Source organism: Verrucosispora sp. WMMC514 (assembly GCF_027497295.1).
Taxonomy (GTDB): domain Bacteria; phylum Actinomycetota; class Actinomycetes; order Mycobacteriales; family Micromonosporaceae; genus Micromonospora; species Micromonospora palythoicola.
This window is the reverse complement of sequence record NZ_CP114906.1, coordinates 287,993-345,074: the sequence shown is the minus strand read 5'-3', so window position 1 is coordinate 345,074 and position 57,082 is coordinate 287,993. Positions and strand designations below refer to the sequence as shown.

The following is a 57,082-nucleotide window of genomic DNA, read 5'->3' as shown; positions in this document are numbered from 1 at the left end:
CTCGCCGCCGAGCAGGGATTCCACGTGGTCATCCAGTCCTGTCGGGGCACCGGCGGCTCGGGCGGTGAGTTCCAGCCGTTCGTGCACGAACGCGACGACGGTCTGGACACGCTCGACTGGCTGCGCCGGCAGCGGTGGTGGACCGGCGCGTTCGGCATGTTCGGCGCCAGCTACCAGGGATTCGTGCAGTGGGCGCTGGCGGCGGACGCGGGTCCGCAGCTGCGGGCCATGGTCGCGGTGGCCACCGCCTCGACCACCCGCGACTCCACCTACGCGGGGGAGTCGTTCGCCCTGGACACGGTGTTGACCTGGGCGGAACTGCTGCAGGCGCAGACCGTGCCGTGGCTGGCCCGCCAGTGGGAACTCAAGCGCGGCCAGCCCAGACTGACCGCCGCCCTGGCCCACCTTCCGTTGATCGAGGCCGACCAGGTCGCCACCGGCGTCACCGTGCCGTTCTTCCAGGAGTGGCTGCGGCACCACACCCCGCAGGCCGACTACTGGCGCAGCCGGGTCTTCGACGACCGACTGCACCTGGTCGGCGCGCCGGTGGCGATGGTCAGCGGCTGGCACGACATCTTCCTGCCGGCCCAACTGCGCGACTACACGGCGCTGCGGGCCACCGGTGCCCGACCGCGCCTGGTGGTCGGTCCGTGGACCCACGGCAGCCCGGGACTGTTCGTCGCCGCTCTGCGCGAGGGTCTGCGCTGGCTCGACACCCACCTGTCCGACGAGGGAGCCGGCGAGGCCGCCGACGCGACCGTGCGGCTGCACGTCGGTGGCGCGGGCGGCGGCTGGCGCGATCTGCCCGACTGGCCACCACCCGCCGACGCCGTCCGCTGGTACCTGCATCCGCAGGCGGCCCTGAGCCCCGCGGACCCGGTGCCGTCGCCGCCGGACGGATTCTGGTACGACCCGGCCGACCCGACGCCGTCGCTCGGCGGCCCACTGCTGGTGGCCCAGCGGGCCGGACCGTTCGACAACCGTCCGGTCGAGGCCCGGCCCGACGTGTTGACCTGGACCAGCGAGCCGTTGGCCGCCGGAATCGAGGTGATCGGGCCGGTCCGCGCCGAGATCCACCTGCGCAGTGAGCTGACGCACCTGGACGTCTTCGTGCGGCTGTGCGACGTGGACACCCGGGGGCGGTCGTGGAACATCTGCGACGGGCTGGTCCGGCTCGATCCGCACCGGTTTCCCGCCGACGACGCCGGCGCGGTCGTGGTGCCGGTCGAGATGTGGCCGGCCGCCCACCGCTTCGCCCCCGGGCACCGGCTGCGGCTACAGGTCTCCGGCGGGGCTCACCCCCGCTACGCGCGTAACCCCGGCACTGGCGAATCCCTCGGCGCGGCTGTCACACTCCGTCGTGGATTCCGGGAGATCTTGCACGACCCGGATCATCCGTCCGCAGTGGTCCTACCGGTCGTCCACTCTGCCTCCCAAACTTCTCCGAGCTGAATCAAAGCACCCCTGAGCTGGGCATTCACCTAAAGAGCGAGCTATCGTGGTGCTACGCCCGGCGCCGTGCACCCGATTGGCCCGGCCTGGCGGTGAGCCTCTCCACCGCGTACGCGGTGTCACTGTCCTGCCTGGTCCCCGACGAGTAAACGAAGGGGGATCCATGACGCGGGCACCGGCAAATCTTCTCGCCGTTCGTCGTCTGCTGCTTGATCATCTCGACCGTGACCCCAACCGCAGCCGCGACGCCGACCTCGAACCCAACGAGGTCGGCATCGTCGGTGACGCCAACCACCGAGGGGGCTACCACTGCGGGTCGGACCGGGTCGTCACCAACGACTACTCGGTGGTGGAGTCGCCCCGCGACCGCAACGGACTGACCCTCGACGCCGCCGCGCTGGACGTGGGGACGTTCCGGCTCAACTCCGGCGGCCGTACCCACGACCTGTTCACGTTCTCCACCTGGTGCGTGGCGCAATGCGTCGCCAACGCCCCGGACACCCGGGACATCCGCGAGATCATCTATTCGCCGGACGGCAACGTGGTCCGGCGCTGGGACCGGCTCGGTCGACGCAGCACCGGCGACCGGTCCCACCTGTGGCACACCCACTTCAGCTTCTTCCGGGACTCGATCAAGGCGAACCGCGACCAGCGGCCCCTGTTCCGCCGCTACCTGACCACCATCGGACTGCTGAACCCCGAGGAGGGGGAGAACGAGATGACACCCGAGGAGCACAACTGGCTCAGGACCGTCCACCGCAACCTCACCGTGCTGGACGGACGCAACCCGATCGGACAGACCTACACCCGGACAACCATGGGCGAGGACCACACGGACCCCGACTTCCAGGTCTCCCACCCGACGCTGCGCAGCATCGGTGCCCAGCTCACCGCCCTGCAGAGCACAGTGAACTCACTGATGAACCGGGACTTCACCGACGAGCAGGCGATCGTCACCGGGGTGCTGGCCGGTCTCTCCCCGCAGGAGATCGCGGCCGCGATTCCGCCCACCGTGGCGGAACAGGTCGTCAGTGAGTTGAGTCGGCGGCTGGCGGCCTGAGGCGACGCCCCGACGAGTGGCGGCCGGTACCGGCCGCCACTCACCGCCGTGCGATCAGCCCCGCGGGACCAGTACGAGTCAGAGCGGACGGACGTTGTCCGCCTGCGGGCCCTTCTGCCCCTGGGTCACGTCGAACTCGACCTTCTGACCCTCACCCAGCTCGCGGTAGCCGCTGGACTGGATGGCCGAGTAGTGCACGAAGACGTCGGGCCCTCCGCCGTCCTGCTCGATGAAGCCGAAGCCCTTTTCGGAGTTGAACCACTTCACGGTGCCGGTTGCCATGCGTACTCTCTCCCTGTTCCATGCGGGCGACCGCTGGCTTGTCCGCCGGTGATCGCCCAATACCTTCCCGACAGTAACCGGTGAATAGCGGATTTGCCGGGCGAAGCGCCTCAGGTGATGCCGCGGATGGCGCCGACCGGCGGGCGGGATCGGGGTTCACCCTCAGGGGCGCCGTCGCGAGATAGGGGAGGAAACCCGATGTCCGCGGTGGCGGACAGGCCCTAGCGTACGAGACATGATGGACCAGTTGGCCCAGGTCGGAGAGCTTCCCGTGGTGGCGCTGATGGCGGTGCTCGGGGTGGTCATGCTCTTCGACGCGGTGCCGCTGTTCGGGGTCCTGGTGCCCGGTGACGTGGCGGTGCTCGCCGCCGTGGCGGTCGGCACCCCCACCACCGGGCTGGCGACCTTCGTCGCCGTGGTCACCGGATGCCTCACCGGCTGGTCACTGAGCTTCCTCGTCGGCCGACTGTGGGGCGACCGGCTGCGGCACAGCCGCTTCGGCGGGTGGGTCGGCGAGACGCGATGGGCGGCGGCGGAGGGCATCCTGCGCCGCGACGGCGGCCGACTGGTGCTGATCGCGCCCTTCCTGCCGGTGTTCAACGCGCTGCTGCCGCTGGCCGCGGGCGGGCTGCGCATGTCGTACCGGCGGTTTCTCGGGTTCGCGGCGCTCGGTGCCACCGGCTGGACCGGCCTCTACCTGGTGGTGGGTACCGCGTCGCGGACAGTGGCCGGGCTGCTGCCTGCCGGCGCGAGTCCACTGCTGGTGACCATGGCCGGCGGACTGCTGCTGGCGGCCCTGGTGTTGCTCGGCACCCGGCGACGGTTGCGCGCCGTCACCCGCTGACCCGGCCGGTCGGGGCCGGCGAACGCGCCAGGCGGTTTGGGAACCGATCGAACCGAGGGTGGCCGTCGCACCCGTGCGGCAGGATCGTGCAGGTCCGCAGAGCTGCACGACGCACTTCCGTGAGGAGTTCCGCCATGAGCGCCGCACCGCCACTCATCCGTCGCTACTTCGCGCTCGCCGGCGAGGCGGACAGCGACGCCTACTTCGCGCTCTTCGCCCCCGACGCCGTGGTCGAGGACGAGGACAGGACCTACACGGGCATCGCCGAGATCCGGGCCTGGCGGCAGCAGGTGCCGCTGGTGTCGTACGAGATCACCGACGTGGCGCAGACGCCGGAGGGGACGGTGGTAACCGCCACCATCACCGGCGACTTTCCCGGCAGTCCCTTCGCCGGCCTGCGGTACCGCTTCGAGGACTACGACGACAACCAGATCCGACGCCTGCGCATCGCGCCCTGACCGGCGCGGCGGTCACCAGCCGCGGGCGCGCCACTCGGCCAGGTGGGGGCGTTCCACGCCGAGCGTCGAGTCCCGGCCGTGCCCGGGGTAGAACCAGGTCTCGTCGGGCAGCCGGTCGAACAGCTTGTGCTCGACATCGTCGATCAGCGCGGCGAACCGCTGCGGATCCTGGTCGGTGTTGCCGACCCCACCGGGGAAAAGACTGTCGCCGGTGAAAAGGTGCGGCACGCCGGCGGGGTCGCGGTAGAGCAACGCCACCGAGCCCGGGGTGTGGCCCCGGAGGTGGATGACCTCCAGGGCACAGTCGCCGACCGGCACCACGTCGCCGTCGGTGAGGGTCTGCGCCTCGATCGGCAGCCCCTCCGCGTCGTCGGCGTGCACCAGCGCACGGGCGCCGGTCTTGGCCACCACCTCCTCCAGACCGACCCAGTGGTCCATGTGCTGGTGGGTGGTCACCACCGCGGCGAGGCCCGCGTCGCCGACCAGCTCCAGCAGGCGGGGCGCCTCGTTGGCGGCGTCGATCAGCACCTGCTCACCGCTGCTGCCGCAGCGCAGCAGGTACGCGTTGTTGTCCATCGGCCCGACCGACACCTTGGTGATGGTCAGCCGGTCGAGTTCGCGTACCGCCGGCGGACCGCCGGGGGTGACTTCTCCGCTGTAGGTCATGGCTTTCTAGATCCATTCGGGTGGGCGGGGCAGCTGTCCGTCGGGGGTGACGGTCAGGGTCGTGCCGGGGTCGCGACCGGTCAGCCACGCGGCGAGGTCGGCGGCCGAACCCGCGACGACCGGTGCCTGCACCCGATCGCCGAGCACCAGTTCGTGGCCGCCGCCGTCGAAGCGCAGGACCATCGCCGGTACGTCGCCGCGGTCGGCGAAGCCGCTGGTCACTTCGTGCAGCAGTCGGTGACCGAAGTCCGGCGACCAGTCCGTGTGCCGGTAGTCGGCGGCCAGGTCGACGTGGTGGACCTCCAGTTCCCGCAGCCGGCCCCAGACGAGCAGGGCCGCCGGCCGCGAGCCGTGCCGGGTCTCCACGCTGGCACCCCACGCCGGCGCCGGCATCGCGGCGACGGCCTCGGCGAACCGGTCCGCGCTGCGCCGCAGGTCGTCCAGGTGCTCCTCGGGCGCACGCGCGGCACCCGCCTCGATGTCGGCGGTCCGGGCCGTGGCGCTGGCGTACATCGGGATCCGCTCGCCGGTTCGCGCCGAGGTGAGCAGGTTGACGAAGCCGTCGGCATTGCGGCAGACGTGGCTGAGCACATGTCCTCGGCTCCACCCCGCGAGCAGGGACGGCGCCGCGAGATCGGCGGCGTCGAAGGTGGCCGCCGTCCGCAGCAGACGCGCCGTGGCGGCGTCCACGTCGCCGGTCAGCAGCAGCGGATCCAGTGTCACGGTGCTGACCCTAGTGGTCCGCGCCCACCGCGTCGCCGCGGAATTCACTTCCGGCGTGGCGCGGCCCGACCTACCGTCTGTGCCAGCGACCCCCTCGGCCCGGACGCTCCACCGCTGTCTCGTGGTCCGGTCACCGGCCGGGGTCGACCAGGTTCGTGCGCGGCGCCGGAGCGGAGGAGGTGGTGGTCATGCCGGTCACCGCACCCGTGTATCACCCGCACCGACACTGAACGAGGAGCCATGACCATCTCGTTGACCGCCCTGGGCTGGGACACCGACCGGGCGGCACAGCTACGACGCATCCGTACCGACAACCGTCCCGGCCGGGTGGCCCGCGTCGACCGGGGCGTCTGCACGGTGCTCACCGAGGACGGGCCGGTGCGCGCCTCGACCGGCGGGGCCCTGCTGGCCGCCGCCGTCGGCGACGCCACCCGACTGCCCGGCGTGGGCGACTGGGTGCTGTTGTGCGCCTGGCCCGACGGGCGGACGACGGTGCAGACGGTGCTGCCCCGCCGTACCGCGTTGATCCGGCGCACCGCCGGCAAGGACGCCGGTGGTCAACTGCTGGCCGCCAACCTGGACGTGGTGGCCGTGGTGGAGCCGGTGCACCCGGCACCGGACGCCGCCCGTATCGAGCGACTGCTCTCGCTGGTCCACGAGTCCGGTGCCCGGCCGCTCATGGTGCTGACCAAGACCGACCTGGCGGCCGATCCGGCGGCGGTGGCGCGGCAACTCGCGGCCCTCGCGCCCGGTGTGCCGGTGCTGCCGGTAAGTGCCGAGCGCGGCACCGGGCTGGCGGCGCTGCGCGCCGAGGTCGGTGCGGGCCGCACCCTCGGGCTGCTCGGTCCCTCCGGTGCCGGCAAGTCGAGCCTGGTCAACGCGCTCGCCTCGGCGGTGGTGATGCCCACCCAGGCGATCCGTCGGGTGGACGGCAAGGGCCGGCACACCACCACCTGGCGGGCGTTGGTGCCGCTGCCGGGCGGGGGCGCCGTGGTGGACACGCCCGGGGTGCGGGCCGTCGGCCTGCTCGACGGCGCGGCCGGGCTCGACCGGGCCTTCGCCGACATCGCCGACCTGGCCGCCGACTGCCGGTACGGCGACTGCGGGCACGAGGCCGAACCCGGTTGCGCGGTGCGCGCGGCACTCGACGACGGTGCGCTGACCGCCCGCCGCTACGAGAACTGGCGCCGGCTGCAACGGGAGATCAACCACGAGACCCGTCGCCGTGCCACCCGCCCCACCCGCGTGTCGCGCACCACCCGCCGTACCCCCCACCCCCACTGACCACCCCCACCCCATCCGGGCGCGATCATGAAGTTGTGGTTGTCGGTACCGGGCGGTTTGCCCGTCTTGTCAGGTGCCAGAACTGCATGATCGGCGCAGGTGGGGTGGGGGCGGGGTGGCGAGGTCGGTGGGGAGGGGACGCGCGCGGTGGGGGAAGTTGTCGGAGGGCGGGTCTACAGTTGCCGGGGCGCACTCTCCGCGCCGACACAACCGCTGGTTTCACCGCAAAAGCGGACAGATCTTCCTCTTCGTTCTCACCCGGGAGTACACGGACCGTGGCCGACCGTTTGATCATCCGTGGCGCACGCGAGCACAACCTGCGTGACGTCAGCCTCGACCTGCCCCGGGACGCCCTCATCGTGTTCACCGGGCTGTCCGGGTCGGGCAAGTCGAGCCTGGCCTTCGACACGATCTTCGCCGAGGGGCAGCGCCGGTACGTCGAGTCGCTGTCGTCGTACGCCCGGCAGTTCCTCGGCCAGATGGACAAGCCGGACGTCGACTTCATCGAGGGCCTGAGCCCGGCGGTCTCGATCGACCAGAAGTCCACCTCGCGCAACCCCCGCTCCACCGTCGGCACGATCACCGAGGTCTACGACTACCTGCGGCTGCTCTTCGCCCGGGTCGGCGAACCGCACTGCCCGGTCTGCGGTGAGCGGATCTCCCGGCAGAGCCCGCAGCAGATCGTCGACCGGGTCCTCGCGATGGCCGAGGGCACCCGCTTCATGGTGCTCGCGCCGGTGGTGCGGGGCCGCAAGGGCGAGTACGTCGACCTGTTCGCCGAACTCCAGGCCAAGGGGTACGCCCGGGCCCGGGTCGACGGGGTGGTGCACCAGCTCACCGACCCGCCGAAGCTGAAGAAGCAGGAGAAGCACACCATCGAGGTGGTGATCGACCGGCTCAGTGTCAAGCCCAGCGCCAAACAGCGGCTGACCGACTCGGTCGAGGCGGCGCTGGGCCTCTCCGGCGGTCTGGTCCTGCTCGACTTCGTCGACCTGGCCGAGGACGACCCCGACCGGGAGCGGCGCTACTCCGAGCACCTGGCCTGCCCCAACGACCACCCCCTGGCGATCGAGGACCTGGAGCCCCGGGTCTTCTCCTTCAACGCGCCCTACGGCGCCTGCCCGGAGTGCACCGGCCTCGGCACGAAGAAGGAGGTCGACCCGGAGCTGGTCGTTCCCGACCCGGAGCGCAGCCTGCGTGAGGGTGCGATCCAGCCCTGGGCGACCGGGCACAACCTGGAATACTTCCTCCGCCTGCTGGAGGCGCTCGGCGAGGCCGAGCACTTCGACGTCGACACCCCGTGGCGGGCGTTGCCGTCGCGGGCGCAGAAGACGATCCTGCACGGCTCCGACGACCAGGTCCACGTGCGCTACCGCAACAAGTACGGCCGGGAGCGCTCGTACTACACCGGCTTCGAGGGCGTGGTGCAGTGGATCGAGCGCCGGCACTCCGACACCGAGAGCGAGTGGTCGCGGGAGAAGTACGAGGGCTACATGCGTGACGTGCCCTGCGCGGCCTGCGGTGGCGCCCGGCTCAAGCCCGAGGTGCTCGCGGTCACCCTGGCCGGGCGCAGCATCGCCGAGGTGTGCAACTTGTCGGTCGGCGAGTGCGCCGACCTGCTGGCCGGCATCGAGCTGACCGACCGGCAGAAGCTGATCGCCGAGCGGGTGCTCAAGGAGATCAACGCCCGGCTGCGCTTCCTGCTCGACGTCGGGCTGGACTACCTGTCCCTGGACCGCCCGGCCGGCACCCTCTCCGGCGGTGAGGCGCAGCGCATCCGGTTGGCCACCCAGATCGGCTCCGGGCTGGTCGGGGTGCTGTACGTGCTCGACGAGCCGTCGATCGGCCTGCACCAGCGGGACAATCACCGGCTGATCGAGACGCTGGTGCGGCTGCGCGGCCTGGGCAACACGCTGATCGTGGTCGAGCACGACGAGGACACCATCCGCACCGCCGACTGGATCGTGGACATCGGTCCCGGCGCGGGCGAGCACGGCGGCCGGATCGTGCACAGCGGCTCGGTGCCGGCGCTGCTGGAGAATTCCGACTCACTGACCGGGGCGTACCTGTCCGGCCGGCGGGAGATCCCGACGCCCAAGGGCCGCCGCCCGCAGACCCCCGGGCGGGAGCTGGTGGTGCACGGGGCCCGCGAGCACAACCTGCGCAACCTGACGGTGAGCTTCCCGCTCGGCCAGTTGATCGCCGTGACCGGGGTCAGCGGCTCGGGCAAGTCGACCCTGGTCAACGACATCCTGTACGCGGTGCTGGCCAACCAGATCAACGGCGCCCGGCTGGTGCCGGGCCGGCACACCCGGGTCTCCGGCCTGGAGCACGTCGACAAGGTCGTCGGTGTCGACCAGTCGCCGATCGGCCGCACCCCGCGATCCAACCCGGCCACCTACACCGGCGTCTGGGACCACGTGCGCAAGTTGTTCGCCGAGACCACCGAGGCCAAGGTCCGTGGGTACGGCCCCGGACGGTTCTCCTTCAACGTCAAGGGCGGTCGCTGCGAGGCGTGCTCCGGCGACGGCACCATCAAGATCGAGATGAACTTCCTGCCCGACGTGTACGTGCCGTGCGAGGTCTGCAAGGGCGCCCGGTACAACCGGGAGACCCTGGAGGTGCACTACAAGGGCAAGACCGTCTCCGACGTGCTGGAGATGCCGATCGAGGAGGCGGCCGAGTTCTTCTCCGCCATCCCGGCCATCCACCGGCACCTCAAGACGCTCGTCGACGTGGGGTTGGGCTACGTACGGCTGGGGCAGCCCGCGCCGACCCTCTCCGGCGGCGAGGCGCAGCGGGTCAAGCTCGCCTCGGAGTTGCAGAAGCGTTCGACCGGGCGGACGGTCTACGTGCTCGACGAGCCGACCACCGGCCTGCACTTCGAGGACATCCGCAAGCTGCTGCTGGTGCTGGAGGGGCTGGTCGACAAGGGCAACACGGTCATCACGATCGAGCACAACCTGGACGTGATCAAGAGCGCGGACTGGCTCATCGACATGGGTCCCGAGGGCGGCCACCGGGGCGGCACCGTGCTCGCCACCGGCAGCCCGGAGGAGGTCGCCGAGGTCGCCGAGAGCCACACCGGGCAGTTCCTGCGTACCGTCCTCAAGCTCGGCGGCGCGGCGAAGGGTGCCGTGGCGGCCACCGCCCGGGCGGCGAAGGCCAACGGTGGCCGGGCTCGCGGTGGCCGCAAGGCCGCCACCGCCGCGCGCTGACCGACCGTCGAGGGTCGACGGGTGGCCGGTGGCGTGCCTGACGACCCCCGCTGGTCCACCCGGGTGGCCGATCGGGTGAACCGACCGGCAGAGTGGTGCGTGTAGGGGAAAGTAGCCACAGATCATGCACCGGAGTCACCGACGGAGGGGCGAGGCATGAGCGAGCGCAACGGAGCACTGGCATGAGCGAGGAGCAGGTGCCGGCCGGGCCTGACGTGCGTACCCGCCGAGCTCTGCTCGCTGGGGCGGGGGCGGTCGGCGCGGCGGCGGTGCTGGCCGCCTGCGGTGGTGAGGACGACGGCGGCGCGGCACCCAGCCCGGGGCCGCAGATCACCAACACCGGTGACGCCGGTGGCGGGGACCGCGAGGGTGCCCAGTCACTGGCCCGCACGACCGACATCCCGGTCGGTGGCGGTGCGGTCTACGCCGCCCAGGGCGTGGTGATCACCCAACCCACCGCCGGGGAGTTCAAGGGGTTCGACCCGGTCTGCACCCATCAGGGCTGCCCGGTGTCGAACGTCGACGGCGGCACCATCAACTGCACCTGCCACGGCAGCAAGTTCTCCATCGAGGACGGCTCCGTCAAGGCCGGTCCGGCCACCACCCCGCTGGCGGCCAAGGACATCAGGGTCGACGGCGACCAGATCGCGCTGGCCTGAGCCGGCCGTGCGGGCGGTCGCGGCCGGGACGGTGCCGTCCCGGCCACGACCGTCGACCTCACTGGGCGTATGCCGACATCTCCCACAGTGAGAAGCCGTAGGACGTGCCCCGGGTCAGCCCGTACATCCGCACGTACCGGGCCTGCTGCGGGGCGAAGCTGACCACGTCGGTCCCGCCGTCGCCGGTGGTGGTCGACCAGGCCGGCCGCCAGGTGGCACCGTCGGTGGAGACCTCCACCCGGTACGACCGGGCGTAGGCGGCCTCCCAGGCCAGGGCTACCCGACCGACCTGCCGGACCGATCCGAGGTCGACCCGCAGCCACTGGTTGTCCGACCACGAACTGGCCCACCGGGTGCCCAGGTCGCCGTCCACGGCACGGCCGGCACCGTGGAACAGTTGGCTGCTGGAGGCGGTGACCGGGCGGCCGGCGGCCAGATTGGTCAGGTCGTCGCCGCGTCGGGCGGGGAACGACACCACCTGCTGGTAGGTGGGACGGTTCTGCCAGGCGATGGTGGCGTGCTTGATGCCGCCCAGCGGCGACTGGACGATGGCGTCGGCGCACCACTGGTCGCCGGCGGCGCAGGTGTCGTCTCCCGGATAGGTCTGCGTGGCCGGTGTGGTCGCCGCCGTGCGCAGGGTGTCGAGCAGGACCTGCCGGCAGGCGGCGAGGTCGCCGTCGCCGCAGAAGGTACGCCCCGGCCCGCCGGCCACCGGGTCGCCCAGGACGGCCCGCAGGTCCCTGTCGACCCAACCCCACCATCCGTACTGGAAGGCCGAGCCCTTGTGCGTCTGGGCGCTGTTCGCCGACGACGGCAGGTTCGACACGTCGCCCTGTTGGTGGCCGGAGGGTGACTCGTTGACCTGAAGGGTGTTGACCAGGGACTGGTACAGCTCCGCGCCGAGCGGAGCCCGGAACATGCCCCGGACCAGCAGCGGCCACCAGGCGTCGAGCGTCCGGATCGCCTCGGCGTGCTGGTAGACCCTGCTGCCACTGGCCGTCTCCACGCGTAGCGCGCCGGCCTGCCGCCACGCCTTCAGCCGGGCGATCTCGGTGGCCAGGGCGGCGTCGGTGACGGGTTGGCTCTCCAGCACCCGGAGCAGCTCGCCGAGCACCTCGGCGCCGCGCAGGTCGGTGAGCCCGGCCCGCTGCACCAGCTCGGTGAGCGAGGCCCGGTCGAAGGTGCGGCCCGCCGCCAGCGCCGCCTTCACCGGCTTGTCCAGCAGGTCACCGCGGTGCACGGCGCCGAAGCTGAAGTTGCCGTCGGCGGCACCGAAGTCCTTGGCCTGCTTGTTGTTCCAGCTGACGTAGTAGTCCTGATTCGTCGACTGCGGGTGGGCCGACGCGGGCGCGTACCGGGCGGTGCCGGTCTCCGGGTCGAAGTCCTGCCACTCGTACGCCCGCTCGGCCTTCATCGGCAGGCTCGGGTTGCTGCCGGCGGCCCGCAGCGGGTTGAGCCCGGAGTTGAAGTACGCCGACTCGGTGGAGTTGACGTAGAACCAGTTGAACGCGTATTCGACGTTGTTCGCCGAGGTGCGGAACGCCGCCGCCGAGCCCATCTGGGTCGGGTCGTTGTACATCTGGAAGCCGATCGCGGAGTCGGCCTCCCGCCCGTAGGTGGAGCGCAGCTTCGTGAAGGCGTGCGGCACTCCGCCGACGGTGCCCCGCCACGCCACCAGCCCGAGCTTCGTACGCCAGGCGACGAGCTTGTACGACCCGGCCGCGGTGCCGTCGGCGACGGTCGGGCGCCACCGGTTGACGTGCGACAGCTCGTCCATCGCCAGGCACTGGCCGCGGTACAGGTAGTGGTCGCTGCCCAGCGTCGGGGTGCCACCGCCGGGTACGCAGAGCGGCACCGCGTAGGTGTCGGTGATGTCGTGCACGGAGGAGGTGGCGCTCCAGGCGTAGTCCTGGCCCCGGCCGAGCAGGACGTACAGGTTCAACCCGGCGAAGGCGGCGCCCCGGGCGCTGATGCCCGGACCCTGCAACTCCTGGACCATCAGCAGTTGGGGGGAGAAGTAGCCGGTCTGCGGCCCGAAGACCGCCACCGGGTGCCCGCTGGTGGAGTGCTCGGCGGAGATCACCGCCGCGTTGGACATGCCCCGGTGCGCCGGGTCGATGGTCAGCCCGGACAGCGCGGCGGCCAGCGCCGAGGCGCTGTCCGAGCCGGCGGTGGTGGCGGAGCCGGTCGGGTCGGTGACGACCGGCTCGACCCGGGCCGAATCGGCGTCCGGCAGCACCACGCTCGGCGCGTCGGGGGAGGCGTCGCCGTACGGGAAGCTCTGCCCGTCGTGCAGGGTCAGCACGGTCTCCGGGTCGTTCTGTCCCCGGAAGCCCTGCCACACCCGGTCGCCCTCGACCGGGCCGTACTTGGCCCGCGCGGCGATGCGGACCAGCGCGGACTGCATCTCCGTGCCGCCCCCGCCACCGAACAGGCCACCGACCACACCGGCGATGGCGACCAGGTCGGTCAGCACGAACGGTTCGGGCCCACCGGCGTTGGTGATCGCGTCGAGATGCCCGGTGAGCACGTACTCGCCGGGGCAGTTGCGGTTGGCCATGCAGGTACGGATGTAGGCGTTGATCCCGGCGATGTACTCCTGCACGTCGGCGTAGAGCTGCTCACCGCGCTCACCCTTACCGCGCAGCGCGGCGACCTGCGCGGTCAGGTCGGCCTCGGTGTACGGGGAGGTGCGCCAGACGCTCTGCTCCAGCGCCCGGTTGCCGGGTGCCCCGCCCGCGAACGGGGTCAGGGTGCCCCGGCCGACGTGCCGCAGCAGGTCCATGGTGAACAGCCGGTCCTCGGCCCCGGCGTAGCCGGCGCCGAACATGGTCCCGGCGCGGGTGGTGCCGGTGATGTGCGGGACACCGGTGGCCCGGTCCCGCAGGATGCGCACGTCCGCGCGGGGTGAGTAGTCGCGTTCGACCTGGCTGGGCGCGACGCCGAAGGAGGCGTCGTGGAAGAAGGTGTCGATCTGGTCCTCGCGCAGCCCGGCGTAGCCGTACACGAGGTCGGCGTACCGGCCGAGCTGGTCGGCGGAGTGCCGGGGCAGGGTGCCGAAGGCCTGGTTGCCGAGGATCTCGACGAGGGTGGCGTTGCCGTTCTGGCCGGGCGGCAGGATCTCCGAGCATTCGCCGAGGCAGTAGTCGTCGGTGGCGAAGGCACTCACGGCGGTCGACGTGCGGGTGTTCGTCGCGTGCTCGGTCGGGACGGTGGTCGCGGTGGCGGTGGTCGGGGCCGCGACGAGGAGGGCGGCGACGGCGGTGGCGGTCGTGGCACCGGCGAGCAGCCGGCGGGCGGGGGTGTGACCGGTCATGGCGATCCTCTGTGGACGGGGGCCATCGGACGGGATCATTACATGAAGAACATTCGGTTACTGGATGGTAGGCCGCCGCGCCCGAGATTGGAAGGTATCGATCGAGGCCGCATCGGTCGGCACGGTAACGGTCATCCGGGGATGATTCGGGCTGTCGGGGGTGGCGACTAGTCTCGGAGTGTGGCTGATCCGTCGACCTACCGTCCCGCGCCGGGCACGATTCCCGAGGCACCGGGGGTCTACCGCTTCTACGACGGCACCGGCCGGGTCATCTACGTGGGCAAGGCGAGGAACCTGCGCAGCCGGCTCAACTCCTACTTCGCCGACCTGTGGGGGCTGCACCAGCGCACCCGGCAGATGGTCACCACCGCCGAGGCGGTGGACTGGGTCACGGTCGGCACCGAGGTCGAGGCGCTCCAGCTCGAATACCTCTGGATCAAGCAGCACGACCCGAGGTTCAACGTCCGCTACCGCGACGACAAGTCCTACCCCTACCTGGCGGTGACCCTCGACGAGGAGTACCCACGGCTCCAGGTGATGCGCGGGGCCAAGCGCAAGGGGGTGCGCTACTTCGGGCCGTACTCACACGCCTGGGCCATCCGCGAGACGCTCGACCTGCTGCTGCGCGTCTTCCCGGCCCGCACCTGCTCCGCCGGGGTGTTCAAGCGGGCCGGTCAGGTCGGCCGGCCCTGCCTGCTGGGCTACATCGGCAAGTGCTCGGCCCCCTGCGTCGGCAGCGTCTCCGCCGAGCGGCACCGCGAGATCGTCGACGACTTCTGCGACTTCATGGCCGGGCGCACCGACACCATGGTCCGCAAGCTGGAACGCGAGATGACCGAGGCCAGCGAGCAGTTGGAGTTCGAGCGGGCAGCCCGGCTGCGCGACGACGTCGCCGCGCTGCGCCGGGCGATGGAGAAGCAGACCGTGGTGCTCGGTGACGGCACCGACGCCGACGTGGTGGCCTTCGCCGACGACCCGCTCGAAGCCGCGGTCCAGGTCTTCCACGTCCGGGGCGGCCGGGTACGCGGCCAGCGCGGTTGGGTGGTGGAGAAGACCGAGGAGCTGACCACCGGCGACCTGGTCCACCACTTCTGCACGCAGGTCTACGGCGGCGAGCACGGAGAGGCCGACGTGCCACGGGAACTGCTGGTCCCCGAGCTGCCCGCCGACGCCGACGCCCTGGCCGACTGGCTCTCCGCCCACCGGGGCGGCCGGGTGACCCTGCGGGTGCCGCAGCGCGGTGACAAGCGGGCCCTGATGGAGACGGTGGAACGCAACGCCAAGGACGCCCTGGCCCGGCACAAGCTCAAGCGGGCCGGTGACCTGACCACCCGCAGCAAGGCCCTCGACGAGATCACCGAGGCGCTCGGCCTGCGGACGGCGCCGCTGCGCATCGAGTGTTTCGACATCTCGCAGATCCAGGGCACCGACGTGGTGGCGAGCATGGTCGTCTTCGAGGACGGGCTGCCCCGCAAGAGCGAGTACCGCCGGTTCATCATCCGTGGCGCCACCGACGACCTCTCGGCGATGTCCGAGGTGCTGCGCCGCCGCTTCGCCCGCTACCTCGACGCGCGCGCCGAGACCGGTGAGGCGGGTGTCGAAGCTGACGCCCTCCCCGCTGAGCTGGACGCGGCCGACGGCGGCGACGAGCCGCGCATCGGCGTGCTTGTCGACCCGACCACCGGCCGGCCGCGGCGTTTCGCGTACCCGCCGCAGCTGGTGGTGGTCGACGGCGGCGCGCCGCAGGTCGCCGCCGCCGCGCAGGCCCTCGCCGAGCTGGGCATCGACGACGTGGCGCTGTGCGGGCTGGCCAAGCGGTTGGAGGAGGTCTGGCTGCCAGACGACGACTTCCCGGTCATCCTGCCGCGCGCCTCGGAAGGGCTCTACCTGCTGCAACGGGTACGCGACGAGGCGCACCGCTTCGCCATCACCTTCCACCGGCAGCGCCGCTCCAAGCGGATGACCACCTCGGCGTTGGACAACGTCCCCGGCCTGGGCGAGGTACGCCGCAAGGCGCTGCTGCGTCACTTCGGCTCGCTGAAACGTCTCTCGGCCGCCACCGTCGAGGAGATCACCGAGGTCCCCGGCGTCGGCCGGCGTACCGCCGAAGCGATCCTCACCGCCCTCCGCACCCCCGAACCTCCCGCCAGCTGACAACTTCGGGGATGTTGCGGTCTCCACGGCGCCTGAGCCAGCAACATCCCCGAGCTTGTCTCATCCTGTTTGTGCTGGTGGTGGGGGCTTGACGTGGTGGTGTGAGGTGTTTGGTCGCAGGCCATGGGTTAGTTGATCTTTGTGGTGATCGTTTGTCTGGGTCAGCGGTTGATTTCGGTGTTGGTGAGGACGAGTAGGGCGCGGAGCAGGGTGGTGGCGTGGTGGTGCCAGCCGTGGCGTAGTCGGGTGAGGATGCGCCAGTTCTTGAGGTGGGCGTGGGCGTGTTCGTTGGCGACGCGTTCGCGGGCGAGCAGGGTGTTGGCGGTTTTCTCGGCGGGGGTGAGTTTGTGGTTGCGGCAGGCGCGGCGGCCGACGAGGACGGTGGGGTTGGTGGTGGGTTGGTCGTCGAGGCGGGTGTGGATGCGGTCGCAGATGATCGCGAGGTGATGGTGGCGCAGGCGGGCGGGCAGGTGCAGGCGTTTGGCGTGGGTGGCTTCGTGGAGTCGTGCGGGGGTGGCCGCGGAGAGCCAGAGGAGTCGGCCGTGTTGGTCGGTCAGGGTCATCACGCGTAGGTGGTGGACTTTGTGTTTCAGGCACCAGTGGCGTCGTTCTTTGGCCTTGTCGGCGGGTGCGTGCACGGGCACGCAGGTGCCGTCGAGCAGGAGTGGCTGTTCGTGGTAGGTGCGGGCGGCGGCCGCCAGGACACGGTCCAGACGTGGCGCCATCCGCGCCACGGTGGTGATGACTTGTCTGACCCAGCGGCGGACGCTGTGGTGGGACACCCCGTGGGCGGCGGCGAGGTCGGCGGGATGCTGGTCGTGGCGCAGTACCGCCAGGACGATCGTGGTGGTCTGCAGGTCGGATAGTTTGCGCCAGCGGGACTTCACCTGCCGCCGGTAGGTGCGTATCGCCTCGGTCACCAGCGCGACAGTGTCACTGGACACGGGCAGGCGGACTTGGTAGACCAATTCGTGGCCCTCGGTGGGCGGATTGATGTGTGTCACGACCAGCAACCCTCGCCGAGGGTTCCTTCATGTCCCGGGTCGCCACGCCGCAGACTTCCCGCGGAATCCGAGTCAGACGATCACCACAAAGATCATCCGGCCCCTGACCTGCAACCAAACACCTGCCATGCCCATGTCAAGACTCGCCCACCAGCACAAACAGGATGAGACAAGCTCCCCGAAGTTGCGCGGATCTTGAGAGGTTGCGGGGATCTTGACGAGGGTGGGCGGTGCCTCAGGCGGCGTCGGCGAGCACTCCGAGGAGCTGCTCGCCGTACTTGGCGAGCTTGTTCTCGCCGACGCCGCTGATCCGGGACAGCTCGGCCAGCGACGACGGCGCGTCGGCGGCGATCTGGCGCAGCGTGGCGTCGTGGAAGATGACGTACGCGGGTACGCCCTGCTCCTTGGCGGTGGCCGCCCGCCAGGCCCGCAGCCGCTCGAACGTGCCGGCCGCCTCCGCCGGCAGCTCGGCGACCACGGTGGCCGCACCACGCGGCTTGGCCGCCTTCGCCGGGCGCGCCGCCTCGCGACGCAGCATCACGGTGCGCCGCCGGCCGAGCACCTCGGCACTGGCGTTGGTGAGCGCCAGTGTGCCGTAGTCCCCCTCGACGGCGAGCAGCCCCTCGGCGAGCAGTTGCCGGACCACGCCGCGCCACTCCGCCTCGCTCAGCTCACCACCGATGCCGAACACGGTGAGCGAGTCGTGCCGATGCTGGGTGATCTTGTCGGTGGTGCGGCCCAGCAGGATGTCGACGCAGTGCCCGGCACCGAACCGCTGGTTGCGCTCCCGGTCCAGCCGGAAGACGGTGGAGAGCAGCTTTTGCGCGGCCACCGTGCCGTCCCAGGACTCCGGTGGCTCCAGACAGGTGTCGCAGTTGCCGCAGCCGCCGGTGGCCGGCTCGCCGAAGTACTCCAGCAGCTGCGCCCGGCGGCAGCGGACCGTCTCACAGAGCGCCAGCATCGCGTCGAGGTGGGCGGCGAGGTTGCGCCGGTGGGCCAGGTCGCCCTCGGAGGTGTCGATCATCTTCCGCTGCTGCACCACGTCCTGCAGCCCGTACGCCAGCCAGGCGGTCGACGGCAACCCGTCGCGGCCGGCGCGGCCGGTCTCCTGGTAGTAGCCCTCGACCGACTTCGGCAGGTCGAGGTGGGCGACGAACCGCACATCGGGCTTGTCGATGCCCATCCCGAAGGCGATCGTCGCCACCATCACCACGCCGTCGGCGCGCAGGAAGCGCTGCTGGTTGGCGGCGCGGGTGCCGGCGTCCAGGCCGGCGTGGTACGGCAGCGCGTCGATGCCGTTGGCGACCAGGAACTCGGCGGTCTTCTCCACCGAGGCCCGGGACAGGCAGTAGACGATGCCCGCCTCACCGGGATGTTCGTCGCGCAGCAGGGCGAGCAGTTGCTTGCGCGGCTCCCGCTTCGGCACGATCCGGTACTGGATGTTGGGCCGGTCGAAGCTGGCCACGAAGTGCCGTGCCTCGGTGAGGCTCAGCCGGGTGGCGATCTCGGACCGGGTGGCGCTGGTCGCGGTGGCGGTCAGCGCGATGCGGGGTACGCCCGGCCAGCGTTCGTGCAGCATCGACAGGTTCAGGTAGTCCGGCCGGAAGTCGTGGCCCCACTGCGACACGCAGTGCGCCTCGTCGATGGCGAACAGGCCGATCCGCCCCCGGTCCAGCAGGTTCAGCGTGCCCCGGCTGGCCAGCGCCTCCGGCGCGAGGTAGAGCAGGTCGATCTCGCCGGCCACGAACTCCGCCTCGACCAGCCGGCGGGTGTCCGGGTCGAGGGTGGAGTTGAGGAAGCCGGCCCGCACCCCGACGGCGGTCAGCGCGTCGACCTGGTCCTGCATGAGCGCGATCAGCGGCGAGATCACCACGGCGACGCCGTCGCGCACCAGGGCCGGGATCTGGTAGCACAGCGACTTGCCGCCGCCGGTCGGCATCAGCACCAGCGCGTCCCCGCCGGCCACCACGTGGTCGATGACCTCGCGCTGGAAACCCCGGAACGAGTCGTACCCGAAGACCCGCCGCAGCACATCCAGCGCCGCGGTCACCTTCTCCCCGGTCGGGGCGTCGGAGCTGGCCAGGTCGGTGATGCTCACGTCGGCGGGGGAGACCATCCGAGGATTCTACGAGCGGCTGTCTTCGGCGCTCGGGTCTGTGGCAGTTCCGGCGCGGTCGGCTCGGCGTGTCGACGACCTACGGTGCCACGGTGCGAAGCTGGGCGGGGTTCACGGGGCGGGCGGGACGGGGACCCGCTTGGCCCAGCGCACGTCGCCGTCGGGATCGACGTAGCAGAACGCCACCGCCAGGCGCGACGGGTCGGTCAGCGGCAGGGCGCCAGGCACCAGCCGGAAGACGGCGATCAGGCTGCCGTCGGCCGTCGCGCGGGTGCCCACCGCGCCGACGTTGGGCGCAGTGGTGAACGTGCCCTCGGGCTCCTCGCGGGTGGCGGTGTCGGCGAGCCAGGGGTAGCGGTCGGCCAGCACGTCGTACGCTCCGGCCCAGTTGGAACCGGTGCCGCCGTCGGCGTCCCAGCCGGCGTAGGGCTGCACCACCCGGGCGGGTTCCACCCGGGAGTCGAGCAGGATGACCTGGTAGTGGCCCTTTCGGGGCGGCCCCGACCAGCGCAGCCGCAACACCACCGACTGTCTGCCGCGGTCGCCGATGACGTTGTCCGCCGGCTCGGGCCAACCGAACGCGACGACCGCGTCCGCCACACCGTCCGGCTCTGGCAGGCTGGCCTGGACGGTCACCGCCAGGGTGTCGCCGCCGTCGGCCCACTCCCGTTCGCGGTCGATGTAACGGTGCACTGTGGCCAGCACGGCGACCGTGACGGACACGAGCGCCACCACCCAGCGCAGCCGCGCCCCGTGCCTGCCCATGGCCGGAGGATAGCCGCGCCACGCGTCGCGCGCCGTCGGTCAGCCGACACGACCAGCCTCCTCTCCCGTGCTCTGCTGCACCGGGCGCAACGGTTCAGCCCGCGGACTGTTGCGCTGGTTGAAGCAGAGCAAAGGGCGCGGAGCGAGACATGGGCGGCGGCGGGAACCGGAGCGCTGGCGTGCACCGGGCGGCCCGACGACAGCGGCCGGTGGTGGGATCAGCGCGGCGGCGGTGCCTCCCACGGAGCCCGACACGGGCGAGCTAGAGTCGCTGCTTGACCGTGCCCGGTCGGGATCGACCGGGGCAGCACCGATGGAGGGGTTGACGGGTGGGCGAGGCGCACACGACTGGTCACCGTGCGGGCGTACCCGGTGAGCAGACCGGGGCGACCGCCGAGACGGACACCACCCTGGTCGTGGTCACCGGGCTGTCCGGTGGGGGGCGCAGCACCGTGGCCCGGGCCCTGGAGAACGTGGGCTTCTACGTCGTCGACAACCTGCCGCAGGCGCTGCTGCTGGACATGGCCGAGCTGGCGGTGAAGGCGGGCGGAGCGGCCCGGCGTACCGCGATGGTGCTGGACGTGCGCTCCCGGGCCTTCTCCACGGATCTGGCCGAGGCGATCCGGGAGCTGAAGGAGCGTGGCTACGCCCCCCGGGTGGTCTTCGTCGACGCGGACGACGAGGTGCTGATCCGCCGGTTCGAGAGCGTGCGCCGCTCGCATCCGTTGCAGGGCGACGGCCGGCTCGCCGACGGCATCGCCGTCGAGCGGGGCCTGCTGGAGGAGGCCCGCGACCAGGCCGACGTGATCATCGACACCAGTCACCTCAACGTGAACCAGTTGCGTCGCCGGGTCGAGGAGCTGTTCGGCGGGGAGGACGCCCGCCGGCTGCGGCTCACGGTGATCTCCTTCGGCTTCAAGTACGGCCTGCCGCCGGACGCCGACTTCGTGATGGACGCCCGGTTCCTGCCCAACCCCTACTGGGTGCCCGAACTGCGCGAGCACACCGGGCGCGAGGAGGCGGTCAGCGCGTACGTGTTGGGACAGGAGGGCGCGGACGCCTTCGTCGACGCGTACGCGGACCTGGTGAACGCCACCACGGCCGGCTTCGAGCGCGAGGGCAAGCGGTACCTGACCGTGGCGGTCGGCTGCACCGGCGGCAAGCACCGCAGCGTGGCGATCGCCGAGGAGTTGGCCGCTCGACTGCGTCGCGCCGGGCTGGCCGCCAACGCCCAGCACCGCGACCTGGGGCGGGAATGACGATCCGGGTGGTGGCCTTCGGCGGCGGGCACGGCCTGTCCGCCTCGCTGCGGGCACTGCGTCGGTGCGCCCCGGAGCTGGATCTGGACATCACGGCGGTGGTGACCGTCGGCGACGACGGCGGCTCAAGTGGCCGGCTGCGGGCCGAACGGGGTGGGCTGCCCCCCGGTGACCTGCGCCAGGCGCTGGTGGCGCTGGCCGGCGACCATCCCGCGACCCGGCGCAGCGCGGGGCTGTTCCAGCACCGCTTCGCCGAGCTGGCGGCGGACGGCCGGACCGACGGGCTGGCCGGGCACGCGGTGGGCAACCTGGTGCTCTGCGGGCTGATGGAGCTGCTCGGCGACCCGGTGGCGGCGCTGGAACACGCCGGGGCGATGCTCGGCTCGGTCGGCCGGGTGCTGCCGATGTCCCGCCAGCCGGTCGACATCGAGGCCCGGGTACGCGGAGTCGACCCCGTACGCCCCGACGAGGTGTGCACCGTACGCGGACAGCACCAGGTCGCGGTCACCACCGGACGGGTCGAGTCGCTGCGGCTCACCCCGCAGGCGCCGGCGGCGTGCGCGGAGGCGGTCGCCGCGATCGGTGCCGCCGACTGGCTGATCTTCGGGCCGGGCAGCTGGTACACGAGCGTGCTGCCGCACCTGCTGGTGCCGCAGCTGGCCGCCGCGATCCTGGCCAGCCCGGCTCGGCGACTGGTCACCCTCAACCTCGCCGCCGAGAAGGAGACGCTCGGTCTCTCGGTCGCCGACCACCTGGCGGCGCTGCGCTGGTACCTGCCGGAGCTGACGGTCGACTTCGTGCTCGCCGACGCCAAGGCGGTCGGTGACCCCGAACCGGTCCACGGTGCGGCAGAATCCCTGGGAGCCCGGCTGGTCCTCGCTCCCGTCGCGGTCGACGACGGCACTCCCCGTCATGATCCGGCTGCTCTGGGCGCCGCCCTGGTGCCTGTACTGGGCGCCGATCGTTAGACACGTACGTAATCTCCGGCGACACGCCGGAACCGGTCCGTGAGGGGACGCACAATGGCGATGACGGCGGCGGTCAAGGACGAGCTGAGTCGGGTCGACGTGCCCAAGCCCTGCTGCCGGCGGGCGGAGATGGCGGCGCTGCTGCGGTTCGCCGGTGGGCTGCACATCGTGTCCGGGCGGGTGGTGGTGGAGGCCGAGCTCGACACCGGCGCGGTGGCCCGGCGGTTGCGGCGCGAGATCGCCGAGGTCTACGGCTATCCGAGTGAGATCCATGTGCTCGCCTCCGGCGGGCTGCGCAAGGGCAGCCACTTCATCGTCCGGGTGGTCAAGGACGGCGAGGCCCTGGCCCGGCAGACCGGGCTGCTCGACGTGCGTGGCCGGCCGGTACGCGGGCTGCCGCCGCACGTCGTCGCCGCCAGCGTCTGCTGCGCGGTGTCCGCCTGGCGGGGCGCGTTCATGGCGCACGGCTCGTTGACCGAGCCGGGTCGCTCCAGCGCCCTGGAGATCACCTGCCCGGGACCGGAGTCGGCGCTGGCCCTGGTCGGCGCGGCCCGGCGGCTGGGCATCACCGCCAAGAACCGGGAGGTGCGCGGCGTCGACCGGGTGGTGGTCAAGGACGGCGACGCGATCGCCGCGCTGCTCACCCGCATCGGTGCGCACTCCAGCGTGCTGGCGTGGGAGGAGCGCCGGGTCCGGCGCGAGGTGCGGGCGACGGCCAACCGGTTGGCGAACTTCGACGACGCCAACCTGCGCCGGTCGGCCCGGGCGGCGGTCGCCGCCGCGGCCCGGGTGACCCGGGCGTTGGAGATCCTCGCCGACGACGCGCCGGAGCACCTGACCTCGGCCGGCCGGCTGCGGCTGGAGCACCGGCAGGCGTCCCTGGAGGAGCTGGGCGCGCTGGCCGACCCGCCGCTGACCAAGGACGCCATCGCCGGACGGATCCGCAGGTTGCTGGCGTTGGCCGACAAGCGGGCCCGCGACCTCGGCATCCCGGATACCGAAGCGGCCGTCACGCCCGACATGCTCGTGGTCTGATAGGACGGTGGGGCGACCACCCGGCGCAGCGTGGCTCAGCGCGCTCGGATATGGTCGCTGCGTACGGCAAGGGGGCCGGCACCGGTGCTCCCCGCCGTACCCACCGCCTCGACGGCGGTCAGGTCCCTCGGACCGCGGCGAGGTGGCCGGGATGAACCGTCAACGGCCGGCTCCAACGGTCGGCGCACACCACTTCGCCGGCCGAGGGTCTCCACGCCGGCGGACCAGAACGCGAGGAGATGGGACCTGTGACCATCCGGGTTGGCATCAACGGCTTCGGCCGCATCGGCCGTAACTTCTTCCGGGCAGTGCTGGCGTCCGGCGCTGACGTCGAGGTCGTGGCCGTCAACGACCTGACCGACAACGCGACGCTCGCCCACCTGCTCAAGTACGACAGCATCCTGGGTCGCCTCCCGCAGGAGGTCAAGGCCACCGCCGACGAGATCACCGTCGGCGGCAAGTCCATCAAGGCGTACGCCGAGAAGGACCCGGCGGCGCTGCCGTGGGGCGACGTCGGCGCGGACGTGGTCATCGAGTCGACCGGCTTCTTCACCGACGCCACCAAGGCCAAGGCGCACATCGACGGCGGGGCCAAGAAGGTCATCATCTCCGCGCCGGCGAAGAACGAGGACGTCACGGTCGTGATGGGCGTCAACGACGGCCAGTACGACCCGGCGAAGCACAACATCATCTCGAACGCCTCCTGCACCACCAACTGCCTGGCGCCGATGGCGAAGGTGCTGCACGACACGTTCGGCATCCAGCAGGGTCTGATGACCACCATCCACGCGTACACCCAGGACCAGAACCTCCAGGACGCGCCGCACAAGGACCTGCGCCGGGCCCGGGCCGCCGCGCTGAACATCGTGCCGACCTCGACCGGCGCCGCGAAGGCCATCGGCCTGGTGCTGCCGGACCTCAAGGGCAAGCTCGACGGGTACGCGCTGCGGGTGCCGATCCCGACCGGCTCCGCCACCGACCTCACCGTCACCGTCGGTCGGGAGACCTCGGTGGACGAGGTCAACGCCGCGCTGAAGGCCGCCGCCGAGGGCCCGCTGCGGGGCATCCTGACCTACAACGAGGACCCGATCGTCTCCGCCGACATCGTCACCGACCCGGCGTCGTGCATCTTCGACGCGCCGCTGACCAAGGTCATCGGCAACCAGGTGAAGGTCGTCGGCTGGTACGACAACGAGTGGGGCTACTCCAACCGCCTGGTCGACCTGGTGAAGCTGGTTGGTTCGTCGCTGTGAGCATCCGTAACCTCGACGACCTGCTCGCCGAGGGGGTCTCGGGTCGGCGCGTGCTGGTGCGCGCCGACCTGAACGTCCCACTCGACAAGCAGACCGGCGCGATCACCGACGACGGCCGGATCCGGGCGGTGCTGCCGACCCTCGGCGCGTTGACCGAGGCCGGTGCCAAGGTCGTCGTCTGCTCCCACCTGGGCCGGCCGAAGGGTGCGCCGGACCCGCAGTTCAGCCTCGCCCCGGTCGCCGGGCGGCTCGGTGAGCTGCTCGGCACGGCGGTGCACTTCGCCACCGACACGGTCGGCGAGTCGGCCCGGGCGACGGTGGCGGCGCTCGCCGACGGTGAGGTGGCGCTGCTGGAGAACCTCCGCTTCAACAAGGGGGAGACCAGCAAGGACGACGCCGAGCGGGGCGCCTTCGCCGACCAGCTCGCCGCCCTCGGCGACAGCTACGTCGACGACGCGTTCGGCGCGGTGCACCGCAAGCACGCCAGCGTCCACGACGTGCCCGCCCGGCTGCCGCACTACGCCGGTCGGCTGGTGCTGCGCGAGGTGGAGGTGCTCTCGCAGCTCACCGGCGACCCGGAGCGGCCGTACGTGGTGGTGCTCGGCGGGTCGAAGGTCTCCGACAAGCTCGCGGTGATCGAGGCGCTGCTGCCGACGGTCGACCGGCTGCTCATCGGTGGTGGCATGTGCTTCACCTTCCTCAAGGCCCAGGGCCACGAGGTCGGCTCCTCCCTGCTGGAGGCGGAGATGGTGGAGACCTGCCGCAACCTGCTGGAGCGCTCCGAGGGCAAGATCATGCTCCCGGTCGACGTGGTGGCCGCCGACGCGTTCGCCCCGGACGCCGCGCACGACACCGTGCCGGCGGACGGCATCCCCAGCAAGCGGGTGGGGCTGGACGTGGGCCCGAAGACGGTGGCGGGCTTCGCCGCCGCGCTCAAGGGCGCCCGGACGATCTTCTGGAACGGCCCGATGGGCGTGTTCGAGATGCCCGCCTTCGCCCACGGCACCCGTGGGGTGGCCGAGGCGATCGCCGGCGCCGACGCGTTCACCGTGGTCGGTGGTGGTGACTCGGCCGCCGCGGTGCGGGCCCTGGGGCTGGACGAGAAGTCCTTCGGGCACATCTCCACCGGCGGTGGCGCGTCCCTGGAGTACCTGGAGGGCAAGACCCTCCCCGGCATCGCGGCCCTGGAGAACTGATGGCGAGCGCCCCCCGCCGGCCGCTGATGGCCGGCAACTGGAAGATGAACCTCAACCACCTCGAGGCGAACCTGCTGGTGCAGAAGCTGGCGGCCAGCCTCACCGAGAAGCAGCTGACCGAGGTGGAGACGGTGGTGCTGCCACCGTTCACCGACCTGCGCACGGTGCAGACCGTCGTGGAGGGTGACAAGCTGCTCATCGGCTACGGCGCGCAGGACCTGTCGCCGCACGCCTCCGGTGCGTACACCGGGGAGGTCTCCGGCGCGATGCTGGCCAAGCTCGGCTGCACGTACGTGGCGGTCGGCCACTCCGAGCGGCGGCAGTACCACCGCGAGGACGACGCGTTGGTGGGCGCCAAGGTGCAGGCGGCGCTGACCCACGGGCTCACCCCGATCCTCTGCGTGGGGGAGGGGCTGGACGTCCGGGAGCAGGGCACCCACGTGGCGCACTGCACCGACCAGCTCGACGCCGCCCTGAAGGGGCTCAGCCCGGAGCAGGTCCTCCGGGTGGTGGTCGCGTACGAGCCGGTCTGGGCGATCGGCACCGGCAAGACGGCCACCCCGGAGGACGCCCAGGAGGTGTGCGGCGCGCTGCGGGCCCGGCTGGCCGAGACCGTGGACCAGGCCACCGCCGACGGGGTACGCATCCTCTACGGCGGCTCGGTCAAGTCGTCGAACGTCGCCTCGATCATGGCGCAGCCGGACGTGGACGGCGCCCTGGTGGGCGGTGCCAGCCTGGACGCCGAGGAGTTCGCGAAGATCTGCCGGTTCCCGGAGCACATCACCGGCTGATCGCTCGCTATCCTTGACTCCGCCCGTCCGCCGGTCGGTGCCGCCGTGCCCGAACTGCCCGGGCGAGGATCGTAACGAGAGGACTGACCCCCGCCATGCCGATCTGGTTCGCCTACACGTTGATCGTGTTGCTGGTCATCACGAGCGTCCTGCTCACCCTGCTCATCCTGCTGCACCGCGGCAAGGGCGGTGGGATGTCCAGCATGTTCGGCGGTGGGGTCAGCTCCAGCCTGGCCGGCTCGTCGGTGGCCGAGAAGAACCTGGACCGCTACACCGTGCTGGTGGGCATCGTCTGGTTCGCCTGCATCATCGGGCTCGGTCTCTGGCTCCGGCTCGAGGTGGGCACGGGCGTCTGACCCGACCCCCGAGGCGTACAATCTGCGCGCGGTCCGTCACTCGACGGGCCGCGCGCAGTCCGTTTCACCCGCTGCACCGCGTCGCCCGCCGTCCACCCCCCGACGGCGGTCCCCTCCGACGACAGGAGTCAGCGCCGTGCCGAACGGCCACGTCATCCGGGGCGCCCGCGTCGGGTCCGCGCCCCCACGTCCCCCCGAACGCCACCAGCCGGTCCCGTGCCGGTCGGTCAGCTACTGGTGCCGCAACGGGCACCGCACCGACATCCGGATCGTCGCCGACGTGGCGGCCCCGACGGTCTGGGACTGCCCCCGCTGCGGGCTACCCGCCGGCCAGGACGCCCAGGATCCGCCCGGCCGGACCCGAGCCGAGCCGTACAAGACCCATCTGGCGTACGTGAAGGAACGGCGCACCGACGCCGAGGGCGAGGCGATCCTCGCCGAGGCGCTCGCCGCGCTGCGTCAGCGCCGCGGCCGGTCGTAGCGTCCGGCCCGCCGCCGGCCGCGTCAGCGCAGGCTGCGGAAGCGGGCCGGCAGGTCGGCCGCCGCAGCCCGGTCGAGCAGCCAGAGGGTACGCCCCACACCCTGCACACCGGCCGCCGGCACCTGCACCGGTCCGGCACCGGCCAGCGCCATGCCGACCGCGTGGGCCTTGTCGCCGCCACCGGCCACCAGCCACACCTCCTCGGCGGTGTTGATCGCCGGGAGGGTGAGGGTGATGCGCACCGGTGGGGGCTTCGGGCTGCCCCGCACCGCGCTCACCGGTCGGCTCTCGTAGTGCACCGGGTGTTCCGGGAAGACCGAGGCGACGTGTCCGTCCTCGCCGACGCCGAGCATCAGCACGTCGAAGTGGGGCAGCACGGCGGTGCCGGGTCGGGCCGCCCGGGCGAGTTCGGCGGCGTACCGGGCGGCGGCCTCCTCCGGGTCGGCGCCGCCGTCCGAGGCCGGCATGGCGTGCACCCGGGCCGGGTCCACCGGCAGCGTGTCGAGCAGCGCCGCGCGGGCCTGGGTCTCGTTGCGCTCCGGGTCACCGGCGGGCAGGAACCGTTCGTCGCCCCACCAGAAGTCGACCCGGGACCAGTCGACCGCGTCCCGGGCGGGCAGCGCGCCCACCGCCCGGTAGACCGCCGCGGCGATCCGACCGCCGGTGAGCACCACCGACGCCTGGCCGCGAGCGGCCTGGGCGTCGAGCAGCCGCACCACCAGTCGGGCCGCGACCGCCTGCGCCAGCAGGTCGGCGTCGGCGTGGACGGCGACACTCGCCTCACTCATGGTGTCCTTCCGCGACCGCGGGGCGGTCTATGTCGTCCGGGCCGGAGGGGGTGGGAAGTCAGGAGCCGGTGTGCGTGGTGGCGTGCGCGGTGACGCCGGCCTCGGCCCGCTGGGCGGTGGCCGGGTCCTTCCAGACGTGCACCCGCTGGCTGGGCCGCCGGTCCAGGTTGGCCAGCCCGGCGAAGGCGCCCAACGCCTCCGCGTACACCTGGTCGGAGCCGAGCCGGCGCAGCTCCTCGGCCAGCTCGTCGCCGAGCGGCCGACGCACCAGCGGCAGGATCCGATCCTCCTGGCCGGTACGCCGGAACGTGGCCACGCTGTCCTCCCGGGTCAGCGTCAACTCGTCGCCGTTGGCACAGCGCAACTGGACCTCCCGCATCCGGGGAAACTCGCGGGCCCGGTCCCAGCGTGGCTTGATGCCGAGCCGGCTGCGCAGCCAGCCCCGCATCAGCGCGGCGGTCGGGTCGGTCGGCGGCGCGACCACCACCGCCTCGGTGAGCTGCGCGTCCGTGGTGTCGAAAGCGCCGGCCACCAGGGTGCGCCACGGCGTGATCCTGGTCCAGGCGAGGTCGGTGTCACCGGAGACGTAGTCGCGGGCCCGCTGCCGCAGCGCCGCGATCGGGTCGGCGGCCTGCGCGGAGTCGGTGATCCGCCGGTCGGCGACCACGCCGAGGAAGTCGGTGGCGATCTCCTCCGGCGGCTCACCGTGCCACCAGGTCACCACCGGTACGTCCGGCACCAGCAACGGCATGACCACGGACTCGGCGTGCAGCGCCAGCCGGCCGTACATCCGCATCACCACGGCCTCGCAGGGGCCCAGCCGCCCGCCGACCACGATCTCGGCGTCGAGCCGGTTGCGGTCGCGGTCCACGTCGGAGCGGACCACCACCAGCAGCCGGCACGGGTGCGCGGCCGCGGCGATGGTGGCCGCCGCCTCCGCCTCGCGGACCCGCTTCTCGTCCACCACCACGATCAGGGTCAGCGCCATGCCGCTGGCCACCCCGCCCGCGCTGCGTCGTTCCGCGGCGAGCGCCTTGACCACCTCGTTGCCGGTGGTGTCCCACAGTCCGATCACCGCAGCCTCCTGCCTCGTTCGCTCCGCGCGCCGCGCGTCGCCGCCCCGCTCCGCTCACCGGCGGCGCGCGGCGCGGCGCTGCCGAGCCCGATGGTCCGTCCGCTCACGCCCGCCGCCAGGCCCGGCCCTCGCGGGCCAGCATCTCGTCGGCGGCCCGGGGACCCCACTCGCCGGACCGGTAGGGCTCGGGCCTGGTGCCCTCCCAGGCCTGCTCCAGCGGGTCCACCACGGCCCAGCTCTGCTCGACCTCGGCGGCGTCCGGGAACAGCGTCCGGTCGCCGATCAGCACGTCCAGCACCAGCCGCTCGTACGCCTCCGGGCTGGACTCGGTGAACGCCTCGCCGTACTGGAAGTCCATCGCGATGTCGCGGACCTCCATCGTGGTGCCGGGCACCTTCGAGCCGAACTTGAGCACCACGCCCTCGTCCGGCTGCACCCGGATCACCAACTGGTTGTTGCCGAGCATCTCCATGTCGGCCGGGCTGAACGGCAGGTGCGGCGCCTGCTTGAACATCACCGCGACCTCGGTGACCCGCCGGGGCAGCCGCTTGCCGGCCCGGATGTAGAACGGCACCTCCGCCCACCGGCGGTTCTGGATGCCCAGCCGCACCGCCACGTACGTCTCGGTGGTCGACGTCGACGGCACGCCGTCCTCCTCCAGGTACCCCTTGGCCCGCTGCCCGCCCACCCAGCCGGGCAGGTACTGACCGCGTACCGTGCCCTGGTCGACGTCCTTCGGCAGCGTGATGGCCTTGAGCACCTTGAGCTTCTCGGCCCGGATCTCGTCGGCGTCGAAGCTGGTCGGCTCCTCCATCGCCACCAGGGCGAGCAGTTGCAGCAGGTGGTTCTGCAGCACGTCGCGGGCGGTGCCGACCGAGTCGTAGAAACCCGCCCGGCTGCCGATGCCGACGTCCTCGGCCATGGTGATCTGCACCGAGTCGACGTACTGCGAGTTCCACAGCGGCTCGAAGAGGCTGTTGGCGAAGCGCAGGGCGAGGATGTTCTGGACCGTCTCCTTGCCCAGGTAGTGGTCGATGCGGAAGACGTCCTGCCGGGTGAAGACGTCGTCGACCAGGTCGTTGAGCGCCTTGGCCGAGGGCAGGTCGTTGCCGAACGGCTTCTCCACCACCACCCGGCGCCAGCCGCCGCACTTCTCGTTGTCGGCCATGCCGGTGCGGGCCAGCTGCTTGAGCACCACCGGGAACGCCGCCGGTGGGATGGAGAAGTAGAAGGCCGCGTTGCCGTGGATGCCGTGGCTGTCGCGCAGGCCTTCCAGGCAGCGCGCGAGGTTGTCGAAGGCGGTGTCGTCGTCGAACGACCCACCGACGAACTTGATGTTGTGTTCGAGTCGTGACCACACCTCTTCCCGCCATGGTGTCCGGGAGTGGGCCTTGGCCGCCTCGCGGGCCAGCGAGGCGAAGTCGCCGTCGCCCCAGTCCCGGCGGGCGAACCCGACGACCACGAAGCCGGGCGGCAGCAGCCCCCGGTTGGCCAGGTCGTAGACCGCGGGTAGCAGTTTCTTCTCAGCCAGGTCACCGGTCACCCCGAAGATCACCAGAGCGCACGGCTCCGGGATCCGGGGCAGCCGCCGATCCTGCGGGTCGCGCAGCGGGTTCACGCCGCCTCCTCGCTCCGCTCGTCCACGTCGTCCATCGTCATGCCCGTAGCGACCCACCGCGCCGGCCGGCCGGACCGGTTGCGCCGACCGCTCGGCCGGCTGTCGGTGCGGCGGACGTCGCCGACCGGCCAGGGATGCCGACCACCGGCGACTCCACACCTGAGTACGGGTTTCCGGGCACCGGTAGATCAACGCCGACCGTACCGGTTGTCTGAAGAAAGCTACCCACCTGCGAACCGCTCCCGTGGTACCACCGACCCACGCCGCCACCCGGTCCAGGTGGCGGCGTGGGTACTGCGGATGACGGCACCGTCACGCATTTCCGCCGGCACGCACGGCGGCGTCGGCGTTGCCCCGGGCGGCGTCGCCGGGACTGCTGCTGCCCTGACCGGCGGCGGCCAGCGACTTGCGGACGCCGTCGAGCAGTTCCTGCCAGCTCGTCTCGAACTTCTCCACGCCCTCGCGCTCCAACGTGGCGATCACGTCGGCCAGGTCCACGCCCACCGACTCCAGCGCGGCGAAGACCTCCCGGGCGTCGTCGTACGCGCCGGTGACGGTGTCCGGGTGGGTCTCGCCGTGCTCGGCGTACGCGTGGATGACCGACTCCGGCATGGTGTTGACCGTGCCGGGCGCGATCAGCTCCTCGACGTAGATGACGTCCCGGTAGTCCGGGTTCTTGGTCGAGGTGGAGGCCCACAGCGGACGCTGCGGGTGCGCTCCGGCGTCGGCCAGGGCCCGCCAGCGGTCGCTGCCGAAGACCTCGCTGTAGCGCTCGTACGCCAGCCGGGCGTTGGCCACGGCGGCCTTGCCGCGCAGCGCCTTGGCGTCGTCCGAGCCGATCTTCTCCAGCCGCTTGTCCACCTCGCTGTCGACCCGGGAGACGAAGAACGACGCCACCGAGGCGATCTTGGACAGGTCGTGGCCGTTGGCCTTGGCCTGCTCCATGCCGGCGAGGAAGGCCTCCATCACCTCGGAGTAGCGGTCCAGCCCGAAGATCAGCGTCACGTTGACGCTGATCCCCTCGGCCAGCGTGGCGGTGATCGCCGGCAGGCCGTCCTGGGTCGCCGGGATCTTGATGAACAGGTTCGGCCGGTCGACCAGCCACCACAGCGCCTTGGCCTCGGCCACGGTGCGCTCCGCCTCGTGGGCCAGCCGCGGGTCCACCTCGATGGAGACCCGGCCGTCGACCCCGCCGCTGGCGTCGTACGCCGGGCGCATCACGTCGCAGGCCCACCGCACGTCGTACGTGGTGAGCATGCGGACGGCCTCTTCCACGTCGACACCCCGGGCGGCCAGGTCCCGCAGTTGCCAGTCGTAGGTGTCGGCGTCGCTCAACGCCTTCGCGAAGATCGTCGGGTTGGTGGTGACCCCGACCACGTGCTTTTCCTGGCGCAGCTGGTCCAGCCCGCCGGAGTTCAGACGTACCCGGGAAAGATCGTCGAGCCAGACCGCCACTCCCGCGGCGGTCAGCTCGCCCAGCCTGTCGGTCGTCATGTGCGCCAACGCCTCCCTCAGTTGCCGGTGGTGAAACCGGTGATGTCGCCGACCCGGGTCTGCGCCGCGTGCGCGGCGGCCACGATCCGGTCCGGGGTGAAGCCGAACTGCTCGAAGAGCACGGAGTGCGGCGCGCTCGCGCCGTAGTGCTCGATGCTGACGCTCTCGCCGCAGTCACCGACGATGCCGCGCCAGGACATCGCGATGCCCGCCTCCACGCTCACCCGGGCCTTTACCCCGCGCGGCAGCACCGACTCCCGGTACGCCTCGTCCTGGGCGAAGAACCACTCCTGGCAGGGCATCGACACGACCCGGGTGGGGGTGCCGTCGGCCTCCAGCCGCTCCCGGGCGGTGAGGCAGAGCTGCACCTCGGAGCCGGTACCGATGATGATCACCTCGGGCTTGCCGTTGGACGCCTCGGCCAGCACGTAGCCGCCCTTGGTGACCCCTTCGGCACCGGCCAGCTGGGTGCGGTCCAGCGTCGGCAGCGCCTGCCGGCTCAGCGCCAGCGCGGTCGGACGGTCGGTGTGCTCCAGCGCCTGCCGCCAGGCCCACGCGGTCTCGTTGGCGTCGGCCGGACGGACCACGTCCAGGCCGGGGATGGCCCGCAGCGCGGTCAGGTGCTCCACCGGCTGGTGGGTCGGGCCGTCCTCGCCGAGACCGATGGAGTCGTGCGTCCAGACGTAGACCACCGGCAGCTTCATCAGCGCGGCCAACCGGACCGAGGGCCGCATGTAGTCGCTGAACACCAGGAAGGTGCCGCCGTACGGGCGGGTGCCGCCGTGCAGGGCGATGCCGTTGAGGATCGCGCCCATGGCGTGCTCGCGGATGCCGAAGTGCAGCGTCCGGCCGTACTCGTGGCCGGGGAACTCCTTGGTGGCGTACTGGCTGGGTACGAAGGAGGGCTCGCCCTTCATCGTGGTGTTGTTGCTCTCGGCCAGGTCGGCGGAGCCGCCCCACAGCTCGGGCAGCACCGGCGCGAGCGCGGCCAGCACCTTGCCGGAGGCGGCCCGGGTGGCGACACCCTTGGCGTCGGCGGGGAACTCCGGCAGGGCGTCGGTCCAGCCCTCGGGCAGCTTCCGGCCGGCCAGCCGGTCGTAGAGGGCGCGGCGCTCCGGGTTGGCCTTCGACCAGGCGTCGAAGGTGGTCGTCCACTCCTGCTGGGCGGTCTCACCGCGCCGCAGCGCCGACCGGGTGTGGCCGAGCACCTCCTCGGTGACCTCGAACGAGCCGGCCGGGTCGAAGCCGAGGATCTCCTTGGTGGCGGCCACCTCGTCGGCGCCGAGCGCCGAGCCGTGGATCTTGCCGGTGTTCTGCTTGTTCGGTGCCGGCCAGCCGATGATGGTGCGCAGCGCGATGAACGAGGGGCGGGCGGTCTCCGCCTTGGCGGCCAGCAGCGCCTGGTACAACTCCTCGACGTTCTCGTGGTAGTCGCCCTTGTCGGCGTCGCCGCGCCGCCAGTCGACGGTCTGCACGTGCCAGCCGTACGCGGCGTAGCGGGCCGCGACGTCCTCGCTCAGCGCGATCCGGGTGTCGTCCTCGATCGAGATCTCGTTGTCGTCGTAGATCACGCAGAGGTTGCCCAGCTGCTGGTGTCCGGCCAGGGCGCTGGCCTCGTGGCTGATGCCCTCCTCGATGTCGCCGTCGGAGGCGATGCACCAGATGTGGTGGTCGAAGGCGGAGTCACCGGCCTCGGCCTCCGGGTCGAACAGGCCGCGCTCGCGCCGTGCCGCCATCGCCATGCCGACGGCGTTGCCCAGGCCCTGCCCGAGCGGGCCGGTGGTGGTCTCCACGCCGGGGGTGTGCCCGTGCTCGGGGTGCCCCGGGGTGAGCGAACCCCACTGCCGCAGCGACTTGAGGTCGTCCAGGCTCAGCGGGTAGCCGGCGAGGAAGAGCTGGATGTACAGCGTCAGGCTGGAGTGCCCGGCGGAGAGCACGAAGCGGTCCCGACCGGGCCAGTTCGGATCGGCCGGGTTGTGCCGCATCACCCGGTTGAACAGCAGGTACGCCGCAGGGGCGAGGCTCATCGCGGTGCCCGGGTGGCCGTTGCCGGATTTCTCCACGGCGTCCATGGCCAGGACGCGGACGGTGTCCACGGCACGGCGGTCGAGATCGGACCAGTCAAGTGCGGGGTGCGCGGGTCGGTTGGCAGCCACGGTGGTTTGTGCTCCTCGGCGAGATGGGCGGAACCCTCAGTGGTGACCCTATCGAGCGCGGCTAAACGTGCGCCCGAGGATCTCAGCATGCTGGTCTGTACGTTTCGGGCGTGTCTCGCGGTTCACCCCCGCCGCCGGCCCCGCCGCCAGCCCCAGGTGTGACGACTGGCACCGTTGCCGGGTCGCCCGGGCAGCCAAAACGACGACGCGTAGTGTGTGGGTCGGTGTGTGGACCCGAGTCGGTCCCGCCGCCGTGACCTCCCCTCCCGACGCCGGAAGGTGGCAATCCGTGAGCATGATCACCGAGCGCCCCGTCAGCAACCCTGCCGGGCAGCCGCCGGTGCGTACGGCCGGGGATACCCCAGCCCGCCCCCGCGACCTGCGGGCGGTGGTGGCGGCGTACGTGACGCTGACCAAGCCGCGGATCGTGGAGCTGCTGCTGGTCACCACGGTGCCGGCGATGATGCTCGCGCACGGCGGGCTGCCGTCGCTGTGGTTGGTCGCGGTGGTGCTGGTCGGCGGCTCGCTCGCGGCGGGCGCGGCCAGCGTGCTCAACTGCTACATCGACCGGGACATCGACCAGTTGATGCGGCGGACGAAGCGGCGGCCGCTGCCGGCGCACACGGTGACGCCCCGCAACGCGCTGATCTTCGGCCTGGCGCTGGCGGTGGTCTCGGTCGCGTTGATGGCGGCCTTCACCAATCTGCTCGCCGCCGGGCTCACGCTGGCCGCGATCGTCTACTACGACGTGGTCTACACCCTGTGGCTCAAGCGCACGACGACGGCGAACACCTTCTGGGGTGGGGCCTGCGGTGCCGCGCCCGTGCTGATCGGCTGGGCGGCGGTGACCGGCTCGCTGTCGCCGGTGGCGTGGGCGCTGTTCGGGGTGGTCTTCTTCTGGCAGATGCCGCACTTCTATCCGCTGGCGATGAAGTACAAGGACGACTACGCGCGGGCCGGCATCCCGATGCTCCCGGTGGTCGCCTCGGTGCGGCGGGTGAACGCCGAGATCGTGCTGTTCGCCTGGCTGACCGTGCTGACCTCGCTGGCCGTGTGGGCGCTGGGGCTGAGTGCGGTCTACGGCGTCCCGACGCTGGTGGTCGGCGCGATCTTCCTGGCCGAGGCGCACCGGCTCGCCGGGCGGGCCCGGCGGGGTGAGCCGGTCAAGCCGATGCGGCTGTTCCACTGGTCGACGTCGTACCTGACCATCGTCTTCGCCGCCGCGGCGCTCGACGCTCTGCTCTGACGGTCGCCCGCGGCGAGTGTCCCGCTCATCGGCTCCGTCCGTTTGCGGACGTTCTGTCGCTCCGATTCACCCGATTTGCTGCTGATAAATACGGGCGAAACGCCTTTGGTCTTCCTTAAACCTGCGGGTAATGGGTATCACAAAAGGTTGATGGTTCTCGCCCGTCCGGGTGCATCTCTGCTTAGTCTTCACGTTATGGCAGATGGTTCCGATACGACGCTGACGGCCGGTCAGACCGCCTCCGGGCAGGCCCCCAACGGCCTGATCGCGGGCATCCGGTCGTTCGCCGCCGAGCATGGCGGGGCGAAGGCGGTCATCGAGTACGTCGGCAAGCGCGGTGCCCGCATCGTCCTGGTGGGCTCCGACGGCGCCTGGGGCGACCAGTTCGCCGAGGACACGGTGACCGCCCGCGAGGCCTGTGCGCAGGCCGGGGTCGCCGTGGAGAACGCCTGGGAACGGGAACTGATGGACCAGATGCGCCCGAGCAACGACCTCTGGCGTTCGATGGCCCGACGCACCATGGCCCGTTGAGATAAATTGACCGATCACCACCAGTCGACCCGGGGGAAACCCCGGGTCGCTCTCGTCACCTGCACCGAACTGGCCGACCTCGACGACGACGACCGTCTCGTGGTGGCTCCGCTGGCCGCGCGCGGGATCGTCGCCGAGCCCGTCGTCTGGGACCGTCCGGACGTCGACTGGGCCGACTACGACCTGGCCGTGCTGCGCTCGCCCTGGGACTACATGTCCCGCCGAGACGAGTTCGTCGCCTGGGCGACCGGCGTACCGCGGCTGGTCAATCCGGCGGACGTGGTGCGGTGGAACACCGACAAGCGCTACCTCGACGAGTTGTCGGCGGCCGGGGTACCCACCGTGCCCACCGGCTGGGTGCTGCCCGGCCAGCCGTGGCAGCCGCCCGCCGATCGCGGTGAGTACGTCATCAAGCCGGCCGTCAGCGCCGGCAGTCAGGACACCGGCCGGTACGACCTGGCCGACCCGGGGCACCGGGATCTCGCGGTGGCCCACGTGCGACGGCTCGGTGCGGCCGGTCGGGTGGCCATGGTCCAGCCCTACCTGACCGCGGTCGACACCGTCGGCGAGACCGCGCTGCTCTTCCTGACCGGCCCGACCGGGCTGACCTTCAGCCACGCCATCCGCAAGGGTCCGATGCTGACCGGGCCGGACGAGGGTGTCGACGGGCTGTACAAGGTCGAGGAGATCACCGCCCGCACGGCGCAGCCGGTCCAGCTCGCCGTCGCGGCGCAGACCCTCGCCGCGGTGCCCGGTGGGTCCGACCGCCTGCTCTACGCCCGGGTCGACCTGATCCCCGGCCCCGACGGCACCCCGGTCCTCGTGGAACTGGAACTGACCGAACCCTCACTCTTCCTCGCCCACTCCGACGGCGCCCCCGACCGCCTCGCCGACGCCATCGCCCACCACCTGACCCACCCCACCCCCTGACACCCCCATCACCACCAGGCAGCTCCCAGAGCCCGCCGCCCCGACGGGTTGATCATGAAGTTGTTGTCGCGCCACGCCGGAGAGGCTGACAACAACTTCCTGATCGGCGCGGGGTCAGGCGGGGGTGGGGGCCGGGTGGGAGGGGGTCGGGTGGGAGGGGGTGGGTGCGGTCGCTGGGGTGGTCGGGGTCGGATGGTCGGCGGGGCGGCGTTCGCGGGTGGACCAGAGCGCGGCGAGGGTGGCGAGCCAGACCAGGCAGGAACCGAGCATGTGCAGGCCGACCAGCAGCGCCGGCAGGTTGGTGAAGTACTGCACGAAGCCGATCACCCCCTGACCCAGCTCGACCAGGAGCAGGGTCAGCGCGGCCCGCACGGTGGCTGCCGGCGCGCCGACCGCGCGCAACGCCAGCCACAGGCCCACGGTCAGGCCGACGAGCAGGAAGACCAGGTCGGCGTGGACCTGGGAGATGGTCTGCGGGTCCAGGCCGTTGCGGACGGCGTCGGCGTCGCCGGCGTGCGGGCCGCTGCCGGTCACCGCCACCCCGACGACGATCACCGCCGCGCTGGCCACCACGGTGATCCAGGTCAGGGACCGCAGCGCCGGCGGCACCACGGGCACCGTGGGCCCGTCCGGCTCGCTCACCCGGCGCCACAGGGCGTACGCGACGAGCAGCAGCAGCATCGACACCACGAAGTGGATGCCCACGATCGAGGGATGCAGCTGGGTGCGCACGGTGATCCCGCCGATCACCGCCTGCGCCACGATGCCGAGCACGACGGCCAGCGCCAGCGGCACCGCACCGCGCCGCCGGGGACGGTGCGCCAGGGCGGCCAGCAGGGTGGCGCCGGCGATCAGCACCAGCACGAAGGTGAGCAGCCGGTTGCCGAACTCGATCACCCCGTGCACGCCCATCTCGGCCGTGGTGGTGTACGACTCGTCCGTGCACCGGGGCCAGGTGGGACAGCCCAGGCCGGACGCGGTCAACCGCACCGCCCCGCCGGTGACGACGATCGCGGCGTTCGCGACGATGTTGGCGAACGCCAGACGGCGCAGCAGGGTGCTGGAGACCAGGGAGCGGTCGGGTCGCTTCACGAGGCGAATCCTACGCAACGTAGTTGTCACCGATTGGGTGACTCCGCCCGTGCGGTGGTTCGGATCACCGGGGTCACGTTTGCGGGCTCTGATCGAATTACGTAACGTGGGCGTTGTGAAAAAGGCGGCGGGGCTCACCGGGCACCAGTCGACGGCCGGTACGGCCGCCGGCCGGTCGCTGCCGGACACCCACGTCGCGCCTGCCACGACCAGCACCCAGGCCGCGCCGACCGGTGAGCAGTCGACCCGGGACCGGGTCACCCTGCTGCTGCTGGAGCGCCGCGCCGCCACCGCCGCCCAGTTGGGCGACGCGCTCGGGCTCAGCCCGGCGGCGATCCGCCGGCACCTGGACGCGATGCTCGCCGACGGTGACGTCGTGGCCCGCGAGCAGACCGTACGCGGTCACCGTGGGCGGGGCCGCCCGGCCAAGGTGTTCCTGCTCACCGACGCCGCCCGCAGCCGGTGTGGCACCCACCACTACGACAACATGGCCACCGCCGCGCTGCGCTGGATCGCCCGCACCGGTGGCTCGCAGGCCGTGGAGCGCTTCGCCGCCGAGCAGGTGGCCGCCCTGGAGACGCGTTGTCAGGCCGCCCTGGCCGACGCGGGCGACGATCCGATGGCCCGTGCCGAGGCACTCGCCGCGGCGCTGACCGCCGAGGGATACGCTGCCAGTGCCTCCACGATCGCCTCCGGCGGCCAGCTCTGCCAGCACCACTGCCCGGTGGCGCACGTGGCCGCCGAGTTTCCCCAACTGTGCGAGGCCGAGACCACGGTGATCTCCCGCCTGGTCGGTACCCACGTGCAGCGCCTGGCCACCATCGCGCACGGCGACGGGGTGTGCACCACGCACATCCCGGGTTCGCCGCACGCCCAGTCCGGTAAGACCGTCACCACTGTGAGGACAGATAGATGACCGAGCAGATCGTCCAGCCCCTGACCCAGGAGGAGCAGCTCGCCGCCCTGGGCAACTACGAGTACGGCTGGGCCGACCCGGACGTCGCCGGGGCCTCGGCTCAGCGCGGCCTCAACGAGGCGGTGGTGCGGGACATCTCGGCCAAGAAGAACGAGCCGGCCTGGATGCTCGACCTGCGCCTGAAGGGCCTGCGGCTGTTCGAGCGCAAGCCGATGCCGGCCTGGGGCGCCGACCTCACCGGGATCGACTTCGACAACATCAAGTACTTCGTGCGCTCCACCGAGAAGCAGGCCGCCAGCTGGGAGGACCTGCCCGAGGACATCAAGAACACCTACGACAAGCTGGGCATTCCGGAGGCGGAGAAGCAGCGCCTCGTCGCTGGTGTCGCCGCTCAGTACGAGTCCGAGGTGGTCTACCACAAGATCCGTGAGGACCTGGAGGAGCAGGGTGTCGTCTTCCTCGACACCGACACCGCCCTCAAGGAGCACGAGGACCTGTTCAAGGAGTACTTCGGCACGGTGATCCCGGTCGGCGACAACAAGTTCGCCGCGCTGAACACCTCCGTGTGGTCCGGCGGCTCGTTCATCTACGTGCCGAAGGGCGTGCACGTGGAGATCCCGCTGCAGGCGTACTTCCGGATCAACACCGAGAACATGGGCCAGTTCGAGCGGACGCTGATCATCGTCGACGAGGGCGCGTACGTGCACTACGTCGAGGGCTGCACCGCGCCCATCTACTCCTCGGACTCGCTGCACAGCGCCGTGGTGGAGATCGTCGTCAAGAAGAACGCCCGGTGCCGTTACACGACCATCCAGAACTGGTCGAACAACGTCTACAACCTGGTCACCAAGCGCGCCGTGTGTCACGAGGGCGCGACCATGGAGTGGATCGACGGCAACATCGGTTCCAAGGTCACCATGAAGTACCCGGCGGTCTACATGACCGGTGAGCACGCCAAGGGCGAGGTGCTCTCGGTGGCGATGGCCGGCGAGGGGCAGCACCAGGACGCTGGCGCCAAGATGGTGCACGCGGCACCGCACACCAGCAGCACCATCGTGTCCAAGTCGATCGCCCGGGGTGGCGGCCGGACCTCGTACCGGGGTCTGGTGCAGGTGCTGGAGGGCTCGTACAGCAGCGCCAGCACGGTCAAGTGCGACGCCCTGCTCGTCGACACCATCTCCCGCTCCGACACCTACCCCTACGTCGACATCCGCGAGGACGACGTGTCGATGGGGCACGAGGCGACCGTCTCCAAGGTCAGCGAGGACCAGCTCTTCTACCTGATGAGCCGGGGCCTGAGCGAGGACGAGGCGATGGCGATGATCGTGCGCGGCTTCATCGAGCCGATCGCCAAGGAACTGCCCATGGAGTACGCACTGGAGCTCAACCGCCTGATCGAGCTGCAGATGGAGGGCGCGGTCGGCTGACCCCGGCCGCACCACCGCACCGGACACCGTCGTCGTAGACACAAGCAAGGACGAGATGACTACCCAGGCTTCCGCGCCGCCCAGCACCAAGTCGCAGGCGCTGCGTTCGTACGATGTCGCCGACTTCCCGGCCCTGACCGGCCTGGAGGAGGAGTGGCGCTTCACCCCGCTCAAGCGGCTGCGGGGGCTGGTCGGTGACGACCCGACCGCCACCGGCACGGTCCGGCACGAGTACGCCGACCTGCCCGAGGGCGTGTCCGTGGAGCGGATCGGCCACGACGACCCGCGGGTCGGCAGCGTGCTCACCCCGTTCGACCGGGTCAGCGCGCTGGCCTACGGCGGGGCCGGGCAGGCGCTGCTGGTGCGGGTGGCGCAGGACGCGGTGATCAGCGGCCCGACCGTCCTGCGGGCGGTCGGCGAGGGCGTCGAGGGCCTGGCCTTCGGGCACACGGTGGTCGAGGTGGGCCGGTTCGCCGAGGCGATCCTGGTGCTGGAGCACGTCGGCTCGGCCACCCTCGCCGACAACGTCGAGGTGTCGGTGGGCGACGGGGCGAAGCTCACGCTGGTCACCGTGGCCGACTGGGCCGACGACGCGGTGCAGGCGCAGCACCTGAAGGTACGGCTGGGGCGCGACGCGCGGGTGCTGCACGTCCAGGTCACCCTCGGTGGCGAGCTGGTCCGGCAGTACACCACCGTGGAGTACACCGACCGGGGCGGCGAGGCCGAGCTGTACGGCGTCTACTTCGCCGACTCCGGCCAGCACCAGGAACACCGCCAACTGGTCGACCACACCGTGCCGGACTGCCGCAGCTACGTCGGCTACCGGGGCGCGTTGCAGGGCGAGAGCGCCCGCACCGTCTGGGTCGGCGACGTGCTGATCCGGGCCGAGGCGACCGGCACCGACACGTACGAGATCAACCGGAACCTGCTGCTCACCGACGGTGCCCGGGCCGACTCGGTGCCGAACCTGGAGATCGAGACCGGCGAGATCGCCGGCGCCGGCCACGCCAGCGCCACCGGCCGCTTCGACGACGAGCAGTTGTTCTACCTGATGGCCCGGGGCATCCCGGAGGCCGAGGCCCGCCGGCTGGTGGTGCGCGGCTTCTTCGCCGAGCTGCTGCACAAGATCCCGGTGGAGTCCCTGCGGGAGCGCCTGGGAGACGCTATCGAGGCGCGGCTGACCAAGGCGGGCGCCTGATGATCCGCATCTGCGCCGTCGAGGACGTGCCGAAGGGCACCGCGATCAGCGCGGACGTCGACGGCATCCAGATCGCGCTCGTGCACGGCGAGGACGACCAGTTCTACGCCGTGTTCGACGAGTGCTCGCACGCGGCCGTCGCGCTCTCCGAGGGCGAGGTCGAGGGCTGCACGCTGGAGTGCTGGCTGCACGGCTCCCGTTTCGACCTGCGTACCGGCGAGCCCACCGGGCTGCCCGCCACCGAACCCGTACCCGTCTACCCCGTCGAAGTCCGCGACGGTGACATCTACCTTCCCGTGGGCGACGACGGCCGCCCGAAGCCGAGCAATGGAGTGACCCGATAATGAGCACCCTGGAGATCCGCGACCTGCAGGTGTCGGTGAAGCTGCCCGAGGGTGAGCTCAAGCCGATCCTGCACGGTGTCGACCTGACCGTGAGGTCGGGGGAGACCCACGCGATCATGGGCCCGAACGGCTCCGGCAAGTCGACCCTGGCGTACTCGGTCGCCGGCCACCCGAAGTACGAGATCACCGGCGGCTCGGTGACCCTGGACGGCGAGGACGTCCTGGAGATGTCCGTCGACGAGCGGGCCCGCGCCGGCCTCTTCCTCGCCATGCAGTACCCGGTCGAGGTGCCCGGCGTGTCGGTGGCGAACTTCCTGCGTACCGCCAAGACCGCCATCGACGGCGAGGCGCCGAAGCTGCGCACCTGGGGCGGCGAGCTGCGCGGTGCCATGGAGCGGTTGCACATGGACCCGGCCTTCGCCCAGCGCAACGTCAACGAGGGCTTCTCCGGTGGTGAGAAGAAGCGCCACGAGATCGTGCAGCTGGAGCTGCTCAAGCCGAAGATGGCCATTCTCGACGAGACCGACTCCGGCCTCGACGTGGACGCGCTGCGCGTGGTGAGCGAGGGCGTGAACCGGGTGCGCGACACCGGCGACACCGGCCTGCTGCTGATCACCCACTACACCCGGATCCTGCGCTACATCAAGCCCGACTACGTGCACGTCTTCGTCGCCGGCCGGATCGTCGAGCAGGGCGGCCCGGAGCTGGCCGACAAGCTCGAGGAGTCCGGCTACGAGCGGTACGCGGCCGGGGCCGGTCCGGCGCGGGTCTGACCCCGAAGGAAGGGGCGGTCACCACGATGACCACCATCGCGATCCCGCCGGGGATGCCGCAGTACGACGACGTGCCGCGCTACGACGTGGCGGCGGTACGCGCCGACTTCCCGATCCTCGGTCGGGAGGTCAACGGGCATCCGCTGGTCTACCTGGACAGCGCCAACACCTCGCACAAGCCCCGGCAGGTGCTCGACGTCCTCGTCGAGCACTACGCCCGGCACAACGCCAACGTGTCCCGGTCGGTGCACACGCTGGGCACCGAGGCGACCGAGGCGTACGAGGGGGCCCGGGCGAAGATCGCCGCGTTCGTCAACGCGCCGAGCGTCGACGAGGTGGTCTTCACCAAGAACTCCACCGAGGCGATCAACATCGTGGCGTACGCGTTCTCCAACGCCTCGGTGCGGGCCGACGCCGACCCCCGGCTGCGGCTGGGGCCGGGCGACGAGATCGTCATCTCCGAGATGGAGCACCACTCGAACATCGTGCCGTGGCAGTTGCTGGCCGAGCGTACCGGCGCGACGCTGCGCTGGTTCCCGGTCACCGACAACGGCCGGTTGGACGAGTCGGGCCTGACCGACCTGGTCAACGAGCGGACGAAGATCGTTTCGCTGGTGCACATGTCCAACATCCTCGGCACCGTCAACGCCACCGCCCGGATCACCGCCCGGGTCCGCGAGGTGGGGGCGCTGCTGCTGCTGGACTGCTCGCAGTCGGTGCCGCACATGCCGATCGACGTGGTCGACCTGGACGCCGACTTCATCGTCTTCACCGGGCACAAGATGTGCGGCCCGACCGGCATCGGCGTGCTCTGGGGCCGCACCGAGCTGCTGGCGGCGATGCCGCCGGTGTTCGGCGGCGGTTCGATGATCGAGACGGTGACGATGGGTGGCTCCACCTACGCGGCACCGCCGGCCCGGTTCGAGGCCGGCACCCCGCCGATCGCCGAGGCGGTCGCGCTCGGCGCGGCGGTGGACTACCTCACCGGTATCGGCATGCGGTCGATCCAGTGGTACGAGAAGCAGCTGACCGCGTACGCGCTGGACGCCCTGGGCAGCGTGCCCGGCCTGCGGATCTTCGGCCCGGAGGTGCCGGTGGGCCGGGGTGGCACCATCTCGTTCGCGCTCGGCGACGTGCACCCGCACGACGTGGGGCAGGTGCTCGACTCCCTCGGCGTGCAGGTGCGGGTCGGGCATCACTGCGCCCGCCCGGTCTGCACCCGGTTCGGGGTGCCGGCCACCACGCGGGCCTCGTTCTACCTCTACACCACGACCGAGGAGATCGACGCGCTGGTGGCGGGCCTGGAACAGGTGCGGAAGGTGTTCCGATGAGCCGAGCGACGCAGGAGCCCGGCGAATCGACGGGAGTTCAGCCTGATGCACCTTGAGACTCTTTACCAGGAGATCATCCTGGACCACTACAAGCATCCGCACGGTCGGGGGCTGCGCGACGCCGCGGACCCGGCCGACCGGGTCGGCGAGGCGCACCACGTCAACCCGACCTGCGGCGACGAGATCACCGTCCGGGTGGCCACCGACGGTGCGACGCTGCACGACGTGTCGTACGACGGGATGGGCTGTTCGATCAGCCAGGCGTCCGCGAGCGTGCTGCACGAGCTGCTGACCGGCCGGGGTGCGACGGAGGCGTTCGAGGTGCACGAGGCGTTCCTGGCGTTGATGTCCGGCCGTGGTCAGGTCACGCCGGACGAGAATGTGCTCGGCGACGGGGTGGCGTTCGAGGGCGTCGCCCGCTATCCCGCCCGGGTCAAGTGCGCGCTGTTGCCGTGGATGGCGTTCAAGGACGCCGCGGCACGCGCCGGTGTGGGCGCGAGCCCGACGGAGGTGAAGGCATGACCGAGCAGACCAACAGCACGCCGGAGTCGGGCGCCGTGGCGACCGACGGCGCGGTGACCCCGGCGGCCGGCGGCAAGGCCGCCGTCGCCGACATCGAGGAGGCGATGAAGGATGTCGTCGACCCGGAGCTGGGCATCAACGTGGTCGACCTCGGCCTGGTGTACGGCGTACACGTCGACGACCAGAACGTCGCCACCCTGGACATGACGTTGACCTCGGCGGCCTGTCCGCTCACCGACGTCATCGAGGACCAGGCCCGGCAGGCGCTGACCACCGGCCCCGGCGGTGGCCTGGTCGACGACATCCGGATCAACTGGGTCTGGCTGCCCCCGTGGGGACCGGACAAGATCACCGACGAGGGCCGCGACCAGCTCCGCTCCCTCGGCTTCAACGTCTGACAGCTCCTGCGGGGCATGGATCTCCTCCTCGGGCGCGGCATCCACCGGGTGCCGCGCCCGACGTGACTCACCCGCTCTGCGCCGTGCCACCAGGGTCGGACCGCCCGGAGTGGTCGTTGCCGCGCGGCGACCCGTCCAGTGGGTCGACCCAGGTTGATGGTGGTGGTCCCGGCGCGGTCGAGCTGAGAGCGCAGACGCATCACTCCAGGCCCCGCTTGACGCCGACGGTCAACGCGCTCCCGCGAACCAGATCCACACCGCCGGACGGATGCACACTCCCGTGAGCTCGAACGGCACAATGCCACCGTTGACACCGGGGCCAGTCGTAGTGCTGAGCCGAGAAATTGGTGTTCCCGGCCCGCATGTCGTCGCTAGGGTCGCGCGATGGCATACCAGCACCCGCTCGCCTACGTACTGGGCCTGGAGGGCGTGGCGTCGCAGCGGCCGGTCGCCGCAGGATGGCGCGGTGAGTGAGGCGTACCCGATGAAGCCGTGTCCTGTCGCCGTGGCCACCGCCGCACGTCGACAGCGGCTCGGGCCGGGCCGTCTCTCGCCACGTCGTCGATCGTGACCGGCGCGTTCCTCGCCGGTCTGGTCGCCGGCTACGGCGTGGCCGTCCCGGTCGGGGCGATCGCCGTACTCATCCTCGGGCTTACCGCCCGGACCTCGTTCCGGGTCGGTTCGGCCGCCGCACTGGGGGTGGCCACCGCCGACGGGCTCTACGCCGGCGTGGCGGCGCTCGGCGGCGCGGTGGTCGCGGGTTGGCTGGCGCCGGTCGCCGGGCCGCTGCGCCTGATCGGCGCCACGGTGCTGCTCGCCCTCGCCGCCCACGGCGCCTGGCGCGCCCTGCGGGTACCCGGCCGACGCCGTCCCCCGAAGCCCGCCCCGGCCGCCTTGTCGACGGGTGACCCGGACCGGTCGGCGACCGTCGAGGCCGGCCCGGCACCGGTACGGCGTGGGTTGGACACGCCGACCCGGGCGTTCGTCGGGATCCTCGCGCTGACCCTGCTCAACCCGGCCACCATCGTCTATTTCACGGCCCTGGTGCTCGGGCGGGCCGATCTGGGCGGCTCCGGCACCGCCGTCGCGGTGGTCTTCACCCTCGGGGTGTTCCTCGCCTCGGCCAGTTGGCAGCTGCTGATCGCCGGGGGTGGCTCCCTGATCGGGCGGGTGCTCACCGGCGACCGTGGCCGGCTGGTCACCGCGCTGCTGTCCAGCGCCATCATCACCGTGCTCGCCGTCGGCATGCTCCTCGGTGGCTGACCCGGGCGGCCCGTGCCGTACGGTCGGGTGATGAGCAGCCGACCCGCCGCCGGGGGCGGCCGGTGGGTGGAGGTCGATCCGGACCGCGTCGCCCGCTGGGTCGCCGGCTTCGCCGACCGGCACGGCCCGCCCACCGTCAGCCCGCACGAGTACGGCCTGCTGCTGTCCGCTCCGGACGGTGCCACCGCCGAACTGCACACCCCTCCGGGAACGCCGGTCGCCGCGGATCTGGAGACCTTCGTCCGGGAGGTCGTCACGCCACGGCGGATCGCGCTGTTGCTGGCCCGCAAAGGAGCGGTGGCGATGGGTGTCGCCGACGGTGCGCAGCTGAGCGTGCACAAGGTGGACACCCGCTACGTGCAGGGACGTACCGCCGCCGGTGGTTGGTCGCAGCAACGTTTCGCCCGCCGCCGGGACAACCAGACGAAGGCGGCGCTGGCCGACGCGGCGGATCTCGCCGTACGCCTGCTGCTGCCGGCGGCCGACCGGCTCGACGCGCTGGTCGCCGGTGGCGACCGGCGCGCGGTGGACACGGTGCTGGCCGACCGTCGGCTCGCCCCACTGGCCGAGCTGCGCGCCGACCGCCTGCTCGACGTCCCCGAACCCCGGTACGCGGTGCTTGTCGCCGCTGTCGCCGCCGCCCGCGCCGTCCGCATCCTGGTCCGCGAACCACGGCCCGGGACCAGCCGTTAGGCGCGGACGCGGGCCCCGCCACCGGTGACCGGGCCCGCCGCGTCACACTGCGTCAGACCGCGCCGCTGAAGGTGTCGCAGGAGGCCGGGTCGCCGCTGTCGTAGCCCCGGTTGAACCACTGCTTGCGCTGCTCCGACGAGCCGTGGGTGAACTCCTCCGGGTTGACCGGCCGGTCCGCGCGCTTGGAGATGGCGTCGTCGCCGATGGCCTCGGCGGTGTCGATGGCCTCGGCGATGTCCCGCTCGGTGATGCTGGTGAAGATCTTCTGGCCGCTCTCGTCGGCCGTGCCGGTGGCGTTCTTCGCCCAGGCTCCGGCGTAGCAGTCGGCCTGCAACTCCAGGCGTACCGACAGGTCGTTGGCGTTGCCGGGGTCGCGCTGCTGCTGGCGGCGCACCTGCTCGTTGGTGCCGAGCAGGTTCTGCACGTGGTGGCCGTACTCGTGGGCCAGCACGTACGGCTGGGCGAACTCGCCCTCGGCGCCCAGTTGAGTGGCGAGCACCTCGTAGAAGGAGAGGTCGATGTAGACGAGCGAGTCGGCGGGGCAGTAGAACGGGCCGACCCCGGAGTCGGCCTGGCCGCAGGCGGTGTTGACGGCCTGGCTGAAGAAGACGGTGCGGGTCGGCCGGTACTGCTCGCCGAGGGACTGCGGCAGGGCGGTGCGCCAGTACGCCTGGATCGAGTTGACGTAGAGGGTGTTGCGGCAGTCGAGCTGCTCCAGCGCGTTCTCGGCGGCGCAGCGCTGCTCCAGCGCGGTGTTGTCGCCCTGCTCCGCGCCGCCGGTCATGGCGTTCAGGCCGAAGCCGCCACCGACGAGGGCCACCAGTACGGCGATGACGATGCCGACGATGCCGCCGCGCCCGCCGCCGATCGGGATGGGGATGCCCATCCCGCCGCCGCCTCCGCCGCTGCCTCGCCGGTCCTCCACCTGACTGGTGTCGATCCGTGCGTTCTCGTTCAGCTCCATGGTGACCCCGATCAGTGAGTGGCTCGTTAGCCGGAACCGGGTCCGGTCGGCGATCCGGTACCCGACGATCTTGCTCGGTAATCCGCGTGGGGTACCGCGGCGGGCCCGGTACACTTGGTGCCGTGCTGCGCTGCGAAGGCTGAACGCCCCGCGCCGACGGGTCTGGTGGATCCGCCGGCGCTTTCGTGTGCCCTGAGTCAGCCCTTCGGATCCCGAGAGCGAGTACCTGGAAATGATCACTGCCACCGGCCTGGAACTGCGCGCCGGCGCCCGGATCCTGCTGTCCGACACCACGCTGCGGGTGCAGCCCGGTGACCGGATCGGCCTGGTCGGGCGCAACGGCGCCGGCAAGACCACCACGCTGAAGGTGCTCGCCGGGGAGGGCCAGCCGTACGCCGGGCAGGTCGACCGGCGCAGCGCCGTCGGCTACCTGCCGCAGGACCCGCGGACCGGTGATCTGGACGTCACCGGCCGGGACCGGGTGCTCTCCGCTCGCGGCCTGGACGCCCTGATGGCCGGGATGAAGGAGCTGGAGGCGCGGCTCGCCGAGGACGCCGACGAGCGCCTGGTCCGTCGCTACGGCGCGCTGGAGGATCAGTTCGCCGCGCTCGGCGGGTACGCGGCCGAGGCCGAGGCGGCCCGCATCTGCGCCAACCTGGGGCTGCCCGAGCGGGCCCTGGCGCAGACCATCGGCACCCTTTCCGGCGGTCAGCGTCGCCGCATCGAGCTGGCCCGGATCCTGTTCCGGGACGCCGGCGAGAACGGCGGCGGCATCCTGCTGCTGGACGAGCCGACCAACCACCTCGACGCCGACTCGATCACCTGGTTGCGGGGTTTCCTCGCCAACCACAAGGGCGGTCTGATCGTGATCTCCCACGACGGTGACCTGCTGGAGTCGGTGGTCAACAAGGTGTGGTTCCTCGACGCCACCCGCAGCGTGGTCGACGTCTACAACCTGGGCTGGAAGGCGTACCTGGAGGCGCGCGAGACCGACGAGCGCCGTCGTCGCCGGGAGCGCGCCAACGCCGAGAAGAAGGCCGGCGCGCTGATGGCCCAGGCCGACAAGATGCGGGCCAAGGCCACCAAGACGGTCGCCGCGCAGAACATGGCCCGTCGCGCGGAACGGCTGATGTCCGGCCTGGAAGAGGTACGCGTCGCCGACAAGGTGGCGAAGGTGCGGTTCCCCGCACCGGCGCCGTGCGGCAAGACGCCGCTGACCGCGACCGGCCTGTCCAAGTCGTACGGCTCGTTGGAGATCTTCACCGACGTGAGTGTGGCGGTGGACCGGGGCTCCCGGGTGGCCATCCTCGGGCTCAACGGCGCCGGCAAGACCACTTTGTTGCGGATGCTCGGCGGCCTGCTGGAGCCGGACACCGGCGAGGTGCGCCCCGGTCACGGTCTGCGACTGGGCTACTACGCGCAGGAGCACGAGACGCTGGACGTGGAACGGACCGTGCTGGAGAACATGCGGGCGGCGGCGGTCGAGCAGACCGACACCGAGCTGCGGAAGATCCTGGGCGCCTTCCTCTTCTCCGGCGAGGACGTCGACAAGCCCGCCGGGGTGCTCTCCGGTGGCGAGAAGACCCGGTTGGCGCTGTCGACCCTGGTCTGTTCCGGTGCCAACGTGCTGCTGCTCGACGAGCCGACGAACAACCTGGACCCGGTGAGCCGGGAGCAGGTGCTCGACGCCATCGCCCGCTATCCGGGCGCGATCGTGCTGGTCACGCACGACCCGGGCGCGGTGCTCGCGCTCAAGCCGGACCGGGCGATCCTGCTGCCGGACGGCGACGAGGACGCCTGGAGCGACGACCTGCTGGAACTGGTCGAGCTGGCCTGAGTCGGCGGCGGCATCACCTATCGGGAAGCTGACACTGCATAGCGTGTCGGTTGGCGAATAGTTGATATCTGGCGCATGATCGTTCGAGACGGTCTAATAGGTGGGACCGTATCCGAACCGCACAGTCTGGGACGTGAGGACACAGCATGGCAGCCACTGGCACAGCCACCAGCACTGAGAAGGGTCGCCGGATCGTCGGAGCCGAGCGTCAGACGCTCGCGAAGGACCTCGTCAAGCGGTACACCGGAGGCGAGAGCATCCGGGCGCTCGCGGCCTCGACCGGGCGATCGTACGGGTTCATCCACCGCGTACTCACCGAGTCCGGGGTGCAGCTGCGGCAGCGCGGCGGCGCCCGGCGCCGCAAGAAGGCGTGACCCGCCCGTCAGCGTCGTCCAGCAGCACCGCCACCACCACCGCGACCCGGGCCGCCCGGTGACCGCCGAGGCGACCGGGGTCCGGCTGGAATGCGACGGGCCGGTTGCCACGGTCACCCTGTGCCGGCCCGACGTGCTCAACGCCCAGACGCCGACGATGTGGCGCGCGATGAGCGAATTCTCCCGGGAGCTTCCCGGTGACGTGCGCGTGGTCGTGGTACGCGGCGAGGGGCGGTCCTTCTCCGCCGGTCTCGACCTGACGGTGGCCGGTGCCTCCGGGCCGGGTTCCTTCGCCGAGCTGACCACCCTGCCGGAGCAGGAGTGCGCCGACCGGATCGCGGAATACCAGGGCGGGTTCACCTGGCTGCACCGCCCGGACGTCATCTCGGTCGCCGCCGTCCAGGGGCACGCCATCGGTGCCGGTTTCCAACTCGCCCTCGCCTGCGACCTGCGGGTGCTGGCCGAGGACGCGACGTTCGCCATGGCCGAGGTGACCTTGGGTCTGGTGCCCGACCTGGCCGGCACCAAGCGCCTGGTCGAGCTGGTCGGCTACGCCCGCGCGCTGGAGATCTGCACCACCGGACGGCGGATGGACGCCGTCGAGGCCGACCGGATCGGACTGGCCACGCTCGTGGTTCCCACCGCCGAGTTGGACGAGGCGGTGCGCGACCTGACCGCCGGGCTGCTCGCCCCCAGCCGGGACGCCGTTGTCGAGATCAAGGCCCTGCTCGCCGGCGCCGCCGGGCGTACCCACGCCGAGCAGCAGCGCGCCGAGCGGGAGGCGCAGACGCGCCGACTGCGGGATCTTGCCGGACGAGGCGAATAGTAAGGACCGTTCGGGAAGATCCGGGTTACTCGCGTGGTTGTCGTAGGCGTCGGGAGAATTGACCCGACGACGTACGACGTCCTTACCCGGAGGTGAGCGTGTCCAACCACATGGCCGCTGGCGGCATGGGCGGTTGGAGCATGCTCCGCTCGATGCGCAGCCAGGACGACATCTCCGCGCACCGACTCAAGCGCGGTGTCGCCCGTCGGATCGTCGCCTTCGCCCACCCCTACCGGCGCGACATCGTCGTCTTCCTGCTCACCGTGATCGTCGCCGCGGTGATCGGGGTGGCGACCCCGCTGCTGGCCGGCGACGTGATCGACGCGATCACCCGGGGTGGCGCCGAGGCCGGGGCGCTGGTGATCCGGCTGGCCCTGTTCATCGCCGCGCTCGCGGTCGCCGACGCTCTCCTGTCGCTGGCCCAACGGTGGTATTCGGCCCGCATCGGTGAAGGCATCATCCTCGACCTGCGTACCCGCGTCTACGACCACGTGCAGCGGATGCCGCTGCAGTTCTTCACCCGGACGCAGACCGGTGCGCTGGTCAGCCGGCTCAACAACGACGTGATGGGGGCCCAGCGGGCGTTCACCTCGACGTTGTCGGGCGTGGTCAGCAACGTGATCCAACTGGTCCTCACCGCCGTGGTGATGCTGACTCTCTCCTGGCAGATCACGGCGCTCTCCCTGGTCCTGCTGCCGGTGTTCATCATTCCGGCGCGCCGGGTGGGCCGGCGGCTGGCCGAGATCACCCGCGAGTCGTACAACCTCGACGCCAAGATGAACGCGACGATGACCGAGCGGTTCGGGGTGGCCGGCGCGTTGCTGGTGAAGCTCTTCGGTCGGCCCGACGCCGAGGCGGCCCGCTTCGCCGCCCGCGCCGAACGGGTCCGCGACATCGGCATCACCTCCGCGATGTACTCGCGGACCTTCTTCGTGGCCATGCTGCTGGTGGCCTCGCTGGCGCAGGCCCTGACCTACGGCCTCGGCGGCTGGCTCGCGGTCAGCGGCCAGGTCAGCGCCGGCACCGTGGTGACCCTCGCGTTGCTGCTCACCCGCCTCTACGGCCCGCTCACCGCGCTGAGCAACGTCCGAGTTGACGTGATGAGCGCGCTCGTCTCGTTCGACCGGGTCTTCGAGGTGCTCGACCTGCAGCCGGGCATCAAGGAACGGCCCGACGCGGTGCGGATCCCCGAGGGTGCCGGGACGGTCGAGTTCCGGGACGTCCGGTTCCGCTACCCGAGCGCCGCGGAGATCTCGCTCGCGTCGTTGGAGGAGGTCGCCGCGCTGGATCGTACGATCAACGAACCGGTGCTCAAGGGCGTGTCGTTCAGCGTCGAGCCGGGGCAGATGGTGGCGCTGGTCGGGCCCTCCGGTGCCGGCAAGTCCACGCTGTCCATGCTGATCTCCCGCATCTACGACGTCACCGACGGGCAGGTGCTCGTCGGCGGGGTCGATGTCCGCGATGCCCGGCTCGACTCGCTGCGCGACGAGATCGGCGTGGTCACCCAGGATTCGCACCTGTTCCACGAGACCATCGCGGAAAATCTGCGCTACGCGAAGCCGGACGCCACCGATGACGAGCTGTGGGCGGCGCTGGCCGGGGCGCAGGTCGCCGACCTGGTCAGGTCGCTGCCGGACGGGCTCGACACCACCGTCGGCGAGCGTGGATACCGCTTCTCCGGTGGCGAGAAGCAGCGCATCGCCATCGCCCGGCTGCTGCTCAAGGCACCGTCGATCGTGATCCTCGACGAGGCCACCGCCCACCTCGACTCGGAGAGCGAGGCGGCGGTGCAACGGGCGCTGTCGGTGGCGTTGACCGGGCGTACCGCCCTGGTGATCGCCCACCGCCTGTCCACCGTCCGGGACGCCGACCAGATCCTGGTCCTCGACGACGGCCGCATCGTGGAGCGGGGCCGCCACGACGAGCTGGTCGCGGTCGGTGGCCTCTACGCGGAGTTGTACCGCACCCAGTTCGCGGTGGCCGATTCGCCGAGTCCGTACGCCGACGCTACCGGGCCGGAACCGGTGGTCATTCCCACCCGGGAGTACATCGCCGACGAGGCCATGCCGCCCGCCGCCGCCAACTGAGGTCGCTGGTCCGTCCGCCGCTCACCCGAGGGTGGCGGCGTGGAGTTCGGCGAAGGCGGCACCGAGGGTCTGCGGGGTGAAGTGGGCGTTCAGGCCGCTGGGGTTGGGCAGCACCCAGAGCCGGGCGTCGGCCAGCTGTTCCGGTTGCGGCCCGAAGCCCGCCTTCGGCCGGGCGAAGCCGATCCGGTACGCCGTCACCCCGACCACCGCGACCCAGCGCGGCCGGTACCGGGCCACCTTGTCGGTGAGCTGCCGGGCGCCGTCGACAAGTTCGGCGGCGGTCAGCTCGTCGGCGCGAGCGCTGGCCCGGGCCACCATGTTGGTGATGCCGAGGCCGAGCGCCGGCAGGTCGTCCTGCTCGCTGGGGTGCAGCAGGCGGGGGGTGAACCCGCCCCGGTGCAGGGCCGGCCAGAACCGGTTGCCGGGGCGGGCGAAGTGCCACCCGGTCGCCGCCGACCAGAGCCCGGGGTTGATCCCGACGAACAGCACGTCCAGCCCGACGGCGATGAGGTCCGGGATGGTCCTGTCGGCCGCTGCGGCCAGTTCCTCCCGGCTCGGGCGCGGGTACACCCGTGGCTTCTCGGGCCCCGGCCGGGACGGATTGGTCGACCTGCCGTGGACGGCGGGCACCGGCCGCAGCGGGTTCGCTGACCTGCTGTGGGCGGCCCGCCGGTGGGGGCGGGGCGGCTGGCCGGCGGTCACAGGCCGCGCAGCGCGCCGCCGTCGACCGGCACGGTGACGCCGGTGAGGTAGCTGGCCGCGGGGGAGAGCACGAAGGCGGCGACCCGACCGAACTCAGCCGGGTCACCGATGCGGCGCAGCGGGATGGCGGCCTCCGCCTCGGCCCGGGCCCGTTCGGGGTCGCCGGTGGCGGCGAAGAGGTCCCGGTTGCGGTCGGTCAGCAGTCGACCCGGCAGCAGCCCGACCACCCGTACGCCGCGGGGGCCGTACTCGTCGGCGATGTCCTTGGCGACGCCGGCCAGGCCGGGCCGCAGGCCGTTGGAGATGCCCAGCCCGGGAACCGGGCCGCGTGCCGAGGTGGAGAGCACCAACGCGATGGCGCCGCCCTCGGGCAGTGCCGCGGCGACCGTCCGTACCATGCGGACGCTGCCGAGGAAGACGGTCTCGAAGGACTGCCGCCACTGCTCGTCGGCGACCGACGCGGCACTGCCGGCGGGCGGTCCACCGACGGAGACCAGGGCACCGTCGACGCGGCCGAAGTGGTCCTGTGCGGTGGTCAGCAGGCGTTCGGGTGTCGCCGGGTCCGCCAGGTCGGCGGTGACGCCGACCGCCCGGTCGGGCCCGCCGAGGCCGGTCACGGCGGCCTCCACCGGTTCGGCGTGCCGGGCGCAGAGCACCACCCGGGCGCCGTCGTTCACCAGGCACTGTGCGGTGGCGTACCCGAGCCCACGGGATGCGCCGGTGAGCACGTACACCCGATCGGTCAGTCCGAGATCCATGCCGACGATCCTGCCCCAGCCCGCCCGACGGGAAACAGGGGTGGTCCCGGGTCGTGGGTCGGGTTCTCAGGGGCGAGCCGGGCGCAGCAGGCGTACCCGACCGGCGACCTGGACGGCGAACGCGCTGCCGACCCGCCCGAGGGCGGGGGACCGGCGACGGCGCGGTGCCCGGTGCCCGTCGTACCGGAATTCCGCCTCCCGGACGGCCAGTTCCTCCGCACCCAGCGCCGGCAGGGCGGTGCGGGCGTGCAGCGCGCGAGCCAGGTCCCAGCCGTCGCGTAGTCCACCGCCGGTGGGTCGGCCGGCCGCCCACTCGATGAACACCGTCGGCCAGGCCGGGCCGAGCCCGGCGGCGAGCAGTGGCCAGTGCCGGGCGACCTCGCCGGCCCGCTTGCGCAGCAGGGCGGCGCGGGCGGCGGCCAACGGCCCGGGTGCGAAGCCGGACGGCGGTGCACCACCGGCCACCAGCGCCGCGACCAGTTCCGCCTGCCGCGAGGCCAGTGATCCGACCGCCCGGGCGGTCGGCTCGTCGGGTACCTCGGCCGGTGTCATGTGACCGCCGGGAAGCCGCAGGTCGTGGCCACGGCGTCGAGTTCGGTGCGTAGCTCGGCCGCCGGAGGATAGTGCCCGTCGCGTTCCAGCAGGGCTGCTGGCGGACGGTGTCGGGCGCACAGTTCGCCGAGCAGCTCCAGCACCTCCCGCCCGATCGGGTCGGTGTGCGTGTCGTGGTAGAAGCCGCCGTGCTCGGCGCCGCCCGCGACGTGCAGGTACGCCACCCGTTCCAGCGGCAGCCGGTCCAGTAGTGCCAGCGGGTCGGTGCCCCGGTTGCGGGCGTTGGCGTACACGTTGGCGACGTCGAGCAGCAGCAGCGCCGAGGTGCGGTCCAGGATCTCGGTGAGGAACGCCGCCTCGTCGAGTTCGTCGTCCGGCCAGTCGAACAGGGCGGCGATCGGCTCCAGCGCGATCGGAACCGGCAGCTCCGCCTGGGCGCGGACGATGTTGGCGCAGATCGCGTCGACCGCCTCGTGGGTGCGGGGCAGCGGCAGCAGGTGACCGGCCTCCAGCCCGCCGGCCCGGACGAAGGCGATGTGCTCGCTGACCAGGGGAGCCGCCAGCTGCTGCGCGACCGCCGCCAGGTGGGCCACCCGGGCCGGGTCGACCGGTTCCGCGCCGCCGAGGGAGAGCCGCACGCCGTGCGGTACGACCGTGACGCCCCGGTCGCGCAGTTCGACAAGATCGTCCGGTGGCGGTCCGGCGGCCGGTACCGATTCGGCGACCACCTCGACGAATCGCAGGCCGGGCAGTTCGGCGACGAACCCGGAGATCTCCGGCCGCCAGCCGATGCCGACGCCGTGCGGAAGGTTCATCCGCCGCACCCGCCGCCACCGCAGCCCCCACCCCCACCGCAACCGCCGTCGCCTACTCCTGCGGTGCTGCCGCCACCGCACGCTGTGGTGGAGTTCGCACCGCTGGCCACGGCCTGGCGCTGGATCTCGGCCTGCTGGGCGAACGTCGGATCGAGGGCCCAGAGCGACGCGGTGCCGTAGAGAGCCACCGCCATGGCCGCCCCCGCCGCTCCGTAGGTGGCGTACGCCGGGTTCGAGGCGGGCGCGAGGTGTCGGTTGCGCTGGCGCAGCGTCCGGAGCGCGGTCTCGGCCGCTCGGGTCCGGCGGGGCACCCGGACGAGCAGCACGGTGGTCAGCGCGCCGAGCGCGAGGACGGTGAGTACCAGGTACCAGACCGGACGGTGGTTGGCGAGCCCGGCGACGATCCGGGCGACACCGAGCGCCAGCAGCGCGACCAGCAGCAGCGGACCGTGGCGCAACGCCGCCCGCCGGTCCGGGCCGATCGCCAGACCGCGTTGGTCGAGCCCGTCGCGCAGCTCGGTGAGGGCCCGCTCGACCCACTCGGTGCGCCGCAGGTCCCGGGCCAGGGTGCGCTGCGTCGCGGCGTAGTGGATGGCCCGGTCGAGTTGGGTGGCGGCGGGTGGCAGCGGACCGTCGGCGGTCAGCCGGTGGTCCGGGTGGACGCCGATCGCGCCCTGGGTGCGCAGCGTGCCCAGCGAGGTCCAGACGGCGAGGTCGTCGCCCCCGTTGAGGTAGGCGACCTGCTGTGGGCTCAGCTGGTTGGCCGGCGGAGCGGCATGCCCGCCCAGCAGCGCTCGGCGACGGATCAGCACGGCGGCGACGGCGATCACCGTGGCCAGCAGGTAGAGCGTGATGAAGGTGGGACTGGGAACTCCCCAGGTGTCGTAGTCGACTGCGAAACCCGTCATGGCCTGCTCCTGTCACGCGAGGGAACGCGGCTTCATTGTGGAGCGGCGACGCCAGCCTCCGGCTGCCCGGAGGGTCGAGTTATCTTCTCGTTACCTGCCGAGGTCAGCGCCGGCGTACCGCTTC

At 71.6% G+C, this 57,082-nt stretch carries 53 protein-coding genes (2 of these 53 cut by a window edge); 33 read left to right on the top strand and 20 right to left on the bottom strand.

Features of this window, described 5'->3' with window-relative positions; translation table 11 throughout:
- Positions 1–1,452, top strand: the 3' portion of a protein-coding gene (locus tag O7597_RS01465; protein ID WP_281581822.1) for a CocE/NonD family hydrolase. Its footprint begins 216 nt before the window's first position; only the last 1,452 of its 1,668 coding nucleotides appear in the window; the start codon falls outside the window, past its left edge; the stop codon is at positions 1,450–1,452.
- A 163-nt stretch (positions 1,453–1,615) separates the two neighbouring features.
- Entirely contained in the window at positions 1,616–2,512 is an 897-nt protein-coding gene (locus O7597_RS01460) for a hypothetical protein (RefSeq protein WP_269742544.1), read from the top strand.
- A gap of 78 nt (positions 2,513–2,590) precedes the next feature.
- Here O7597_RS01460 and O7597_RS01455 read toward each other — a convergent pair whose 3' ends face one another.
- Positions 2,591–2,794 carry a cold-shock protein gene (locus O7597_RS01455; protein ID WP_164448301.1) on the bottom strand — a complete coding sequence of 68 codons (204 nt, stop codon included), beginning with the start codon at positions 2,792–2,794 and terminating at the stop codon, positions 2,591–2,593.
- 235 nt (positions 2,795–3,029) lie between these two features.
- Between O7597_RS01455 and O7597_RS01450 the strand changes: the two genes are divergently transcribed.
- Both O7597_RS01450 and O7597_RS01445 read left to right on the top strand, forming a co-directional pair.
- A complete protein-coding gene (locus tag O7597_RS01450; protein ID WP_269742543.1) occupies positions 3,030–3,638 on the top strand; it encodes a VTT domain-containing protein in 609 nt (202 codons plus the stop codon).
- Positions 3,639–3,772: 134 nt separating this feature from the next.
- Positions 3,773–4,096, top strand: a complete 324-nt coding sequence (locus tag O7597_RS01445; RefSeq protein ID WP_269742542.1) for a nuclear transport factor 2 family protein — start codon at positions 3,773–3,775, stop codon at positions 4,094–4,096.
- Positions 4,097–4,108: 12 nt separating this feature from the next.
- Here the strand turns inward: O7597_RS01445 and O7597_RS01440 are convergent, their stop codons facing one another.
- Positions 4,109–4,762, bottom strand: a complete 654-nt coding sequence (locus O7597_RS01440) for an MBL fold metallo-hydrolase (protein ID WP_281581821.1) — start codon at positions 4,760–4,762, stop codon at positions 4,109–4,111.
- 6 nt (positions 4,763–4,768) lie between these two features.
- A complete protein-coding gene (locus tag O7597_RS01435) occupies positions 4,769–5,485 on the bottom strand; it encodes a maleylpyruvate isomerase family mycothiol-dependent enzyme (RefSeq protein WP_269742540.1) in 717 nt (238 codons plus the stop codon).
- Positions 5,486–5,725: 240 nt separating this feature from the next.
- On the opposite strand from O7597_RS01435, the gene rsgA reads away from it, so the two are divergent.
- The 3 genes from rsgA (at position 5,726) to O7597_RS01420 (ending at position 10,646) form a co-directional block, all read left to right on the top strand.
- Positions 5,726–6,769: a ribosome small subunit-dependent GTPase A gene (gene rsgA, locus O7597_RS01430; RefSeq protein ID WP_281581820.1), complete on the top strand. Its 1,044-nt coding sequence runs from the start codon at positions 5,726–5,728 to the stop codon at positions 6,767–6,769.
- Positions 6,770–7,044: 275 nt separating this feature from the next.
- Positions 7,045–9,987 carry an excinuclease ABC subunit UvrA gene (uvrA, locus tag O7597_RS01425; protein WP_281581819.1) on the top strand — a complete coding sequence of 981 codons (2,943 nt, stop codon included), beginning with the start codon at positions 7,045–7,047 and terminating at the stop codon, positions 9,985–9,987.
- A 182-nt stretch (positions 9,988–10,169) separates the two neighbouring features.
- Complete coding sequence (locus O7597_RS01420; protein ID WP_281581818.1) at positions 10,170–10,646, top strand: Rieske (2Fe-2S) protein; 477 nt, start codon at positions 10,170–10,172, stop codon at positions 10,644–10,646.
- A gap of 58 nt (positions 10,647–10,704) precedes the next feature.
- Here the strand turns inward: O7597_RS01420 and O7597_RS01415 are convergent, their stop codons facing one another.
- Entirely contained in the window at positions 10,705–13,962 is a 3,258-nt protein-coding gene (locus tag O7597_RS01415) for a penicillin acylase family protein (RefSeq protein ID WP_281581817.1), read from the bottom strand.
- A gap of 180 nt (positions 13,963–14,142) precedes the next feature.
- On the opposite strand from O7597_RS01415, the gene uvrC reads away from it, so the two are divergent.
- Positions 14,143–16,116, top strand: coding sequence for an excinuclease ABC subunit UvrC (gene uvrC / locus O7597_RS01410; RefSeq protein WP_281581816.1), 1,974 nt, complete (start codon positions 14,143–14,145; stop codon positions 16,114–16,116).
- A gap of 161 nt (positions 16,117–16,277) precedes the next feature.
- On the opposite strand, the gene O7597_RS01405 is transcribed toward uvrC, so the two are convergent.
- The 3 genes from O7597_RS01405 to O7597_RS01395 form a co-directional block, all read right to left on the bottom strand.
- Positions 16,278–17,120 carry a transposase family protein gene (locus O7597_RS01405; protein ID WP_281581738.1) on the bottom strand — a complete coding sequence of 281 codons (843 nt, stop codon included), beginning with the start codon at positions 17,118–17,120 and terminating at the stop codon, positions 16,278–16,280.
- A 235-nt stretch (positions 17,121–17,355) separates the two neighbouring features.
- Entirely contained in the window at positions 17,356–19,236 is a 1,881-nt protein-coding gene (gene recQ / locus O7597_RS01400; RefSeq protein WP_281581815.1) for a DNA helicase RecQ, read from the bottom strand.
- A 111-nt stretch (positions 19,237–19,347) separates the two neighbouring features.
- Positions 19,348–20,001: a hypothetical protein gene (locus tag O7597_RS01395; RefSeq protein ID WP_281581814.1), complete on the bottom strand. Its 654-nt coding sequence runs from the start codon at positions 19,999–20,001 to the stop codon at positions 19,348–19,350.
- Between the two features lie 410 nt (positions 20,002–20,411).
- On the opposite strand from O7597_RS01395, the gene rapZ reads away from it, so the two are divergent.
- The 8 genes from rapZ (at position 20,412) to O7597_RS01355 (ending at position 27,340) form a co-directional block, all read left to right on the top strand.
- Positions 20,412–21,260: an RNase adapter RapZ gene (gene rapZ / locus O7597_RS01390; RefSeq protein WP_210827651.1), complete on the top strand. Its 849-nt coding sequence runs from the start codon at positions 20,412–20,414 to the stop codon at positions 21,258–21,260.
- Entirely contained in the window at positions 21,257–22,228 is a 972-nt protein-coding gene (gene yvcK, locus O7597_RS01385; protein WP_269742532.1) for a uridine diphosphate-N-acetylglucosamine-binding protein YvcK, read from the top strand. Before rapZ ends, yvcK begins: the two co-directional genes overlap by 4 nt.
- A 54-nt stretch (positions 22,229–22,282) precedes the next feature.
- Entirely contained in the window at positions 22,283–23,263 is a 981-nt protein-coding gene (whiA, locus tag O7597_RS01380; protein ID WP_093401454.1) for a DNA-binding protein WhiA, read from the top strand.
- Positions 23,264–23,511: 248 nt separating this feature from the next.
- Positions 23,512–24,516: a type I glyceraldehyde-3-phosphate dehydrogenase gene (gene gap, locus O7597_RS01375; protein ID WP_093401453.1), complete on the top strand. Its 1,005-nt coding sequence runs from the start codon at positions 23,512–23,514 to the stop codon at positions 24,514–24,516.
- Positions 24,513–25,712 carry a phosphoglycerate kinase gene (locus O7597_RS01370; RefSeq protein ID WP_281581813.1) on the top strand — a complete coding sequence of 400 codons (1,200 nt, stop codon included), beginning with the start codon at positions 24,513–24,515 and terminating at the stop codon, positions 25,710–25,712. The genes gap and O7597_RS01370 overlap by 4 nt, the downstream gene beginning before the upstream one ends.
- Positions 25,712–26,503 (top strand): triose-phosphate isomerase, encoded by a 792-nt coding sequence (tpiA, locus tag O7597_RS01365; protein ID WP_281581812.1) that lies wholly within the window; start codon positions 25,712–25,714, stop codon positions 26,501–26,503. The genes O7597_RS01370 and tpiA overlap by 1 nt, the downstream gene beginning before the upstream one ends.
- Before the next feature lie 95 nt (positions 26,504–26,598).
- Entirely contained in the window at positions 26,599–26,859 is a 261-nt protein-coding gene (gene secG / locus O7597_RS01360) for a preprotein translocase subunit SecG (RefSeq protein ID WP_093401450.1), read from the top strand.
- Positions 26,860–26,995: 136 nt separating this feature from the next.
- Positions 26,996–27,340, top strand: coding sequence for an RNA polymerase-binding protein RbpA (locus O7597_RS01355; protein ID WP_093401449.1), 345 nt, complete (start codon positions 26,996–26,998; stop codon positions 27,338–27,340).
- Between the two features lie 23 nt (positions 27,341–27,363).
- Here the strand turns inward: O7597_RS01355 and pgl are convergent, their stop codons facing one another.
- From pgl to tkt, 5 genes are all read right to left on the bottom strand, one after another.
- The gene (pgl, locus tag O7597_RS01350; protein WP_269742528.1) at positions 27,364–28,128 is read right to left on the bottom strand and encodes a 6-phosphogluconolactonase; all 765 of its coding nucleotides are present in this window, start codon (positions 28,126–28,128) and stop codon (positions 27,364–27,366) included.
- Positions 28,129–28,186: 58 nt separating this feature from the next.
- The gene (locus O7597_RS01345) at positions 28,187–29,203 is read right to left on the bottom strand and encodes a glucose-6-phosphate dehydrogenase assembly protein OpcA (RefSeq protein ID WP_269742527.1); all 1,017 of its coding nucleotides are present in this window, start codon (positions 29,201–29,203) and stop codon (positions 28,187–28,189) included.
- A 103-nt stretch (positions 29,204–29,306) separates the two neighbouring features.
- A complete protein-coding gene (gene zwf / locus O7597_RS01340; protein WP_281581811.1) occupies positions 29,307–30,821 on the bottom strand; it encodes a glucose-6-phosphate dehydrogenase in 1,515 nt (504 codons plus the stop codon).
- Positions 30,822–31,133: 312 nt separating this feature from the next.
- On the bottom strand, positions 31,134–32,315 hold the full coding sequence (gene tal, locus O7597_RS01335; protein ID WP_281581810.1) for a transaldolase: 1,182 nt from the start codon (positions 32,313–32,315) through the stop codon (positions 31,134–31,136).
- A 17-nt stretch (positions 32,316–32,332) separates the two neighbouring features.
- Entirely contained in the window at positions 32,333–34,471 is a 2,139-nt protein-coding gene (tkt, locus tag O7597_RS01330) for a transketolase (protein WP_281581809.1), read from the bottom strand.
- A 289-nt stretch (positions 34,472–34,760) separates the two neighbouring features.
- Between tkt and O7597_RS01325 the strand changes: the two genes are divergently transcribed.
- From O7597_RS01325 to O7597_RS01315, 3 genes are all read left to right on the top strand, one after another.
- Positions 34,761–35,717 (top strand): heme o synthase, encoded by a 957-nt coding sequence (locus O7597_RS01325; RefSeq protein WP_281581808.1) that lies wholly within the window; start codon positions 34,761–34,763, stop codon positions 35,715–35,717.
- A gap of 195 nt (positions 35,718–35,912) precedes the next feature.
- The gene (locus tag O7597_RS01320; protein WP_164448285.1) at positions 35,913–36,248 is read left to right on the top strand and encodes a hypothetical protein; all 336 of its coding nucleotides are present in this window, start codon (positions 35,913–35,915) and stop codon (positions 36,246–36,248) included.
- 6 nt (positions 36,249–36,254) lie between these two features.
- Positions 36,255–37,178: a hypothetical protein gene (locus tag O7597_RS01315; protein ID WP_281581807.1), complete on the top strand. Its 924-nt coding sequence runs from the start codon at positions 36,255–36,257 to the stop codon at positions 37,176–37,178.
- A gap of 114 nt (positions 37,179–37,292) precedes the next feature.
- Here the strand turns inward: O7597_RS01315 and O7597_RS01310 are convergent, their stop codons facing one another.
- Positions 37,293–38,270, bottom strand: a complete 978-nt coding sequence (locus O7597_RS01310; RefSeq protein ID WP_281581806.1) for a COX15/CtaA family protein — start codon at positions 38,268–38,270, stop codon at positions 37,293–37,295.
- A gap of 178 nt (positions 38,271–38,448) precedes the next feature.
- Between O7597_RS01310 and O7597_RS01305 the strand changes: the two genes are divergently transcribed.
- From O7597_RS01305 to O7597_RS01260, 10 genes are all read left to right on the top strand, one after another.
- The gene (locus O7597_RS01305) at positions 38,449–39,186 is read left to right on the top strand and encodes an HTH domain-containing protein (protein ID WP_269742793.1); all 738 of its coding nucleotides are present in this window, start codon (positions 38,449–38,451) and stop codon (positions 39,184–39,186) included.
- Positions 39,183–40,613, top strand: a complete 1,431-nt coding sequence (gene sufB, locus O7597_RS01300) for a Fe-S cluster assembly protein SufB (protein WP_093401439.1) — start codon at positions 39,183–39,185, stop codon at positions 40,611–40,613. The genes O7597_RS01305 and sufB overlap by 4 nt, the downstream gene beginning before the upstream one ends.
- 55 nt (positions 40,614–40,668) lie before the next feature.
- The gene (sufD, locus tag O7597_RS01295) at positions 40,669–41,811 is read left to right on the top strand and encodes a Fe-S cluster assembly protein SufD (protein WP_269742520.1); all 1,143 of its coding nucleotides are present in this window, start codon (positions 40,669–40,671) and stop codon (positions 41,809–41,811) included.
- Complete coding sequence (locus O7597_RS01290; RefSeq protein ID WP_210827531.1) at positions 41,811–42,155, top strand: non-heme iron oxygenase ferredoxin subunit; 345 nt, start codon at positions 41,811–41,813, stop codon at positions 42,153–42,155. Before sufD ends, O7597_RS01290 begins: the two co-directional genes overlap by 1 nt.
- Positions 42,155–42,928: a Fe-S cluster assembly ATPase SufC gene (gene sufC, locus O7597_RS01285; protein WP_269742519.1), complete on the top strand. Its 774-nt coding sequence runs from the start codon at positions 42,155–42,157 to the stop codon at positions 42,926–42,928. Before O7597_RS01290 ends, sufC begins: the two co-directional genes overlap by 1 nt.
- 26 nt (positions 42,929–42,954) lie before the next feature.
- The gene (locus O7597_RS01280; RefSeq protein WP_281581805.1) at positions 42,955–44,259 is read left to right on the top strand and encodes a cysteine desulfurase; all 1,305 of its coding nucleotides are present in this window, start codon (positions 42,955–42,957) and stop codon (positions 44,257–44,259) included.
- Positions 44,260–44,304: 45 nt separating this feature from the next.
- The gene (gene sufU / locus O7597_RS01275; protein ID WP_269742517.1) at positions 44,305–44,781 is read left to right on the top strand and encodes a Fe-S cluster assembly sulfur transfer protein SufU; all 477 of its coding nucleotides are present in this window, start codon (positions 44,305–44,307) and stop codon (positions 44,779–44,781) included.
- On the top strand, positions 44,778–45,179 hold the full coding sequence (locus tag O7597_RS01270; RefSeq protein WP_269742516.1) for a metal-sulfur cluster assembly factor: 402 nt from the start codon (positions 44,778–44,780) through the stop codon (positions 45,177–45,179). Before sufU ends, O7597_RS01270 begins: the two co-directional genes overlap by 4 nt.
- Before the next feature lie 567 nt (positions 45,180–45,746).
- On the top strand, positions 45,747–46,442 hold the full coding sequence (locus O7597_RS01265; RefSeq protein WP_281581804.1) for a LysE family transporter: 696 nt from the start codon (positions 45,747–45,749) through the stop codon (positions 46,440–46,442).
- A gap of 30 nt (positions 46,443–46,472) precedes the next feature.
- Entirely contained in the window at positions 46,473–47,135 is a 663-nt protein-coding gene (locus tag O7597_RS01260; protein WP_281581803.1) for an acVLRF1 family peptidyl-tRNA hydrolase, read from the top strand.
- A 52-nt stretch (positions 47,136–47,187) separates the two neighbouring features.
- Here O7597_RS01260 and O7597_RS01255 read toward each other — a convergent pair whose 3' ends face one another.
- Positions 47,188–48,099: a neutral zinc metallopeptidase gene (locus tag O7597_RS01255; protein ID WP_269742513.1), complete on the bottom strand. Its 912-nt coding sequence runs from the start codon at positions 48,097–48,099 to the stop codon at positions 47,188–47,190.
- Between the two features lie 232 nt (positions 48,100–48,331).
- On the opposite strand from O7597_RS01255, the gene O7597_RS01250 reads away from it, so the two are divergent.
- The 4 genes from O7597_RS01250 to O7597_RS01235 all read left to right on the top strand — a co-directional run bounded on the left by O7597_RS01250 (position 48,332) and on the right by O7597_RS01235 (position 53,223).
- Positions 48,332–49,936, top strand: a complete 1,605-nt coding sequence (locus tag O7597_RS01250; RefSeq protein WP_269742512.1) for an ABC-F family ATP-binding cassette domain-containing protein — start codon at positions 48,332–48,334, stop codon at positions 49,934–49,936.
- Between the two features lie 146 nt (positions 49,937–50,082).
- Positions 50,083–50,310: a helix-turn-helix domain-containing protein gene (locus O7597_RS01245; RefSeq protein WP_007072022.1), complete on the top strand. Its 228-nt coding sequence runs from the start codon at positions 50,083–50,085 to the stop codon at positions 50,308–50,310.
- A 58-nt stretch (positions 50,311–50,368) separates the two neighbouring features.
- Positions 50,369–51,136, top strand: a complete 768-nt coding sequence (locus O7597_RS01240) for an enoyl-CoA hydratase/isomerase family protein (RefSeq protein ID WP_269742511.1) — start codon at positions 50,369–50,371, stop codon at positions 51,134–51,136.
- Between the two features lie 110 nt (positions 51,137–51,246).
- The gene (locus O7597_RS01235; protein ID WP_269742792.1) at positions 51,247–53,223 is read left to right on the top strand and encodes an ABC transporter ATP-binding protein; all 1,977 of its coding nucleotides are present in this window, start codon (positions 51,247–51,249) and stop codon (positions 53,221–53,223) included.
- Between the two features lie 21 nt (positions 53,224–53,244).
- Here the strand turns inward: O7597_RS01235 and mug are convergent, their stop codons facing one another.
- The 6 genes from mug to O7597_RS01205 form a co-directional block, all read right to left on the bottom strand.
- The gene (gene mug, locus O7597_RS01230) at positions 53,245–53,793 is read right to left on the bottom strand and encodes a G/U mismatch-specific DNA glycosylase (RefSeq protein WP_269742510.1); all 549 of its coding nucleotides are present in this window, start codon (positions 53,791–53,793) and stop codon (positions 53,245–53,247) included.
- A 128-nt stretch (positions 53,794–53,921) separates the two neighbouring features.
- Positions 53,922–54,683 carry an SDR family oxidoreductase gene (locus O7597_RS01225; RefSeq protein WP_269742509.1) on the bottom strand — a complete coding sequence of 254 codons (762 nt, stop codon included), beginning with the start codon at positions 54,681–54,683 and terminating at the stop codon, positions 53,922–53,924.
- 66 nt (positions 54,684–54,749) lie between these two features.
- Positions 54,750–55,235 (bottom strand): hypothetical protein, encoded by a 486-nt coding sequence (locus O7597_RS01220; RefSeq protein WP_269742508.1) that lies wholly within the window; start codon positions 55,233–55,235, stop codon positions 54,750–54,752.
- On the bottom strand, positions 55,232–56,050 hold the full coding sequence (locus O7597_RS01215; protein ID WP_269742507.1) for a DUF692 domain-containing protein: 819 nt from the start codon (positions 56,048–56,050) through the stop codon (positions 55,232–55,234). The genes O7597_RS01220 and O7597_RS01215 overlap by 4 nt, the downstream gene beginning before the upstream one ends.
- Complete coding sequence (locus O7597_RS01210) at positions 56,047–56,958, bottom strand: TIGR04222 domain-containing membrane protein (protein ID WP_269742506.1); 912 nt, start codon at positions 56,956–56,958, stop codon at positions 56,047–56,049. The genes O7597_RS01215 and O7597_RS01210 overlap by 4 nt, the downstream gene beginning before the upstream one ends.
- Positions 56,959–57,061: 103 nt before the next feature.
- Positions 57,062–57,082, bottom strand: partial view of a TetR/AcrR family transcriptional regulator gene (locus tag O7597_RS01205; RefSeq protein ID WP_093401424.1) — the final stretch only. 552 nt of this gene lie beyond the right edge of the window; only the last 21 of its 573 coding nucleotides appear in the window; its start codon lies off the right edge, out of view; it ends in the stop codon at positions 57,062–57,064.

Bases quoted from the DNA above. Each gene is read 5' to 3' on its own strand.
- rsgA (WP_281581820.1), top strand. From the start codon at position 5,726: ATGACCATCTCGTTGACCGCCCTGGGCTGGGACACCGACCGGGCGGCA.
- O7597_RS01290 (WP_210827531.1), top strand. From the start codon at position 41,811: ATGATCCGCATCTGCGCCGTCGAGGACGTGCCGAAGGGCACCGCGATC.
- O7597_RS01415 (WP_281581817.1), bottom strand. From the start codon at position 13,962: ATGACCGGTCACACCCCCGCCCGCCGGCTGCTCGCCGGTGCCACGACC.
- O7597_RS01250 (WP_269742512.1), top strand. From the start codon at position 48,332: ATGATCACTGCCACCGGCCTGGAACTGCGCGCCGGCGCCCGGATCCTG.
- O7597_RS01450 (WP_269742543.1), top strand. From the start codon at position 3,030: ATGATGGACCAGTTGGCCCAGGTCGGAGAGCTTCCCGTGGTGGCGCTG.
- O7597_RS01395 (WP_281581814.1), bottom strand. From the start codon at position 20,001: ATGGGCAGGCACGGGGCGCGGCTGCGCTGGGTGGTGGCGCTCGTGTCC.
- O7597_RS01255 (WP_269742513.1), bottom strand. From the start codon at position 48,099: ATGGAGCTGAACGAGAACGCACGGATCGACACCAGTCAGGTGGAGGAC.
- O7597_RS01220 (WP_269742508.1), bottom strand. From the start codon at position 55,235: ATGACACCGGCCGAGGTACCCGACGAGCCGACCGCCCGGGCGGTCGGA.
- sufU (WP_269742517.1), top strand. From the start codon at position 44,305: ATGCACCTTGAGACTCTTTACCAGGAGATCATCCTGGACCACTACAAG.
- tpiA (WP_281581812.1), top strand. From the start codon at position 25,712: ATGGCGAGCGCCCCCCGCCGGCCGCTGATGGCCGGCAACTGGAAGATG.
- sufD (WP_269742520.1), top strand. From the start codon at position 40,669: ATGACTACCCAGGCTTCCGCGCCGCCCAGCACCAAGTCGCAGGCGCTG.
- O7597_RS01210 (WP_269742506.1), bottom strand. From the start codon at position 56,958: ATGACGGGTTTCGCAGTCGACTACGACACCTGGGGAGTTCCCAGTCCC.
- O7597_RS01215 (WP_269742507.1), bottom strand. From the start codon at position 56,050: ATGAACCTTCCGCACGGCGTCGGCATCGGCTGGCGGCCGGAGATCTCC.
- O7597_RS01235 (WP_269742792.1), top strand. From the start codon at position 51,247: ATGGCCGCTGGCGGCATGGGCGGTTGGAGCATGCTCCGCTCGATGCGC.
- O7597_RS01270 (WP_269742516.1), top strand. From the start codon at position 44,778: ATGACCGAGCAGACCAACAGCACGCCGGAGTCGGGCGCCGTGGCGACC.
- sufB (WP_093401439.1), top strand. From the start codon at position 39,183: ATGACCGAGCAGATCGTCCAGCCCCTGACCCAGGAGGAGCAGCTCGCC.
- O7597_RS01420 (WP_281581818.1), top strand. From the start codon at position 10,170: ATGAGCGAGGAGCAGGTGCCGGCCGGGCCTGACGTGCGTACCCGCCGA.
- O7597_RS01260 (WP_281581803.1), top strand. From the start codon at position 46,473: ATGAGCAGCCGACCCGCCGCCGGGGGCGGCCGGTGGGTGGAGGTCGAT.
- whiA (WP_093401454.1), top strand. From the start codon at position 22,283: ATGGCGATGACGGCGGCGGTCAAGGACGAGCTGAGTCGGGTCGACGTG.
- O7597_RS01460 (WP_269742544.1), top strand. From the start codon at position 1,616: ATGACGCGGGCACCGGCAAATCTTCTCGCCGTTCGTCGTCTGCTGCTT.
- pgl (WP_269742528.1), bottom strand. From the start codon at position 28,128: ATGAGTGAGGCGAGTGTCGCCGTCCACGCCGACGCCGACCTGCTGGCG.
- O7597_RS01320 (WP_164448285.1), top strand. From the start codon at position 35,913: ATGGCAGATGGTTCCGATACGACGCTGACGGCCGGTCAGACCGCCTCC.
- O7597_RS01455 (WP_164448301.1), bottom strand. From the start codon at position 2,794: ATGGCAACCGGCACCGTGAAGTGGTTCAACTCCGAAAAGGGCTTCGGC.
- O7597_RS01280 (WP_281581805.1), top strand. From the start codon at position 42,955: ATGACCACCATCGCGATCCCGCCGGGGATGCCGCAGTACGACGACGTG.
- O7597_RS01245 (WP_007072022.1), top strand. From the start codon at position 50,083: ATGGCAGCCACTGGCACAGCCACCAGCACTGAGAAGGGTCGCCGGATC.
- yvcK (WP_269742532.1), top strand. From the start codon at position 21,257: ATGACGATCCGGGTGGTGGCCTTCGGCGGCGGGCACGGCCTGTCCGCC.
- O7597_RS01440 (WP_281581821.1), bottom strand. From the start codon at position 4,762: ATGACCTACAGCGGAGAAGTCACCCCCGGCGGTCCGCCGGCGGTACGC.
- sufC (WP_269742519.1), top strand. From the start codon at position 42,155: ATGAGCACCCTGGAGATCCGCGACCTGCAGGTGTCGGTGAAGCTGCCC.
- O7597_RS01225 (WP_269742509.1), bottom strand. From the start codon at position 54,683: ATGGATCTCGGACTGACCGATCGGGTGTACGTGCTCACCGGCGCATCC.
- tal (WP_281581810.1), bottom strand. From the start codon at position 32,315: ATGACGACCGACAGGCTGGGCGAGCTGACCGCCGCGGGAGTGGCGGTC.
- secG (WP_093401450.1), top strand. From the start codon at position 26,599: ATGCCGATCTGGTTCGCCTACACGTTGATCGTGTTGCTGGTCATCACG.
- recQ (WP_281581815.1), bottom strand. From the start codon at position 19,236: ATGGTCTCCCCCGCCGACGTGAGCATCACCGACCTGGCCAGCTCCGAC.
- O7597_RS01445 (WP_269742542.1), top strand. From the start codon at position 3,773: ATGAGCGCCGCACCGCCACTCATCCGTCGCTACTTCGCGCTCGCCGGC.